The sequence below is a fragment of the Pseudomonas sp. P8_241 genome (assembly GCF_034008315.1).
Lineage (GTDB): Bacteria > Pseudomonadota > Gammaproteobacteria > Pseudomonadales > Pseudomonadaceae > Aquipseudomonas.
Genome location: NZ_CP125377.1, coordinates 2,714,329 through 2,771,999, shown reverse-complemented (window position 1 = coordinate 2,771,999; position 57,671 = coordinate 2,714,329). Strand labels below are relative to the sequence as shown.

Here is a 57,671-nt window from a genome sequence, read left to right as displayed (position 1 = left end):
TTTTTCTACGACGTGATGCCGGCGTTCTGCATCGGCATGGCCGCCGAGGCGATCGGTGATTTCGGCACCGCCGCCGGTCCCCTGGCGGTGCCAAAAGAGCTGGCCGAGGCCTGTGCCCAGGCCGTCCTCGATGCTGGTGTCGATACGGCGGTGTCCTACCGCATGCAGGTCGACCACGCCTTCGCCCAGCCACTGGAGATTTTGCTCGATGGCCTGCAAGGCTGCCCGGTGATCCCGGTGTTCATCAATTCGGTTGCTGTTCCGTTGCCCGGTTTCAAGCGCGCCCGCCTGCTCGGTGAAGCCATCGGTCACTGGGCGAAAACCCTGAACAAACGCGTGCTGTTCCTTGCCTCCGGTGGCCTGTCCCACCAACCCCCGGTACCGGAACTGGCCAAGGTCGACGCACGCATGGCCGACCGGATGATGGGCAGCGGTCGGCAACTGCCGGTCGATGAACGCCTGGCCCGCCAGAACCGGGTCATCCAGGCGGCCCGGGACTTTGTCGAAGACCAAAACAGCCTGCACCCGCTGAATCCGACGTGGGACCAGGGTTTTCTCGACACCCTCGAACAGGGACGCCTGAGCGACCTCGATGCCTTGGGCAATGACGCGCTGTCGGCACTGGCCGGCAAGTCCACCCATGAAGTGAAAACCTGGGTCGCCGCCTTCGCCGCGCTGTCGGCGTTCGGCCCTTACCAGAGCGAAGGCCGCTACTACCGGCCGATCCCCGAATGGATCGCAGGTTTTGCCGCCCTCGGTGCACGCCCGCTGAACAACCACCACTGAATTCAAGGAACCGCCATGACTGCCATTGCAATCACCGAAGCGTCCACCAGCCGCTTTGCCCGTATCAAGGAAGGCGACCTGGACCTGCAACTGCATTACAACGACATTGGCCAGGGCACTGAAACCGTGGTCATGCTCCACGGTTCCGGACCCGGCGCCAGCGGCTGGGCCAACTTCAACTGTAACCTCGAGCCATTGGTGAATGCCGGTTATCGCGTGGTCCTGATGGACTGCCCGGGGTGGAGCAAGAGCGACCCTGTGGTCTGCGACGGTTCGCGTTCGGACCTTAACGCCCGTGCGCTCAAAGGATTGCTCGACGTGCTGGACCTGGACCGTGTGCACATCATCGGTAACTCCATGGGCGCCCACAGCACCGTGGCCTTTGCCCTCGCCTACCCGCAACGCATCGGCAAACTGCTGTTGATGGGCGGCGGCACCGGCGGCCCCAGCGCTTTCGTCCCGCAGCCAACCGAAGGCATCAAGCTGATCGGTGCGCTGTACCGCGAGCCGACCATCGACAACCTGAAGAAGATGATGAACGTCTTCGTCTTCGATGCCAGCAGCCTCACCGAGCAAATGTTCCAGACTCGCCTGGACAACATCCTGTCGCGCCGCGATCACCTGGAAAACTTCGTCACCAGCAGCACGCTGAACCCCAAACAATTCCCGGACTTCAGCCATCGCCTGCAAGAAATCAAGGCCCGCACCCTGATCGTCTGGGGTCGCGAAGACCGCTTCGTGCCCATGGACACCGGCCTGCGCCTGCTGGCCGGCCTGCCTGATGCGCAACTGCACGTGTTCAACCGTTGCGGCCATTGGGCTCAGTGGGAACACGCCGAGACCTTCAACCGATTGGTCCTGGACTTCCTGACCCATTGATGACCGAGGCCACTATGACCCTGACTCAAGAAACCTTGACGCGGCTCGCCGCCGACCTGCGCCAGGCGCAAGCCGACAACGCCGCCATCGCGCCGCTGCGCGAGCAGATCGGTGAAGACAACGCCGAAGCCGCCTACACCATCCAGCGCCTCAATATTGCCCATGCCCTGGCCAACGGCGGTCGCGTGATCGGTCGCAAGATCGGCCTGACCCATCCCAAGGTCCAGCAGCAGTTGGGCGTCGATCAGCCAGACTTCGGCACCCTGCTCGCTGACATGCGCTATGACCACAACGAAAGCGTGCCGTTGAACCGAGTCATGCAACCGAAGATCGAGGCCGAAATCGCCTTGATTCTGGAACATGACTTGCCGAACGCCGATACCACGTTCGAAGACGTGCTGGCCGCCACGGCCTGGGTTGTTCCGGCGCTGGAAATTGTCGGCAGCCGGATTCAGGGCTGGAACATTCGCTTCGTCGATACCGTGGCGGACAACGCTTCCAGCGGCGGCTTCGTGCTCGGTGACACGGCACGGCGAATCGACGGCCTCGATTTGAGCGAACTGGGCATGCGCATGACCCGCAATGGCGAAGAAGTCTCCAGCGGCAGCGGCGCCGAATGCCTTGGTCATCCGCTCAACGCGGCCGTATGGCTGGCCTGCACCATGGCGCGTTTGGGCGATCCACTGCGCGCTGGCGACATCATTCTTACCGGTGCGCTCGGGCCCATGGTGCCGGTGGCAGGCGGTGACCGATTCGAGGCCGAAATCGACGGCATCGGACACGTGGCAGTTCAGTTCAGCGCCGAGTGATCGGCGACTTGCGTGCACAAGAGGCAACAACAATGAAAAAACTCAAAGTCGCCATCATCGGTTCCGGCAACATCGGCACCGACCTGATGATCAAGATCCTGCGTAACGCCAAGCACCTGGAAATGGCGGTGATGGTCGGCATCGACCCGGCTTCCGACGGCCTGGCCCGCGCTCAGCGCATGGGCGTGGCGGTGACCCACGAAGGCGTCGAAGGCCTGAGCCGCATGGACGTCTTCCAGGACATCGATTTCGTCTTCGACGCCACCTCGGCCGGCGCCCACGTGAAGAACGACGCGTTCCTGCGCGCGATCAAACCGGGCATTCGCCTGATCGACCTGACCCCGGCGGCCATCGGCCCGTACTGCGTGCCGGTGGTGAACCTGGAGCAGAACCTGGGCCAGCTCAACGTCAACATGGTCACCTGCGGTGGCCAGGCCACCATTCCGATGGTCGCGGCGGTGTCGCGCGTAGCCAAGGTGCACTACGCCGAAATCGTCGCTTCGATCGCCAGTAAATCCGCCGGCCCCGGCACCCGTGCCAACATCGACGAATTCACCGAGACCACCTCCAGGGCCATCGAAGTCATCGGCGCCGCCGCCAAGGGCAAGGCGATCATCGTGATGAACCCGGCCGAGCCACCGTTGATGATGCGCGACACGGTGTTTGTGCTGTCCGAGGCGGCGGATCAGGCGCTGGTCGAAGCGTCCATCGTCGAGATGGCTGCGGCGGTGCAGGCCTACGTGCCGGGCTATCGCCTCAAGCAACACGTGCAGTTCGACGTGATCCCCGCAGATGCGCCGCTGACCATTGCGGGCCTGGGAGCATTCTCCGGGCTGAAGACCTCGGTGTTCCTCGAAGTCGAAGGCGCCGCCCACTACCTGCCAGCCTACGCCGGCAACCTCGACATCATGACCTCCGCTGCCTTGGCCACCGCCGAGCGCATGGCGCAGTCGATGCAACAGGCCTGAGGAGATCAACATGAACGGTAAAAAGATCTACATCTGCGACGTGACCCTGCGCGATGGCAGCCACGCGGTGCGTCATCAGTACTCGATACAGAATGTGCAGGACATCGCCCGTGCCCTGGACAAGGCCAAGGTCGACAGTATCGAAGTCGCCCACGGTGACGGCCTGCAAGGCTCGAGCTTCAACTACGGCTTCTCCGCGCACACCGATCTGGAATGCATCGAAGCGGCGGCCGATGTCATCACACACGCCAAAATTACTACCTTGTTGTTGCCCGGCATCGGCACCGTGCATGACCTCAAGGCGGCCTACAACGCCGGTGCCCGGGTGGTGCGCATCGCCACCCATTGCACCGAAGCCGACGTGTCGAAACAGCACATCGAATACGCCCGCGAGCTGGGCATGGACACCGTCGGATTCCTGATGATGAGCCACATGATCCCGGCCGAACAGCTGGCCGCCCAGGCCAAGCTGATGGAAAGCTACGGCGCCACCTGCGTGTACATGGCCGACTCGGGCGGGGCGATGAACATGCAGGACATCCGTGATCGTTTCCGCGCATTCAAGGCCGTGCTCAAGCCGCAAACCGAGACCGGTATGCATGCGCACCACAACCTGTCGCTGGGCGTGGCCAACTCGATCACCGCGGTCGAGGAAGGCTGCGACCGCATCGACGCCAGCCTCGCGGGCATGGGGGCCGGCGCCGGTAACGCGCCGCTGGAAGTGTTCATCGCCGCCGCCGAACGTCTGGGCTGGAACCACGGCACCGACCTGTACACGCTGATGGACGCGGCGGATGACATCGTGCGTCCGTTGCAAGACCGCCCGGTGCGAGTCGACCGCGAAACCCTGGCGCTCGGCTACGCCGGCGTCTACTCCAGCTTCCTGCGCCACGCCGAAATCGCTGCAGCGAAATATGGCCTGAAAACCCTCGACATCCTCGTCGAACTGGGCAAACGGCGCATGGTCGGTGGCCAGGAAGACATGATCGTCGATGTCGCGCTGGACCTGCTCAAACGCTGACCGAGCATCACCCCCCGACTGACCGCCCACGCAGCGTGTCGGTCGGGCTCGCTTTGCCTATTACAACAATAAAACGGGAATTTCCCATGACATCGCTGAACGTGGCAACACCTCTGCACATGGCGCGGACCATCGGTCTGTGCTTTCTCGTCGCCCTGATGGAAGGGCTGGATCTGCAAGCTTCGGGCATCGCCGCCCAAGGCATGGCAGCGGCTTTCCAACTGGATAAATTACACATGGGCTGGGTCTTCAGCGCCGGAATCTTCGGCCTGCTGCCCGGTGCATTCTTCGGCGGCCTCCTGGCTGACCGGATCGGTCGCAAACGCGTACTGATGGCCTCGGTGGCGCTGTTCGGCCTGTTCTCGTTGCTGACGGCAATCGCCTGGGACTTCAACAGCTTGCTGGTTGCCCGCTGCCTGACGGGCGTAGGCCTTGGCGCCGCCCTGCCCAATCTGATCGCCTTGACCAGCGAAGTGGCCGGCCCTCGCCTGCGCGGCACTGCGGTGAGCCTGATGTACTGCGGGGTGCCATTAGGCGCCGCGCTGGCAGCCACGATTGGCATCGCCGACCTGGCCGGCGGCTGGCAAGTGGTGTTCTACGTGGGAGGCGTCGTTCCCTTGTTGATCGTGCCGCTGCTGGGGCGGTACTTGCCCGAGTCGGCTCAGTTTCTTCGCAACGACCAAACCGCTGCCCCGGTCGGTCTGGTCCGAGGCCTGTTTCGCGAAGGTGCAGCGCTGCCGACCTCGATGATCTGGGTCAGCTACTTCTTCACTCTGATGGTGGTGTACATCCTGATCAACTGGTTGCCGAGCCTGTTGGTCGGCCAGGGTTTCAGCGGCCGCCAGGCCAGTTGGGTCATGCTGGCGCTGCAATTTGGCGCAGCGACCGGCACCTTGCTGCTCGGCTGGGTAATGGACCGGCTGCCGGCCTGGGCACTGTCCGCGCTGATTTACCTGGGTATCCTCGGCGCGCTGACAGCGCTTGGCCTGTCCAGCCAGTGGGAGAGCATGCTCGCAGCCGGTTTCGTTGCCGGTTTCTTCGCCACTGGTGGGCAATGCGTGCTGTATGCCCTGGCGCCGCATTTCTATCAACCCTCCGTGCGCGCCACGGGCGTTGGCAGCGCGGTGGCCATCGGCCGATTGGGCGCCATGAGCGGTCCGTTGGTGGCCGGCAAAATGCTTGCGTTGGGCACAGGCACCACCGGCGTGATGATGGCCTCGGCCCCCGGGATCGTCATCGCCGCGCTGGCAATGTTTTACCTCTCGGTACGACGCAACGACAGCCAGGCCGACTGACGCAGCATCCGCAACACCCCGCGCAACGACGGCGCGGATTTATCTCAATAACAATAAAAGTGAACACTGCCATGCTCAATTTTTCTCACCGGGCACTCAGCGCCTGCGCCTGCGTTTTATCCTTCGGTCAGGCTTGTGCCAGCGGTTTTGTCGACGACAGCCACGCCGACCTGGTGCTGCGAAACTATTACTTCGACCGCAATTATGTGAACGCCACGCCCCAGGCCGCCGCCCGCGAGTGGGCCCAGGGCTTCATCCTGAACCTGCGCTCGGGATATTCCGAAGGCCCTGTCGGCTTCGGTCTGGATGCCCAGGGCCTGTTGGGCGTCAAGCTCGACTCTTCGCCGGATCGCACCGGCACGGGCCTGCTGCCCTACGACCCGGCTACCCGGGAGCCGGCCAGTGAATATTCCGAGTTGGGGCTGACGGCCAAGGCCCGGGCATCGAAGAGCGAGTTACAGTTGGGCACCATCAGCACCTTCCTGCCGATCGCCTTTGCCAGCCCTACCCGTCTGCTGCCGCAAACCTTTCGCGGCACCTACCTCAAGTCGCAGGACATCGACAACCTGACCTTGCACCTCGGCTGGGTGGACCGCATCAACCTGCGCGACTCCACCGACTATCAGAAAATGACCGTAGGCTCACCCAACGGACGCTTCAACGGCGCTGCCGAGTCGGACCGCTTTACCTTCCTTGGGGGTGACTACGCCTGGTCGCCGCAACTGACGCTCAAGTATTACCACGCAGAACTGGCTGACCTGTATCGCAAGGACTTCTATGGCTTCGTCGACAATCGCCCGATGGGTGCCGGTCATCTCAAGAGTGACTTTCGCCTGTTCGTCACCGGCGAAGACGGCGCGGCCAGGGCCGGTCCGGTCGACAACCGCAATGCCGCGCTGATGTTGAGCTACAGCCTCGGTGCGCACAAATTCGGCGCCGGCTACATGCAGCTCACCGGCAAGACTGCCATGCCGTATCTGTTTGGCACCGAGCCGCTGGTCATCACCGAAGGCACATTGAGCTCGGAGTTTCTCAACCCCAAGGAACGCAGCTGGCAGGTGCGCTATGACTACAACTTCGTGGCCGTTGGCTTGCCGGGGCTCAACGGCATGTTGCGCTATGTCAGCGGCGACAACATCGAATTGCCCAAGCTGGGGGGCTCGAACCTCAAGGAGAGCGAAAAGGATATCGAGCTCTCTTACACCGTTCAGACCACACCCTTTAAGGGAGTCGCCGTGCGCTTGCGCAACGCCTGGTATCGCAACGACTTCGCTGCCCAGGCCAGCCACCGGGATGACAATGAGCTGCGGGTGAATGTCGATTACACGTGGAAGTTGTGGTGATCAACGGATGAACCACCGTCCCCGGTGTGGCTTGCGAACACCGGGGCGAACCGACCGCTGATCCGGCAGTTCGGTACGACCCAATAAAATCATATTTTTATGCCTATATTGATATTGTCGAATGTTCCCACTCTCTGAGGGTGCCGTCATGAATATCAAAATCCTGGCTCTGATCCTGTTGGCTTTCTGTGCACAACCGGTATGGAGCGCAACACCTACCGCCTCTTCCGCCGCGGCCGACAGCCCGGCGCTCACCACGCGCCTGGCATTGCGCGACCTTTGGGTCGAGCATATTTTCTGGATTCGAAACTACGCGCTCGCCAACCAATCCGCCGACCAGAAGCAAGCCAAAGTGGCAGCGGGCCAGGTCGTCGACAACGCCACCAAAATCGCCAACAGCATCGCGCCGCTTTACGGCCAACCCGCTGCCGATCAGTTGCTCAAGCTGCTTGCCGGTCATTGGGGGGCAGTGAAACACTACAGCGACGCCACGGTGGCCAAAGACGCCAAGGGCAAGCAGGCTGCGGTCACTGAGTTGACCGGCAATGCCAAGGCGATTGCGGCGTTTCTGGCCGGCGCCAACCCTAATCTGCCTGAAGCGACACTGGTCAATCTGCTGTCGGCCCACGGTGGTCACCACATCGCCCAGATCGATGAATTCGCCGCCCACGATTACACCGGTGAAGCGCAGACCTGGTCGATGATGCGCACACATATCCTGACGCTGGCCGACGCGTTGACCGCCGCACTGGTCAAGCAATTCCCCGACAAGTTCTGACATCGTCGCGAGGGCACACCATGCTGGAAGGACTGGGCCGAACACAGCAGGACTTGCTCAATGCATTGCTGCACCACGCAGCAGGCATGAGCATTGACGAGCTGGCTGACCAACTGGCAGTCACGCGCACGGCAATTCGCCAACACTTGGCGGCGCTGGAGCGTGACGGCCTGGTGTTGCGCGGTAACACCCGGCCGACGGGGCGTCGCCCGGAGCAGCTGTACCGGCTCACCGACCATGCCAAGGAACAATTCCCTCGTCACTATCAGCTCTTGGCAAGTGTGCTGATCGACGAAGTGGCCGGCATCATCGGACCCCAAGCCCTGGCTTCGTTGATGCGCAGCCTGGGCCGCAAATTGGCGCTGGAGCGTGAACAGCAGGTGGTGGACGAAGCCCGGATCGTGCAACACATGAACCAGGCCGGGTACGAAGCCGAAGTGTTTTTTCGTTCGTCGGGCGACCCGGAGATCGTCGCGCACAACTGCGTCTTCCATCGCCTGGCCGCCGCCCATCCGGTGGTTTGCGAATTGGACCTGGCCTTGATCGGCGCGTTGGGCGGCGGTGAGGTCGAGCATACGGAATGCATGGTGCGTGGCGGGCATGTGTGCCGTTTCAAGGTGCGGCCAACGGAAACACCGCCATAACACACCCTTTTACCGCAGGAGCAAGCCTGCTCGCGATGGACGCTAACGATAACGCGTGTTTCCTCATTCAACGCGTTGCGGTTTAGTCCATCGCGAGCAGGCTCGCTCCTACAGTGCCAGTGCCGGGACACATCAAAAGGTTCACGCCCGCCGTGAACCTTGTTCCAAGACGCCAGTCATACCCAGCGCTTTCCCAAACCCTCTATCGTCGTCATCTCATCCGAGTTGTCCGTCCCATGCGCCAATCTGTCGTTGCCTTGCGCTTTTCTTCGCTGTGCCTGTCTGCCCTGCTCCCCGTTTTTGCCAGCCCCGCCCATGCCGATGGGCAAAGGCAACTTGTGGAAGCCATCAACGACTATCGCGCCCACCCACAGCGTTGCGACCGACGCCCGGCGCAACGCTTGTCGCCCCTGACACTCAAGAACGCACTCGCATTGCCCATCGGTTATGGCGGTGGATTGCGTGACCGTTTGAAAGCATCCGGTTATCAAGCGGTGACGGTGCGTTCCCTGCGCGTGGTCGGCGCGCAGGATGCCGAAGACGCATTCGATCTGCTTCAGGATGAGCACTGCGCTGCGTTGCTCGACAGTCAATACGCCGACATCGGCGTGACCCGTGCCGGGCGTGAATGGCAAGTGGTGCTTGCCAAACCCGTACTCGATGGCCAAACCGGCGACGCACGAAGCGCCGGCAAGGCACTGCTGGCACAGGTCAATGCGGCCCGGGCCAAACCACGGACTTGCGGTCGCCAGCGCTTCGCCGCGGCGCGCCCCTTGAGTTGGAGCGCTGCGCTGGGCGCTGCCGCCCAAGGCCACAGCAAGGCCATGGCCTACGGCAATTACTTTGCGCATCAGGACCCCGACGGCAACATGCCGGCAGACCGGGCCCGGGCCGCAGGTTTCCGTGGCCGACAGATCGGCGAAAACATTGCCGCCGGCCAGGGTTCACCCAGCAAAGCGATGGCCGGCTGGCTCGCCAGCCCGGGACACTGCGCCAACCTGATGAACCCGATGTTCACTCAGGTCGGCGCCGCGTATGCCGCCGACTCGCGCAGCGACAACGGCGTCTACTGGACCATGCTGTTTGGCGCACCGTAAGCGCTGAAATCCAGGCATTAAAAAGCCCGCTCGCGGCGGGCTTTGAAGTTGAAGAAAAGTAGGTGGCCGGTGCTGGTCTCCGGCTTACAAGGTTTATCAGGACTCCCACAAAAGAGTAATGTATCTGTAATGGTGCTCTTCTGCTTCACACGGCATAAGGGCTGGATCCCAGCGCGGAGATCTTTCTAACCGTGTACCCTTCGGAACGCGCCCCACGTTTCCTTGCTATCCTTTTGCGCATCAGTCTGCGTCTTCACCTACAGGTTTGAGATTAGCAAAACCACCCGGATTGCCAAGGGGGGTTTTAGACCGATTGTGTTCTAGGGAACGGGTGGCAGGACGGAAAAATACTATGCGCCTCCCCTGTGGGAGATTCTATGTTTGGGGGAAACCCCCAAGCATAGAATTTGGCGTGTATTCACTTTGGTTTTTCATCAGCGCGAACATCACTCTGGCGAGCTTGCGTGCCAGGATAACCAAGGCTTGAGTACCTTTTAGGCCTCTGGCCAGGTAGCTCTGGTAGTACGGTTTCCAGACCGGCGAGCGGCTGGCGGCCATGGCACTGTTGTGAAACAGGCGCCGAAACTCAGAGTCCCCTCGCTTGGATAGCCGACGCCTTTGATCCTTTTGTCCTGACTGCCTCACCCGCGGATCCATGCCGAGGAAGGCGACGTACTCGTCGCTGTTTGCAAACTCCCCACGCAAAAACGCCGTGGCCGCTGCGGTGGCCGTCAGCAGCCCGACACCCTCGACGGCCTGGCAGCGCTTCACCTGATCCTGCATCCCGGCGTCCTCGGCAATCTCCTTGAGTGTTTTCTGAATCGTTTTTTCGAACTGGGCAATGGCGACCAGAAGCTGGTTGAACTGCTCTTTGAGCAGGGGCTCGTTTTTCCAGCTCTGCTTGAGTGCGACACAGCCCCGGACCAGTTGGGCCCGGCGACGAAGCAGGCTTTTGAGCTGCGTGTAAGCCTTCGGTGGCGGGTTCCAGATCCTCAGCCTGTCGGACTCCCGGCTCAAGTAACGCGCCAGCAGTTCGGCATCCAGGGCGTCTGTTTTCGCCCTCATGCCTATGCCGTCGCGGTATTTGTTGAGGCGACTGCCATCGATGACGTAAACGTCATGGCCCATTTCATGGGCCATTTCCGTTGTATCAAGGTGATAGATATTGGTCGCCTCAAGCGCGATGGCGCTGTTCATTGGCAGCGTCTTGAGCCATTGCTTCAGGCTTGTTCGCTTGTTCGCGACCTTGAGGGGTTTTTGCAGGTCGGATCGATAGACAACGATCTCGTCCTTCGCCACATCCACACCAACGACCACCTGCGAATCAAGGATTGTCATGGCCCACCCTCCGAGCTAGGGTTTAAAGACTTGTCGGGGTTCACCGTTGCGCTGGCTTGTTTCTATCGTCGGTCCGAGCCGATGCATTCCTTATCGGCGCATTAGGTGAAGGGGTGGGACGAAGTCTCCCACGGTCTGTACTGGTCAGAGTCAGATGACGAGCTTTAGTCCCACCCACCCCTTCAAGTCTAAACATACAAGCGAGCTTGCTCGCGATGGGGCCATGACAGCCGCTAAAGATTCCGCCCCTTGATCCACTTGGTCAAAAACCCGAAATACTCCCGTCGCAACGCCAGCGTCTCATTCGCCAGGTGATGCCGCGCCTCAGGCAACATCAACACCTGCGGCCGATCGAACTTGCCCCGCAATACTTCAAGGTTATGCTCCCAGTCCACGGTCATGTCCGCCTGCCCCTGAACAATCAGCGGTCGCCGCATGCTGTACGGTGCGGCTTCGATGCGCTTGATCCAGCGCGCCAGCGCACCGACCCAGGCAGTCGGCAAACGGAGCGGCTGCAACGGGTCCGCTTGCAGGAAGGGCAGAAAATCCGGGTCGTTGGAGTTCTCGCTGAAGCGCCGGGCGATGGCTTTGACGAAAGGCTTGAGCAGGTAATAGCTGAGTTGCGACCAGCCCCAGGCCCGCGGCCTCACCAACGGCGACAGCAGAATGACCTGGCCCTGGGCCGGGCTGCTGGCGCCCTGATTGAGCACATGATCGATCACGATCGCGCCGCCAGTGCTTTGCCCGCACAGGTGCCACGGCTGCGGCAGATCGAGGGATTGTGCTTCGGTGAACAACCCTTGCAGCGTGTCCTGATACTCAGTGAAATCCTTGATGCTGGCCCGTTCGCCACTGGACAACCCGTGTCCCGGCAGGTCGCAGGCAATCACCGCAAAATCCTGATCCAGCGCCCACTCGATTACATGCCGGTAAAGCCCGGTGTGATCGTAAAAACCATGGAACAAAAACAGCGTCGCCTTCGCCCGCTCGGGCCACCAGACCTGGCTGACCACTTCATAACCATCGACCGCGAAACGCCCAAGGCCACTGCGCACGTTACGCCCCGCAAAATCCAGCCCGTAGAAACGCTGGTAAGCCAGCGCTTCTACCGACAGCGGCTGCCAGTCGGCCAGCGGCCGCAGGCTGGCACGCAGATGATCGGAGTCGAAAGTGGCAGGCATGAGCAATTCCAGAACGCGAAACGGACTTTATAGGCCTGCGATATTCATCTGTTGGGGCAAGCATGGCAAGCTAGCGCACCTTCGAGGACTGAAATCCATGCGCTCGCCCTACCGCGCCACACTGCTTGCCAGCCTGCTCGCCCTCGTGTGTGCCGGCGTGCTGTGGGCTGCTTACGACTGGTTTGAGGGGCGCTACCTGCGAGCGTTCAGCGAGCACACCGCGGTGTTCTCCGGCGACCCGCTGCGCCTGCCCGACAATCTCGCCGGCCCCGGCGCCATCCGCCTCGTGCACTTCTGGGACCCGGCCTGCCCGTGCAACGTCGGTAACCAACAACACCTGAGCGAACTGGTAGAGCACTATGCACCGCAAGGCGTGGAGTTTTATGCGGTACAAAAGCCGGGCAGCCACGGGCAGTTACCGAGCACCTTAAGCAACCTGAAAAGCATCGCCGTCCTGCCAGGCTCCGAACAGATCCCCGCCAGCCCGGCCGTGGCGATCTGGGATCGCAGCGGCAAACTGGCGTATTTCGGCCCGTACAGCGAAGGCCTGACCTGCAATTCGAACAACAGCTTTATTGAACCGATTCTGCAAGCGTTGAGCGAAGGCCGCGCGGTGAATGCCACGCACACACTGGCCGTGGGTTGTTACTGCCCGTGGCCAAAAAAACAACAATAGATAACTAATGCAATATGCCCACCTTAAGTCAGGATGGGCAAAATTGCTCTACGAAGATTTATGATAGGTATTAGACAATATCTTTAAAATCCAAATAACGTCTTAATGGTTCAGGAATCTCTACAGAACCGTCAGCTTTCTGAAAGTTTTCCAAAATCGCGATCATCGTTCTCCCAAGTGCCGAAGCGGTTCCATTGAGAGTATGAACATACTGATTTTTCTTCAGAAGAGGATCCTTATATTTAATATTAAGGCGCCGCGATTGATAGTCAGTACAATTACTTGCTGACGTTATTTCACCATATTCCCCGGCAGTGCCTTTACCCGGCATCCAGGCCTCGATATCATATTTTCTATACGCCGGCGCCCCCAAGTCGCCAGTGCAATTTAGTACGACTCTATACGGAATACCTAGCTCGGTATAAATCTCTTCCTGCAATGCAAGAATTTTCTCATGATATTCAGCGCTATCCTCGGGCAGGCACAATACAAATAATTCTAATTTTTCAAATTGATGGACCCTATAAAGGCCTTTGCTAGACTTACCGGAAGCCCCAGCTTCTCGCCTGAAACAATGGCTTTCGGCAATATAAAGCAGTGGGAGTCTAGCAAAATCAATTACCTCATCAGAGTGCATACCGGCAATACATATTTCGGCTGTAGCGATAAGACTTTTGTCTAAGCCACCCAACTCGTATGTATTACTTTCGTCCCCCTTGGGAGAAAACCCTACGCCTTCCATTATATGATTGTAAGATATGTCCGGCGTCTGCAAAGGTGTGAAGCCGGCCTTTAATGCCTTGTTGAAAATATAGCTCTTCAGCGCGTGCTGGAGGAACACTGCTTGATTTTTAAGAAAATAAAACTTTGAACCTGCGACTTTTGCACCCGAGTCAAAATCAAGCAAGTCGAGATTACGCCCCAATTCAAGATGATCCTTACTGAGAAAGGAGAACTTTGGAATTTCCCCACTTACTCGGACAGTTAAGTTGTCTTCATCGCTGAGGCCAATTGGCACATCTGACGAAGTCCAATTTGGTAACAGGCGGATACACGATGAAAATTCCGCATCAAGTAAATTAAACCTCTCCTTAGCCTTTATAATGGCACCTTTTAATGTCATCGCACTCATCGCGACGGACGGTGGAATTTCCGCTGTTAAGGCGCTATCTCTGGGCCCTTTCGAAAGAGCATTTAACTGACCTTGCATATCCTCAAGTTCTCGTTTTTGCGATTTAACGTCCTCATAGAGAGAAATAATACGGTCCAAATCGATTCTTATATTTCTTGCCGACAAATTGGATTTCATCGACTGATAGTTTTCCTGCAGCTGTTTTATATCTATCATATTAAATACCCGCATATTTTTCTAATACTTACGGAAACAGACGGCTTCAGCTAACCGAACTGGCACCAAAAATCTAGGCAACAACTAAAGGCTCAGATAAAAAACTTGCTAACGCTTTAATGCCAAATCGCATTTGGTCGATATCGATTTTTTCATTAGCTGAGTGTGCATCACTTAAAGAGCCTGCACCGAAAATCGCAGTGGGAATATTGGCTTCTTGGGCATAATGTCGAGCATCACAACTAGCCCTCCAAGCAAATATTCCATCGTTCTTTGTTAACCCCCGCGCCTCGGAAACAGATTGATCTAATCGCTTTAAGAAAATGTCCTCCTCAGAAACAATATATGCTTTATTCCGTAGTCCAACGTAAAAATCGAAGTCGACTTTGACTTCTGGGTATTCTGACAAAAGTGACTTCATTCGAGTCTTCAATAAAGTTTCGATATCTTCTACCGACGTGGATGGCAAAAAACCTACATTAAAAGTGAAGCTGCACTTTTCGGGCACCGAACCAGGCCACTCTCCCCCTGAAATCTTACCCACATTTATCTGTACAGGTCGTTTCCAGATTGAAAAGGCAGAGTCACTATGAGACTCCCGAACCATCTCTTTTTCTAAATCGTTCAAACCTTCGATTAATTTCATTGCGACAGTTATCGCAGATACCCCCTCTAGAATGCTACCCATATGAACAGCCTTTCCGATAATAGTTATTTCACAGGTCAAACACCCTCGGTGACCGCGATGAACCGCCAAGTCAGTAGGCTCGAAAACAACGACCATATCTGCATAAACCCCATGGAGAATAGTGGACAATGTTCCGTTACCTCCTATTTCTTCTTCTTCCGAAACCAAGTCTCAATAGCTCCTCAATATGAGCACTGATCTCTTTATGCTTCATATACGCCAAAGCACCAAACAATAAAAAAAGATTCCCCTTGGTATCACATGATCCACGACCATAAACGTAATTGCCGTCGATCCAAGGTGATAGCAACTTTCGCCCCTCACCCTCTGCCGGAACAACATCTATGTGCTTTTTTCCTAGAACTGTGCCATCCATGACAGACAACGCATTCAGCTCTGCTCTAATATTTACTTTTCCATTGTTATCAGCTTAAAGAAAAAAAGCCCTATGAGCTCCAAGCTCTGTATGATATTGCTCATCCCGGAACCTAAACCCATAGATTTCAAGTAAGTTCGCCAAACAAGGAATGGCCTTTGCTCCTTTCCTAAGCTGGTATCAATAGATAAATACCTATTAAATTAGGCAGCATTTCCTTTTTGTAAACATCAAACCAATCACTTAACTCAATGATTATTTAACATTGTCGTCACCTTTGAATTATTTTTCAATTATAAGGGGATCAATCCTGCTTAATCCAGATATGACAAAGTTTTCTCAGATATATCTCACTGAACCTTGCATAAAATTACTTCTTGAGTGGCCTGATCATTTTGTAATCATCAGTTCCATTCAAAAGATCGGAGCAATAGCTCAAGTCCTTTAACGCATCACCACCAGCCCCCATACCGCGGATCTTCGATATCATCAAAAATGGCAAAAAAAACGATCGCCAATAGCATTATTTACTGCTCCTGCTGTCCCCCCGTTCTTAAATAATGAACATTAATATTCAATGCCTGCGCGGTACCAACTGCTATTTATCATCTCCCAAACAACCCCATAGAAAGCGCATTATTTAACAACTTTAACTTCTGCCCTTCCCCCTGTTTCTCCAGCATGAAGTGCACCCATCTACAAAACCCACTTAATACAGTACAAGCCTCATCCACCACAGCCTTTGGCGCCCCAAGTATCGCATTTGGACCCCCTTCATCTTGCCTCTTTAGCCCCCTTTAGAGCCCCCCAAGTACCTGCAATCTGAACGCCGTGGTCCAACAATTTTCTGGAGAGTTGTCGGGTTTCTGAACCCGGACATCCTTGTCGTAGTATCACTTATTAATAGACCATCGTGAGCCGCTGCAATTAAACCATTCCTGCTTAAAGCAAACACTTTGAACCTCTTTCGTAGAGGGAAGTGACAGAACTATGGTTCCGCACTGACTTTGCTTAGACTTCCTTCGAAAGTGGTTACTTCACCCCCACCCAACTCGATCAACTCTTGCTGATACCTCCCCGAGAGCTGGCGGTACGATAAACTTGTAATCGAAGCCTATTTCTGATTAGGCTTACAGCAATCTCCGCGCCCCATTTTGTTTATGGTTCCAGGTTTCCCTATGCGACGCCCTTCTAGTAGCGTCTTTTTATACAAATCAATATCGACTACTCCAGTCATAAGGCAACTCCTTCGAAACACCAAATTTCATTAACTTAGCCAACTCATACAATTGCTGTATTTCCTTTTCGTCTGAGGCATAACGACCCTCAGAAAATCCTCGTCGCCTGATTTCCTCATTTCCCTCCTTCTCAAACTCATTTACGATTTTTTGTACCAAAAGGGCTTGAGCCTTAGTTGGTAGAGCCTTTGAGCCTCCGCCACCGATATCACTAATAACGTCCTCCAGAAATAAACAGATTTTTTCAATGTGCCGGCGCGAACCAAACTGTTGAGACTGAGTAACACATGAAGTCTCAAGGCTCGGTGAGATAGCATCCCCATCAATTCTAAAAATTCCCCATACTGGCCTCGTCCCACCCTTATTATCTAGGTGAAGGACCGCAACCTCAACAACCTTCGATAATTCGTCAGCAAGTAGAAACTCCATCGTTCTACTACGTTGACTGTGAACATAACTACTAGTACCACTAAGTAACATACCTCCCTCAAACTCAGCACAAGCCGTCATCGTGTCAGGTCGAAATGCCCCTCCTCGTACGTAATCGCTTTCTAAAATGCAGGAAAAGTGAAGCTGGAAATCATTATCATCTTTTACAGCACCTAAATAGCAGGCCAAATCTACTGGATGAGTGATTTCCGAAATTACTCCCACAGTGGGTCGTGAATCTTTTATTCGATACTTTGACCAAACGAAATTAGCACTGGATACACTTCGCCTATTGATTTCAATATAATTTTTCAATGCTGAAACAGCTGAACTGTACCGTTCGACAAAACTCACAAAGATCCGATCATCATCGAATGCTGAACGTACAAATTGACAATTTTCCTCACTAGTAACAATGGGTTTTTCGCAAATTATTTTTTTATACCCAATTGATTGCTCTTTAATGAATCTCAATATTTCATAATGTGAACTGTCAGTGGTAGCAATTATAATTAGCTCACACGGAACATCTATTAGGATCTTTTTGAAGTCTAACTCTAGGGGTATATCTATTTCGGCTAAAGCATTTAGCTTTTCGGGATCTATGTCCGCCACACCTACTATTTCTATTTTACCGATTGACGGATCAATATATTGGGCAGCTCGTAAGAAACGCGAACCAGATCTACCTACCCCAATTACCACAGTTTTAATACTCACCATCACTCCACCCCGCTTTACTTATTCATCATTAGCCCCAGCAACAAATAACTTCATCACAACACGCAAAATACACATAAATACAACCTTAGTTGCACTCGCGCGCTTTTGATTTTTGGTAATGTTCAACGTACCAATTCACAGTTTCCCTCAAGCCTGTCGCGACAGTCATGCTTGGTTCATACTTTAGTTCCTCTTTGATCCGATCTATATCTGCTAATGAATGTCGAATGTCGCCTTCCCTATATGGGGCCTTAACTGGAGTTAACTCATATTGCAAACCCAAGTTTTCGAGCTGACTTTTTATCAAACAGTAGAGTTCGCTCAAAGATGTTTGAGAATTCAGTGCGACATTGAAGATATTGCTTGTGCTTTTTTCATTAGCTAGGGAAGCAAGGATATTGGCCTGGACCACATTTCCCACAAAACAGAAATCTCGGCTCGTGTCTCCACCCCCATTTATCACGACAGGTTTATTGCGAAGCATCGACTCAATCCACCGCGGGATGACCGCCGAATATTCACTTACTGCATTTTGCCGGGGACCAAAAACATTAAAATACCGCAACCCAATAATTTTATAATCGCAGGATGAAGAGAAAACATCCGCATACAATTCATTCGCTCTTTTCGTCACAGCGTAAGGCGACAACTGTTTGCCCGTTTGTTCCTCATGCATTTGCGCACCCTCTACGTTTCCATATACTGAACTGGAAGATGCATATACAAAGCTCTTGAGCCCTATATTCCTTGAAGACAACAACATATTTAAAAATCCGCTTATGTTAACTTCATTAGTTTCCAAAGGATCTTTCAAAGATCGTGGGATTGACCCCAAAGCCGCATGATGCAAGACATGGTCGACCCCAATGAGACTCTTCCTACAGTCTTCTAGGCTCCTAATATCCCCCTCTATGAATTCAAATCTGTCCCACTGGTGCTTACTAACCTTAGATTTTACTTCCTGAAGGTTACTTTGTTGTCCAGTCGCAAAATTATCCAACCCCACTACGTCCTGGTCTGCGGAAAGTAAATATTCAAGTAAATTCGAACCAATAAATCCTGCGACACCAGTGATCAACCATTTTTGCTTTGTATTTCTCAATGACACTTCAAGGTTTTCAATCAGACTGCTCATATAAACTCCAACATTAGAGACGCAAGTCGCTAGAGGCCTTAGGCAAAATATATTTCAAATCGTAGATTAGGCATTGTGCTTTCCCCCAAGAACGGATGATTTCTTCATCAAACGATCGAAACTCATCGTGAGCGACTGCCAGTACTACAGCGTCATACGCTGCTAACGCTGGAGATAAAATCGTATTAAGATCATACATATCAAGCACGTCATCTTTGTTAGCAAAGGGGTCATATATATCAACCTGCACGTTATAATCAATTAGTTTGCGGGCTATATCGACTATCTTGGTATTACGCAGATCAGTACAATTTTCTTTAAACGTACAACCGAGTAATAGAACTCTAGCTCCATGTATTGGAAAACACCGCTGAACCATTTTTTTTATCAGCTCAACGACGATGTGTTCTGCCATACCTTCATTGATTCGCCTCCCCGAAAGTGTCATGACAGCATGATGGCCAATTTCTTCGGCTTTATATGCAAGATAATACGAGTCCACACCGATGCAATGTCCACCAACCAATCCAGGCCTAAAAGATAGAAAGTTCCATTTGGTTTCGGCCGCTGTCAACACCTCTTCAGTGTCAATTCCCAACCTATTAAAGATCATGCTGAACTCGTTTATTAAAGCAATATTCACATCCCGCTGGACGTTTTCAATAAGTTTCGCTGCTTCTGCTATTTTTATACTGCTTACAACATGGACTCCGGCTTTTATAATACTTGAGTAAAGTTCTCGAACAAACTGCTCAGTTTCGACGGTCGAGCCTGATACTAATTTGACAACTTGAGTAAGACCGCGTTTTTTATCGCCTGGATTAATTCGCTCTGGACTGTATCCTACAAAAAAGTCTAAATTAAACTTTAGACCTGAAACCTCTTCAATGCAGGGCACACACTTTTCTTCGGTTGCACCAGGATAGACTGTTGATTCAAATATAATTACATCATCCTTTTTTAGCACTTTCCCGAGCAGTTCACAGGCAAATATCAAAGGATTAAGGTTTGGCCTACTATCTTCAGCAGGAGTGGGAACCGCTACGATATATACATTACAGAGTGCTAGATCATCTGGATTTGCAGATAGCTTTAACTTAGAAGACCTCGCTATTGCTTCGTCACCAACCTCGTAGCTGACATCTGTGCCGCTTCCAAGCTGGTCTATTCTTTTCTCATTAATATCAAATCCAAGAGTAGGATAAAAACGCCCAAACTCAACAGCAAGAGGAAGTCCTACGTACCCTAGCCCAATAACAGCGATACGGCATTGATTAATATCCATACACTCTCCAGAGATTTCTCAAAGTAGTTTGGATTAGCGAACCAGCATAAAAATAGTAACGATGATGGCAAAACAGTCTAGTCAAACCAATGCGCTGTTTTATCTTAACTCAATGTCGGCCAACAACTTCCCTTGTCAAATCTTCTAAATACTCCGTGAGTATAGAATCCCTATCTAGAAACGGGACAATCTCCCTGACTTTATTGAATAGAACGGTTGTTGAATCTGACAAACCATCTACGCCTCGTATTTCCGCCGCTTGGCAAGCGCATATCAGCTCGAAAGAAATAATAAATTTAGTATTTTCGAAAATTTCTCGAGCTCGCCTTGCTGCCACTAACCCAAATGAGACGATATCTTGAAAATCTGCAGTCGTCGAAAGTGATTGGATAGATAAAGGAGTACAAAGTGATCTATTCTCCGCCGTCAATGAGGCAGTCATGAATTGTCCCCCCATTAGACCTAATCTCAACCCAGGGTCTTTACTACAAAGGAACGGCGGAAGCCCATTGCTATTACTTTTATCGAGGAACCTATCTACGCGTCGATTAGAAAGATTTGATAATGTAGTGAGCCCAATCGATAAAATATCCATGGCCATCGCGACATATTGCCCATGAAAATGACCATTATGAAAGATCTCATTAGAGTCAGGCACAATAAGTGGGTTGTCGTTTGAGGAATTCAATTCATTCTGCACAATGCTCCGAACATACTCTAACCCATCTACAACCGGACCGAGAATTTGTGGAGTGCATCTTATCGAATAAGCATCCTCTATTTGACTATTAGATGGCTTTACCGAACCGTCTTGTTCTAACTGAATTTCCTGCTGAGCTTCTGCCTCCTGTTTGATCATCCTTGATGATTCAAGATAATCAAAAATTTTCTGTGCTACTTTTAACTGTCCTAGATGAGGTTTCAATTTATGGACTTCTGGATCAAATGGTTTTTTTATCGCATGTAGCCCTTCAAAACTTAGAGAACTTATTAGACAATATTGCTCCAACAATTCTTGAACTTCTCGGATCAAACAACAGGCGACACCCGTCATCGCCGAGGTTCCATTTATGAGTGCTAAACCTTCCTTGTAGCTTAAACGAGCTTTTTCTATTCCCGCGAGAATAAGCGCGTCTTGCGCCGGGAGTAACTTCCCCTTGTACCTGACTTTCCATTCGCCCGTGCATACAAGCGCAATACATGCAAGGGGTCCTAGATCCCCGCTTGTCCCTAAAGACCCTTTTTCCGGAATACATGGAATAATCCCGCTATTATACAAAGCTACTAATACATCTAATACCTCTAAAGAAATAGCCGAGTTCCCTCGGCACAGTGAATTTATTCGCGAAAGCATTATCGCTTTAGTATCCACGTCACTTAAATAGCTACCTACATTTGTTGCAACAGACCTTATAAGATTCATTTGGAGCATATTCGCTTTTTCTATTGGCACATGCCAATTAACAAAGCCACCCATGCTTGTATTTACACCATATATAATACGACCCTCAGAGACAAACTTGTCTAGTTGTCGTCGGGACAAATCGACCCTGCGCCGGGTCTCATCGCTTAGGCTGATTTTGGTATCACTCGTCGCTATCTCTGCGAGTCGTTCAGGAGAAAGAGTTTCACCTGTTTCAAATATATACATGACGTCACCTCTGGCTTGTATTAATTTTTATTCTCCGCTCTATCCTATCCGCGTTTTCGATAGCCTTAGCTCTTGTTGATCCAACGGCAATTATATATGCCACACCTCCGCATCCATATTGAATCGGCGGAATTTCGTCACCGACTTTAAGTTCGCTCCCCCACCATTTGAAAGAATAATACCCCTCACATTTTTTTAGTGAATCTACATCTGAAATACTTTGTATAACGCCTGGATCCAGAGCAATTGATCTATTTACCATCCCCTTAGAGAATTTTGGAAGCAACAAATCCATATTGATTTCGTCACCCACTGCTTGCTGTATTGCCGCTTTTAGTATGGTTGTTCCATTGCTTAACGGAACCATCTCCGTACCAAAACGTGGTCCACCTAGTCGTGCGGCAACCTCAAGTACGTTAACTCCTTTTCTTGCTGAATAAACAAGATCTCCTTTAACTACTCCTCTGGTTAATCCTAGCGAGAGCGCGGCATCACGCGTAACTTCATATAATTCATTTTTTACCTTTTCGGGGAGAAATGTAGGCATTACATCACCTACCTCTACAAAAAAAGGATGGTACTTTTCGTAATGGAAAACTCTATCCGATATAGCGGTAAGGTAAAAATCACCATCTACCATCAGTCCTTCAACACTGTGTTCAGTTCCGATCAGATACTCATTCAACATTATATCTTTTTTGTCGGAAAAACTTTTACAGTGCGCGTATGCAAAACCTAAACTCCCTATAGAGTCAACTCTGATTACACCCTTGGATGATGACTGATCAATCGGCTTTAAAATAACCGGAAATTCAAACTCTTGTATGCGCTGAAGTAACTGTTCATACGAATTTACAACAGCATATTTTGGTGAGGGGACACCATGCTTTCGAAAGGCATCGGACCTCAGATCTTTATGTGTCGCTTTCATAGCTGAAGCTATCGAAACCGAGTACAAATCTAATTCAGCGGCAATGGTAGCGACCGATATAGCGGTATCCCAACAAAGACTGATTACACCATTGATCTCAACGCCCGACTCCACCAGGCTTTTAGCTGCTCCCAACGCCGCTTCCGGATCCTTCGAGTTTGCTTCAACAAAAATATCTGCTTCCGACGTGCCTACATCTAGTGGGAATTCCGATATCAAAGCAACTTTATAGCCCCACGTTTTAATTGTAGGAATTACCTCTCCACTCAAACCATTACCACATAGTAAAATAGTCTTCATCGGAAACTACCGCCTTAAAAGCTCACCGTACTTAAACGATGATTATTTTTATTAAGTTGCGCTAAAAACAACCAGCGCTCAGACCGAGAATCACGATTACCAAGAACTCAAAGATGGACAGATCATCACACCGCCCAAATCACTTGTGTTATTTATAGTCAGACTAGAAATAATTCGCAATGCTATTTTTGTAGTACAATTCGCTAACTAACGAAGGAAGTTTCCTATAAATACATCATCTCAACCACATTGATCCGCTACTCATCTATGAATGTGCTGTTGCTTAACTACTCCTAGATCAGCAGCCTCAACGCTATAAATCATATTCTTTCGCCTACAACTTTCGCATTTATCCGCACACTTTAAGTCAACTACTTTATATGCTTCACAGTACGAACCAGCAACCAGCCTTTGCGTAGGAGACGTACTAATTATGCGCAGGGGATTACCCATATTAGAGGCACTACTTCAAACAACTCATACGCAATACTGTTTAACCCAGACACGACAACGAACACTAGAAGATTGAGTTCGTAGATTCAGTGGCACTTTCTTGTGATTCCCACGCACACACTCGCGGTGGGGGATACCGACCTTGGCCAGTCGACCCCACGAAGTAGCAAAGACGTTGAAATACGAATCCGTCCTACGGGCGATGGGCCAATTCGGTGAGCCGTGTTAAACAGTGGCACCAGGGAACTACTGCCACTCATAACAACAAGGAACCACCATGAAACGTAGCCTGACCGTTCTCGCCCTGCTGGTTGCCGCGCTCGCCGCAGCTGCAGGCTGGTACGTTTTCAGCAAGCAGCCGACACGCCAGGGCATGGTGGAACTGCAACACCTGCAAGGTTCGGTCACCGTGCGCTACGACGAGCGCGGCATCCCGCACATCCGCGCCGAGAACGAAACCGACCTGTACCGCGCCCTCGGGTACGTGCACGCCCAGGACCGGCTGTTTCAGATGGAAGTCCTGCGTCGCCTCGCCCGCGGCGAGCTGGCCGAGGTACTGGGCCCGAAACTGCTCGACACCGACAAGCTGATGCGCAGCCTGCGCATTCGCGAACGCGCCGACACCTACCTGGCGAACATGGACAAACAGTCGCCGGCCTTTATCGCCATGCAAGCCTATCTGGATGGCATCAACCAGTATCAGGACACCCACCCCTTCAAGTCTAAACATACAAGCGAGCCTGCTCGCGATAGCGTCAGTTCAGCCAACATCGATGTTGCCTGTCACATTGCAATCGCGAGCAAGCTTGCTCCTACAAAAGGTTTGGTGCCTGTGATTCACGAAGGGCGGCGCACCACCCTCACCTTCCCGCTGCCGCCGCCACCGCAGAAAAACCGCTCGCCACCATCGAATTCCAGCCCAGAAACCCCGACTCCTTCCGGCATCTTGAGGCTTTCAAGGACCTCGCCGGTTTTCGCGTCGACGCGGCGCAGTTCGCTCTCGTCGCCTTCCCATGTGCCGTGCCACAGAGCCCCCTCGACGAAGGTGACACCGGTGACAAAGCGGTTGGATTCAATGGTGCGCAGGATCTTGCCGTTTCCGGGGTCGATCTGGTGAATCTTGCGTTCCTGATATTGCCCCACCCACAGCGAGCCTTCGGCCCAGGTCAGCCCCGAATCGCTGCCACCACCGGGGGCGGGAATGGTCGAAAGGATATGTCCGGTCCGGGGATCGATTTTGTGGATACGATCTTCGGCGATCTGGAACAGGTGCTCGCCATCAAAGGCAGTGCCCGCATGGGCGCCAACGTCAATCGAGCGCAGCACCTTGCCGCTGTCCGGGTCCAGCGCGTTGATTTTGCTATTGCAGGCAAACCACACCTTCTCGCCATCCCATGTGACACCACACACATGGTCGACATCGGCAAACGGGCCATATTCACGAATGATTTCAGCAGTTGCGTGTTTCATCCTGGCATTCCTCAACAAGGGGTTGTGGCATCGATCCTAGCCACCGGGCAGCGGAACCGGGAGTAACAAGGTCGTCGCGAAACCGGGCACGGGCGGCGTCATCCAGCGCCGTGCTCGGCCACGCCCCAGCGATTGCACCTTGCCTTGTTGCGCCAACGTATCCAGCGCCCGCTGCACCGTGCGCTGGCTGCCGCCCAAGGCCAACGCCAGCGCGGAACTCGACCACGGCTCACCGTCGGCAAGGCTGGCAAGCACCGCCGCAAACTTTTCCTCGACGGGTTGGGCCAGCACCACCACCTCCGGACATGCCCGTGATTGCAGGACAAATCCTCGTGGGGTGGCGGTCACTTCTACCAGGGGCTTAAGCGCTTTGCGCAGCCTGCCGATCTCAACCCGCAGCCGCGCACGATGGGACTCATCGGAGAGTTTCAAACGGAACGCCCGTGCGATGAGTGTCTCTCTTGAGACATCGCCGGGCCACGCTTCGGCCAGCGTCCTGGCGAGGGTAAACAGCACCGGACGCGTGGCGAGGGAGACCGACATGCCACAGCCGCGCACGCCGTATCGGCACGCATCTACCACCAGAGCCGTTGAACCGAGCAAAGCTTCGACCTCCTCCAGCAACAGCGGCCGTTCTTTGCCTCTGACGATCAGTCGCGCCGCCGGGGTATCGAGCAAACGTGCCGCGGACTCGACCTCGGCCATCAGCGCAGGAATGCAAGCCAGTTCAGCCGCATGCCGGGCTCGGGTCAGCGCATCCTGTGCAGCTTTGGACTGCAGGCGACGAATCGCGATCCCCGCGACCACCAGTTCATGGGCCGCTCTCAAGGCCGGCGGCAAAGGACCGGGGTCAAGTTCAGCGAGTGTTTGCTGCGCCTCGTCGAGCCGACCGATCAGCAATAAACGACGGATTTGCAGATACCGCGCATGGGCCGCGTTGACCCGGTCACCATGGGACTCAAGCGTCAGCCGCGCCGCTTCCAGCACCTTGACCGGCCAGCCGAGTTCCCGCGAAGCCAAGGCGATTTCGGCCTCGGCCACCACGCACCGCGCGCGGGACAACACCTCCTTCGGGGCGAAGGCCCGGTGCGCACTTTTCACCAGTGCCCTGGCCCGCTCCAGATCCCCCAGTTGCGCCATGGCAATACCGCGCAAGGCCAGCGCCGGAGCGTCATTGCGCAAAGCAACGCGGTCCAGCGCGCCGAGCGGATCACCCGCCGCCAACGCCAGCGCTGCTGCCGTGATCATCGAGTCCATCGAAATCCCGCCACGCTTGTCACTCCCGCACCTGGATACACCGGTTTAGTCTAAATCACGGCTGTTTACCAAGCGCGTACAACGATTAAGAGACACCTGAGCGCATGTGGGGGTTCGAGTTGTGCCAATCCGTTTGGCAGTCAGTTGCTTTCTCACGCCGGAGGAATCGTCGCCAGCATCCCGATGAAAATGGTCAACAGCAGAAAACCGCCGAGAAAAATAGTCATCTTGCCCATAGGGCCTCCCCTCTGAAGAATGGGGTTCATTGTCGGCCGATGACTGCTTGCGTTACAGACGCAGTTTGCGCAGGAAAATACGGATCAGATCAGTTTTAGGGAGATTATCCGGGTGCTGAACCGGCAGGATTTTGCGCAGGGTGTCGACAAAGGGCGTGAAGATCAGATCGCGAACCGTCAGGTATCGTTCGTCATCCTGATCGCCCGTGCCGAAGCGAAGGGTCTCCGGCGTCGATTGCGTGACGTAGAGCGTGCCGAACATCCAGTCCCAGAGCGACAGGTTGATGCCGAAATTCTTGTTGTAGTGTCGCGGCGCATCGCTGTGATGGATCTGGTGCTGCGCAGGGCTGCTCACGACACGTTCGATCAGCGGGCCAAACGAAAACCAGACATGGCTGTGGCGCAGGTTGGCCGCCAATCCGTTGAAGATGAACACCATGTACGTCACACCAAACAACGTATAGCGGCTGACCTCCCCACCACAGGCGTACCAGAACAGGCCGGCGTAGGCGCCAACGCAGATCGTATCGCTGAGTTTTTCCACCACTTCTTCGAGAAAATGCGTTCGGCTGGCGGTGGCCGGCACCAGCACCGGCGCTGAATGATGGACTTTGTGAAATGCCCACAAGTAACGGGAATGAAAGGCGCGATGGCCCCAGTAATGAGTGAAATCCTTGACCAGGAACACGCCGAGGCCATAGAGCAGCGACAGCGTCAGGTTGTCCCCCACTTGCGAACGCGCGCCCCACAGGTTAGTGAAAAAAGCGCTGTAGTCAGCTGAACGCAAGACATACGGATCGACCAGGCCAACAATGGGCAGCACCAGCGCAACCTTCAGGATGGCGAGGACAAAGTAATAGCGATAATCCAGCAACGCCGAACGATGCAGATAGACCCGGCCGCCGCCAATGAACCGCCAGAATGAGAGCGCGTCGGTCAAACCACGCGACTTTCTGAAGCGAAACAGGCAATAGGCGACGCTGTACGACGACAACAGAAATACCAGGCACAGGCGACCGTTCAGGTCGAACAGCCCCAGGAACTGCCGGCTGACCGGCTCGACCAGGTAATGATGTAGTAAGGCGAGAACATCCATACCAGGCTGCCCTGTGTAAATGACAGGGCAGTGTAAATGAGAATGAGTACCCGGTGAACGACTTGATTCCGCTATTCAACCCCCAAGCGCAATAATCGCGACGATCAGCACGCCGCCCGTTACCGCCATGACCGCCGCGCCCTGCCAGGGTTTTGCACCGGCATATTTGGCCAGCATCCAGCCGGCAATGAACAGCACCACGAGGCCGATCAGGTTGGACAGGCGAATGGCCAGGCCTGTCTCGTCAAGGAGAATGAATGGCACGACCAGAGGAAACGTCGAGGCCGCGACCAGCAGAAACACCCCGAGCGCCCCTTTGAAATCATCCCAACCGAGCCTGGCCTGCACGGGCAGCGAGGGCTGTTCAAGCAGGCGGCAGCGCAGAAATTCAAGACCTTCGGTACCCGCCACCCCGGCAAGGTGCAAGGGCAATACCTGCGCAATCAATGCCTGACCGCCCGCGGGATCAACACCGTCGCGCAAGCTCGCGTACAACTTGACCTTGCGTGTGCGCTCAACCAATGCACGCAGCAAATACATCACCGCATCCGCCAGCCCCCAGGCCAGGTTGCAACCCAGTGCGGCAATCATCATCGTGCGTTCCGCTGCCTGGTCAGACGTCGCCACACTGATGGTCCCAGTGAAGGTCATGGCCATCAGCAGGCCAAAAATCACCTCGGTAATGCGCTCGACGGGATCCAGCACCCGCGGCCTTTTTTGTTGTGAATCTGTCTGCATGCGTTACCCCCCGAAGGTGTGTTTACAGCTCTTTTCTCGCAGTTTTTATCCGTTGCAGGCCCCATTAGCGGCGTGTATTGTCCCGGCCCGCTCAAGTGTAGTTTGAGCGGCTACACTCAGCCGAGCACGTCAGCTGATTCAAAGGGGGCCAATTCATGCTGGATTATTTTGCGCTGGGTCTGTTGATTTTTGTCGGGCTCGTTCTGTTCTACGGAATCATCGTGTTGCACGACATTCCCTACGAAATCGCCGTACACCGTAATCACCCTCATCAAGACGCGATCCACGCCACCGGCTGGGTCAGCTTGTTTACCTTGCACGCGCTGTGGCCGTTTCTGTGGATCTGGGCGATGGCGTATCGCGAGGACCGGGGCTGGGGATTCGGTGACGGTGGCACACCGAAAAGTCATGTGATCCACCTGGAACAACAGGTCGCGGAACTGCAAGGTCGCGTCCAGCGCCTTGAAGCGGCGACAGGCACGACGCACTCGGCATTGCCGACGGACAATCAAGGCGAGGGCATCTAAGCCATGGATCTCTTACTTATCCTGACGTATGCAGCCCTCTGCGTTGCGATCTTCAAAATCTTCCACATTCCGTTGAACAAATGGACGGTGCCCACAGCGGTCCTCGGCGGGATCATCATCATCGGTGCGCTGATCTTCACGATGAACTACAACCACCCCTACTCAGAGGTGGCCCGTTCCTACTTCGTCTCGGTGCCGGTGATCCCCGTAGTCAGCGGCCAGGTGATCGACGTGCCGGTCAAGACCAACGAGCCGCTGGAAAAAGGCGATATTCTGTTTCGCCTCGACCCTGCCCCGTTTGAATACCGGGTCAAATCCCTCAAGGCGCAACTGATCGCCGCGCAGAACGACCGGGCGCGGATTACAGAGTTGATCAAACGTAATTTCGCCACCCAACGGGAACTCGATACCGTCGTCGCTCGCAGCGATGACCTGAAGGCACAGCTGGACAATGCACAGTACGAACTGGAGAACACCACGGTCCGTGCGCCGAGCAAAGGTTTCGTCACCCACGTTTCGTTGCGTCCCGGCATGATGGCGACCCGATTGCCATTGCGCCCATCGATGGTGTTCATTCCAGACGAGGGGCATTACTTTTCGGCCTGGATGCGCCAGAACAGCCTGCTGCGCCTGACCGAAGGCGACGAAGCCGAAGTCGCGTTCGACGGCATTCCCGGAAAGGTCTTCGAAGGCAGGGTCAAAAGTGTCATTTCCGTGATCGCCGAGGGCCAGGTCCAGCCTTCCGGCACGCTCATCGGCTTCACCGGTTCACCACCGGCGGGCCGCGTGCCGGTGATCATTGAAATCACCGACCCCGATTACGCCCAGTACGCCCAACAGATGCCAGGTGGCGCTTACGGACAGGCCGCTATCTACAGCCAGCATTTCCACCATATCGCCATGATGCGCAAGATCCTTTTGCGCATGGCAGCGTGGATGAACTACATCTTCCCGTTCCATTGATCCACGGGGCATGACGTAGCCTGACGACCCGGTCGTCAGGCTACGCCAATCTCCACCACGCCCTCATTGAGCCGCACCGGCCAGACCCGCAACTGCTGTTGCGGGTCTTCCAGGCAGCAACCGTCTTCCAGGCGAAAGTGCTGTTTGTAGATCGGTGCAGCGACCACCAGATCCCCTTTGATACTGCCGACCAGGCCACGACCAATCACATTCGCCCCGGATTTGGGGTCGTGGTTGTCGATGGCGTAGAGCGTCTGGCCTTCGACCGATGGCAGGTAGAACAGCGCCACCTGCACGCCGTCATGCCACACCACGACGCCGGAGTTGTTCACCAGATCGTGCTCGTTGCATACCGATTGCCAGGCCAAAGAACGATTGGACCCGGCGCGTTGCGTATTGAAAAGGCTCATCAGGCAATCTCCTCGGTGACAGGGATAAGGTTGAGTTCGGCGGCCATGATCGGACGACGCTGACCGCGCTCCTGGACGAAATGGATGTCCGGGTCCGGGCGCTTGTCATTGACGAAGGTACGGAAGCGCTTGAGTTTTTCCGGGTCTTTGAGGGCATTGGCCCACTCGCATTCATAGCGATCGACCACCAGTTGCATCTGCGATTCGAGTTCGGCACCGAGCCCCAGGCTGTCGTCGATGATCACGTCCTTGAGGTAGTCCAGGCCCCCTTCCAGGCTTTCGCGCCAGACCGAAGTGCGCTGCAATTTGTCGGCGGTGCGGATGTAGAACATCAGGAAGCGGTCGATGTAGCGGATCAGGGTTTGATCATCCAGGTCGGTGGCGAACAGTTCGGCGTGACGCGGACGCATGCCGCCGTTGCCGGCGATGTAGAGGTTCCAGCCTTTCTCGGTGGCGATCACACCCACGTCCTTGCTTTGCGCCTCGGCGCACTCGCGGGTGCAACCGGACACGGCGAACTTGAGCTTGTGCGGCGAGCGCAACCCCTTGTAGCGGTCCTCGATGGTCAGGGCCATTTGCACACTGTCCTGCACGCCGTAACGGCACCAGGTGCTGCCCACGCAAGACTTAACGGTGCGGGTCGATTTGCCGTAGGCGTGGCCGGTTTCAAAACCGGCCTCAATCAACTCGCCCCAGATCTCCGGCAACTGATGCAATTGGGCACCAAAGAGATCGATGCGCTGGCCCCCGGTGATCTTGGTGTAGAGGTCGTACTTTTTCGCCACCACACCGATGGCGATCAGTTTGTCAGCGGTGATCTCGCCTCCCGGAATCCGCGGTACTACCGAGTAGGTGCCATTTTTCTGCATGTTGGCCATGAACGTATCGTTGGTGTCCTGTAACGGCACCAGCGAGGCGTCCATGATCGGCTGGTTCCAGCACGAGGCGAGAATCGAGCCCACCGCCGGTTTGCACACATCGCAACCGGTATGGCCGCGACCGTGTTTGGCCAGCAGTTCTTCGAAGGTGATGACCCCTTCCACGCGCACCAGTGCATAGAGTTCCTGACGGGTGTAGGCAAAGTGCTCGCACAGGCTTTTATCGACGCTGACACCACGGGCAATCAACTCGTGCTCGAACACTTGCTTGAGCAATCCGGCGCAACCGCCGCAACCGGTACAGGCCTTGGTTTGCGATTTGAGCAAGCCAAGGTCGCTGCAACCGCCGTCGATGGCCGAGCAAATCGCGCCCTTGGTGACGTTGTGGCACGAGCACACCGTGGCCGATTCCGGCAGTGCGCCGGGGCCCAGGGTCGGTGCGCCGGTCGACGACGGCAAAATCAGGCTGGCCGGTTCTGCCGGCAAGGCAATGGCGTTCTGCATGTATTGCAGCAAGGTATCGTAGTAACTGTTGTCGCCGACCAGCACAGCACCGAGCACGCGTTTGCCCGATTCGTCGACCACCAGGCGCCGGTAGCTCGCCGTGGCTTCATCGATGAACTGATAGCTGCGGGCACCTGGTGTATTGCCATGGGCGTCGCCGATGGAACCGACATCGACACCGAGCAGTTTCAGCTTGGTCGACATGTCGGCGCCAGTGAACGGCTCGGCGTCCTGCTGGCACAGGCGCGTCGCAACGCTGCGGGCCATCTGGTATCCCGGCGCGACCAGACCGAACAGGCTGCCATTCCACGAAGCGCATTCGCCGATGGCGTAGATGTCGGGGTCGCTGCTCACGCAGTTATCGTCGATGACCACACCGCCACGCGGGCCGATTTCCAGTGCACATTGACGGCCCAGCGCATCCTGCGCACGGATCCCGGCAGAGAACACGATCAGGTCGGCTTCAAGAAATTCGTCATTGCCGAAATTCATCCGGTAGCGATACTGCTCACCCGCGCTGATCGACTGCGTGCCGCGTGCCAGATGCACGCCGACGCCGAGTCGCTCGATTTGCGCCTTGAGCGCACGACCGCCGTATTCGTCCAGTTGTACCGGCATCAGGCGCGGGGCAAATTCCACCACATGCGCTTCCAGCCCGAGGCTTTTCAGGGCGTTGGCCGCTTCCAGGCCGAGCAACCCGCCGCCGACCACCACACCGCGCCGGGCATTGGTAGCCGCCGCACGAATCGCGTCGAGGTCTTCGAGGGTGCGATACACCAGCCGCGAGTCACCCTTGGCGCCTTCAATCGGTGGCACAAACGGATAGGACCCGGTGGCCAGCACCAGTTTGTCGTAAGCGACACTGCCTTGGGCGGTGATGACTTCGCGGCGTTCACGGTCGATCTCCAGCACCGGCACACCCAGGTGCAGCGTGATGCCAGACGTCTGGTACAGCGCCGCCTCACCCAGCGCCAATGACTCGGCATCGCGACCGGTGAAGTACTCGGAAAGGTGCACACGGTCATAGGCGCGCATCGGCTCTTCGCTGAATACGTGTAACCGGTAATGGTCGAGGGCACCGCGCTCGATCAGTTGCTCGACGCAATGATGTCCGACCATGCCATTGCCGATCACGACCAGCGTTTGCAGTTTGTTCAAAGTGGCAACATTGGAATTCATAAGAAGCACCCGGCCAATCCATCACGGTTCAAAAAGCAAAAAAAAACGCCTGAAACCTTGCGGTTCCAGGCGTCTTTGCCTGTTCTTTTATGGTGTTGAAATCAGACGGCTGTGCCTGATCCACCGATGTTGCCCTCGACCTGTGCGGCCAGTCGATCGTCGTTGACCGAGAGGGCTTTCCACGGGAAAACCCATGGACTTGATGATGACGTCTGCAGCAACTGTGCCAGTCGACAGCAAAAGCCCTGCAACCCCATTGGCACCAACGGTTTGCGTTCATCCAGCCGCACAAACCCGCCCGGATGAACACTCACGGCTTCGCTTCCGACTGGTGCGATGCGGTCCGCCAGCGCTTTAAAAAAGTGCAGATTCGCACGCGCCCGCGCCGTCATCCGCAGCCCCGAATGCGCTGCTCAGCAGAGATAACACCGCGTTCGAGCATTCTGGCGCGTGACTTGCTAGAACCTCACCAATAGGCAGTCAACGCTGATTGCCCACATACGACAAAGGCGCCGTGTAACCCCCGTTTTAACGGAAGGGTCACATGGCGCCTTTTTTGTTTGCGGGTTCGGCAAGTGCAAGCAACTGATTCAAGGGGCGAAGATGGCCAGTAAAACCGTACGCAGCGTGTGTCCCTATTGCGGTGTTGGCTGCGGCATCGTCATGCAGGTTGAAGACAATCGCGTGATCAAGGTGACCGGCGACAAGGCCCACCCGAGCAATGCCGGTCGTCTGTGCACCAAGGGTACGACCTGCGGCCAGGCGATTGCCGAGTCGGGACGCATGGACAACGCCTACCTGCGTCATGAACGCAATCGTGACCCAGTGCGCGTGACGATGGACAACGCCATCGGCGAAACCGCCGCCAGACTGCGCCAGGTGCTTGATACCCACGGCCCCGAAGCCTTGTCCTTCTACGTGTCCGGGCAGATGTCGCTGGAGGCCCAATACCTGGTCAACAAACTGGCCAAGGGGTTTGTCCGCACCCCTCACATCGAATCCAATTCCCGCCTGTGCATGGCCAGCGCCAGCAGCGGCTACAAACTGTCCCTGGGGGCCGACGGGCCACCCGGCTCTTATGACGACTTCGATCACGCCGACCTGTTCTTCGTGATCGGCGCCAACATGGCCGACTGTCACCCGATTCTGTTCCTGCGCATGATGGACCGGGTCAAGGCCGGGGCGAAGCTGATCGTCGTCGATCCACGGCGCAGTGCCACGGCGCTCAAGGCCGACCTGTTCCTGCCCATCAAACCCGGTACCGACCTGGCCCTGCTCAACGGTTTGCTGCACTTGCTGGTGAAAAACGGCCACACCGACCCGGCCTTCATCGCCTCCTTCACCCAAGGTTGGGAGGCCATGCCCGAGTTCCTGGAGGACTACCCAGCAGACAAGGTTGCCGAGATCACCGGCCTTCCTGAGGCGGACATTCGCCAAGCCGCGCAATGGATTGGCGAGGCCGCTGAATGGATGAGTTGCTGGACCATGGGCCTGAACCAAAGCACCCACGGCACCTGGAACACCAACGCGCTGTGCAACCTGCACCTGGCCACCGGCGCGATCTGCCGACCGGGCAGCGGGCCGTTTTCCCTGACCGGCCAACCGAATGCCATGGGCGGCCGTGAGATGGGCTACATGGGGCCTGGATTGCCGGGACAACGTTCGGTACTGGCCGAGGCTGACCGTTCATTTATAGAAGACCTGTGGGACATCCCCCGTGGCAATCTGCCGACGACGGTCAGCGGCGGCACCGTGGCAATGTTCGAGCAAATGCGCCTTGGCCAGATCAAGGCCTGCTGGATCATCTGCACCAACCCGGTGGCGTCCGCGCCCAATCGGCAGAATGTCATCGAGGGTTTGCAGGCGGCGGAACTGGTCATCACCCAGGATGCCTTTCTCGATACCGAGACCAACCGCTACGCCGACATCCTGCTGCCGGGCGCTCTCTGGGCCGAAGCCGAAGGTGTGATGATCAACTCCGAGCGCAACCTGACACTGATGCAAAAAGCCGTGGAAGCGCCCGGCGAAACCCTGCCCGACTGGCAAATCGTCGCTCGAGTGGCGTGTGCGATGGGCTTCGCCGAAGCCTTCACTTATGCCGACGCCAGCGACGTGTTTGAAGAAATCAAACGTGCCTGGAACCCGGCCACCGGCTATGACATTCGCGGCGCCAGTTACCCCCGCTTGCGAGCGAATCCACTGCAATGGCCTTGCTCTTTGGAGTCCGCCAATGATCGCAATCCGATTCGTTACGTCGACAAGGGCATCGCTGACAGCGCCTGCGCCATCACGTTTCCGACCAGCCACGGCAAAGGCATTTTCCTGCCGCGTCCCCACCTGCCGCCCGCCGAAATGCCCGACGAAGCCTTTCCCTTCGTGCTCAACACCGGTCGCTTGCAGCACCAATGGCACACCCTGACCAAGACCGGCAAAGTCGAGACGCTGAACAAACTCAATCCGGGGCCGTTCATTGAAATTCACCCTGAGGATGCACGTCAGCTGGGCCTCAAGGACAAGGACCCGGTCGAAGTGCGTTCAGTGCGCGGCCGCGCCGTGTTGCCCGCCGTGGTGACCGACCGGGTGCGTCAGGGCAATTGCTTTGCGCCGTTTCACTGGAGCGATGTGTTCGGCGAGCACCTGGCAATCAACGCCGTCACCAACGACGCCGTCGACGCCCTTTCGCAGCAGCCGGAACTCAAGTTCTGCGCCGTCGCCCTGCAACGGGTCGAGCTGATCGGTCACCGGTTCCTCGATACCCCGGCGCCGGCCACGGTCACCCCACTCCCCGCTTTAACAGAGGAAATTGCCATGTCGAGCCTCTCGGCCTTCGCTGACCTCGTGGGCATCAGCAGCCTGCCGTCTCCTCAACTCAATGATCGTGAACGCACCTACCTCGCCGGTTTTATCAGCGGCCTGCAATCCCCGGCCGGTCGTCAAGTGAGCGGCGTACCGGTCATGCCGTCCAACGCGCCGTTGGCTGCGGATACGCGACTCTGGCTGGACGGCGTTCTCGGCGGGCTGTTCAGTCGAGTTGAACCTGATAGCCCGCGCCCGGCGACAGTCACCGATCAACCGGCCGTGACCTTGTTGTGGGCCTCGCAGACCGGCAATGCCGAGGCGCTGGCCGAGCGATTTGCCGCGTGTCTGCGGGACGACGGTGTCAGCGTGGAGCTGAGCGCGATGGCGGACTTTCCCGCCAGCAAACTCGCCAATACCCAGACGTTGGCACTGATCAGCAGCACCTTCGGCGACGGCGACCCACCGGACAACGGCGAAGGCTTCTGGCATACCCTCAATACCGCCGAGACGCGCCTGGAGTCACTGCGCTTTGCCGTGCTCGCATTGGGCGATCCCAACTACGACCAGTTCTGCCAGCATGGCAAGAAACTCGACCAACGCCTGCGAGAATTGGGTGCAACACGTCTTCTGGAGCGGGTGGATTGCGATACCGAATTCGAGGAGCAAGCAGACCTCTGGCTCGCCGATCTACGCAAAGCCCTGAAGCCGTCAGTGATCGTCGAACCGATGCCAAGTGCTGGCATCCGTCCCGTCGAGACATCGGCCAAAGCCAAACCTTTCGCCTCACGTCTGCTGACCAACCTGCACCTCAACAGCCAGAGCCCGAACAAAGAAACCCGGATGTTCGCTCTCGACCTGGCGGATTCTGACTTGCGCTACGAGGCCGGAGATGCCCTGGGCGTTTACCCGCGCAACTGCCCTGAACTGGTCAGCGAACTTCTCGATCTGACCCGGTTGCACGGCGAAACAGCCGTGAGCGTCGATCAACGCGGCGAAGTGCCGCTGCATCAAGCCCTGACCGAGCATTTCGAAATCGCCCGCCCGAACAGCGAAACCCTGGCGTTCATCGCCGAGCGCAGCACCAACCCCGGACTGAAACAACTGCTGGGCAGTGAGCGCAAAGCCGAATTAAAGGACTGGCTGTGGGGCCGGCAACTGGCGGACGTGTTGCAGGAGTTTCCGGTGGATTGCTCGGCGAGCGAATTGCTGGGGACGTTGAAACGCCTGCAACCGCGCCTTTATTCCATCGCTTCAAGCCCCAAGGCGCACCCTCGGGAAATCCATCTCACCGTGGCTGCCGTGCGCTATGGCAAACGCAAAGGCGTGTCTTCGACCTTTCTCGCCGATCGCGCCCAGAGCGGCAACGTGCCGGTGTTCGTCCAGCCGTCGAAGCACTTTCGCGCACCGGCCGATGGCAACGTGCCGATGATCATGATTGGCCCAGGCACCGGTGTCGCGCCCTTTCGCGCCTTCCTGCAAGAGCGGCGCGCCCGGGGCGACCAAGGCAAGAACTGGCTGTTCTTCGGCGAGCAACACGCCGCCACCGACTTCTACTACCGCGACGAACTGCAAGGCCTGCAGCGCGACGGCACGCTGACGCAACTGAGCCTGGCATTCTCCCGCGACCAGTCGCAGAAGATCTACGTGCAGGACCGGATTCGCGAACAAGGCGCAGACCTGTGGCGCTGGTTGCAGGAGGGTGCGCAGCTGTACGTCTGTGGCGACGCCAGCCAGATGGCCAGGGATGTCGATCGGGCCTTGCGCGAGGTGGCACAAAACCACGGTGGACTCAGCGCCGAAAACGCCAGTGATTACTGGCGCCGGTTGAACGAGCAGAAACGCTATTTGCGGGATGTTTACTGAAAACTGAGCCTGACAGGCTCAGCCGATCAAAGAATCCACTTAAGCAGAACGTGTGACGCGATCCATGGCGACGCCTGTGCAACGCCCCACTGCAGCAGCACGCAAGCGCACAGGTAAGCCGCAAAGAACTTGTACATCGCTAACCTCCCCATCACACGCCTCCTGCCTGTTTGGCGGCAAAGCTTCCCATCGACAGGAAGCTTCATACTGGCGTGCGGGGCTGTAACAATTTATGACGTCCGCTCACCGGTAAAGGGTTCGACGTCAAGAATGGTTTTCAGTTCCATATGGGAGGAAATAAACGCTGACGGGTTTTCAGCCCCCCGGTTTCAGCTCGGATCGCGATAGAACACGTCGTCGGCGTACGGATACCACCAGTCCTGGACTTTCGGTTGGTGATCGATGATGACCATTTTCGAGCGGCGGAATGCCTCAAGGCCCTGACGCCCCAATTCACGGCCAAGCCCCGACATCTTCCAGCCACCGAACGGCAGCGCATCGTTGTCGATCAACGGGTTGTTGACCCAGACCATGCCCGCCTCCAGTCGCTCGGCGGCCTCCATGGCTTCGGCCAGGTCGGTGGAAAACAGCGATGCGCCGAGGCCGAACGGCGAATCATTGGCCAAGCGCACCGCTTCATCGAAATCGCTCACACGGCAGATCGCTGCCACCGGACCGAAGCACTCCTCCTGCAAAATGGCCATGTCGCCGGTCACACCGGTGAGAATGGTCGGCTCATAGAACCAGCCCACGCTGTGCTGTGGCGGAACCCGCCCGCCGCAGACCACCGTCGCGCCCTTGGCCACGGCATCATCGACCAGACGCATGACCTTGTTGCGCGCCACCTCGCTGACCATCGGCCCGATCTCCGAGCGCTCCAGGCCATGACCGATACGCAAGGCGCGGGTGCGTTCGGCAAACTTCGCGACAAACTCGTCATGAATCTCGTCGACCACATAAAAGCGTTCCGCCGAGGTGCAGATTTGCCCGCTGAGGTGGAACGCCGCGGTCACCGCACCGGCCGCTGCGACTTCCAGCGGTGCGTGTCTGGAAATGATCAGAGGATCGCTGCCACCGGCCTCGATCACGCACGGCTTCATGCGCTCGGCACAGGCCACGGCCACGGCTTTGCCCGCCGCCACGCTGCCGGTGAACGCGACCGCGTGGGTCTGCTCCGACTGCACCAGCCGCTGCGCGGTTGCAGCATCGCCCGGCACGCAGGACACCAGCCCCGGCAACAGCGCCGTGAAATGCTCCATGAACTTGAGGGTGCACAGAGTCGTGGCTTCCGCCGGTTTGATGATGCAGGCGTTGCCCGCTGCCAAGGACGCGGCGACCGTCCAGCACATCAACAGGATCGGAAAGTTGAACGGCATGATGTGCACACTGACGCCATACGGCTCGTAACGCACATGCTGGAACGAGCCAATCTGCGTGGTGCCGGCGACCTTGCCGGCATCGTCCCGGGCCATTTCCGCGTAATAGCGAAAGATCGGCGCGCAGTTCGCCAGTTCGCCCATGGCCTCGGGAAACGGCTTGCCCATTTCCAGGGTCATCAAGCGAGCGACTTCACGGTTGCAGGCAAGGTTCTGTTCGATGGCATTGGCCAGTTGATGCAGGCGTGCGGCACGGCTTTTGGCATCGACTACGCGCCATTGTTTTTGCGCAGCAGTGGCGGCATCGATGGCGGCTTGTACGTCTGCTTCGCCGCACAAGCCGACCTGCCCGACCGGCTGCCACGTCGCGGGGTCGAGCACTTCACGCACGTGCCCAACGGTCAGCGGCAGGAATTCGCAATTGATGAAACGCAATGCAATATCAGTGTTGAACGTGGCCATGGGTTGATCCTTTAACCAATCGATAAGGGGTTTGGCGCAACATCGCCAGGGTCTCGGCGGACAGGTCATCACGCCAGACCGGCACATGCCGGTCGAGCCATTGGCGCAGCGGTGCCAAGGCTTCGGCGTCCAGGGCGCGGACAAACAGCCCCAGCGTGCGCGGCAGGTGCGTCAGATAACCGTGCTTGCCGTCACGACCGGCCAGGCGCACAAAAATCCCCAGCACCTTGGCGTGACGCTGGGCTGCCAGGCAGCGGTAATCGGCAAGAAAACGCTGGGCATCCAGCTCCGGGCGTTGCATCAGGTAAAGGGTGATCAGTTTTTCTCGCAACGCTTCAGGCACATCGCGCCGGGCGTCTTCGAGCAGCGACATCAGGTCATAGGCCGCCGCACCGACCAGAGCGTCCTGAAAATCCAGCAAGCCGCAGGCCGCGACACCTTCGCGGCCTTGCAGCAGCATCAGGTTGTCGACGTGGAAGTCGCGCAGCACCAAGGCTTCTCGGCGTTTTGCAACGTCGTGGCAGGCGTCGGCGAACAGCGCCAGGTATTCATTGCGCAGCTTTTGCGCCATCTCTTTGCCGATCAACAGCGGCACGTACCAGTCGATAAACAACGCGTATTCGTCTGCCAGCCGCTGTTCGTCGTAGGGCGCCACTTCATTGGTCGATGGCGCGCGATGCAGCGTCACCAAGGTATCGACGGCCAGGTGATACAGCCCCGCCTCCGAATACCCGGCCGCCAGCAGCCGGGTGTAGGTGTCGTGTCCGAAGTCCTCGATCAGCGCCAGCCCCGTCGCCTCGTCGACTTGCAGCAAGGCTGGCGCGGACAGGCCCAGCCCCTGCAACTGCCGGGCGATCTGCACAAACGGGGCGATGGGTTCGCTGTGGGGGGGCGAATCCATCAGCAACAAACCGGCGCCGTCCAGACGAAAGTAGCGTCGTGTCGACGCATCCGCAGGCAGCGCGGTCAGCACTGCGTCGGCATAACCGGCGCGTGCCAGAAACGCTGCGCGCAGGTCTTCACGGGTTGGCAATGACGCCAGAGCATCTGTCATGGCGGTCACCGGATCATGTAGACCTTTTTGATGGTCTCGTGGACGGTGCACACGCCTTTCCAGTCCTTGCGGAAAAACGCGGCGGTGTCCGGTTTGATCTCGATCACTTCGCCGGACTCGTGCACATAGGTGCAGCGGCCTTCGAGGAAATGGCAGAACTCGTCGCTGGTGACATGGCAAAACCACTTGCCCGGGGTGCAGATCCAGATGCCGCATTCAGACTGGCCTTCGGGTCCTTTGTGCAGCACCACGCCGGACACACGGGATTGACCTTCGAGCATGGTCGGGATCACGCCCCAATCCTTGACGTCGGTAATGCTCAGCGGGTCGTACAGAAACGGGGTAGTCATACATTTTCTCCAATAAAAGTCGGTCGGTAACCTGTAGGAGCCGGCTTGCCGGCGATTGCGTCGGGACAGTCGACACAGATGTCGCCCGGCGTACCGCTATCGCCAGCAAGCCGGCTGCTACAGGGGTTGCAGTGTTTTTCACAGGCTCAGGCCAGCATGTACACGTTGCGCAGGGTTTCCCGCACGTCGCACTCGCCGGTCCAGCCGGCCGGGAACAGCACCAGCGTGTTGGGGCGCACTTCAATCACTTCGCCGTTGTCGTTGCGGTAAGTCGCATGCCCTGCGATGAAATGACACAGCTCATCCCGGGGAATCGACAACCGCCAGCGGCCCGGAGTACACACCCACAATCCGGTTTCCGGGCTGTTGTTCGGGCCCTTGAACAGCAAGCGGCCGCTGGAATGCGAGACGCCTTCGACGGCATCGCTCTGCACGCCCCAGTCCACCAGGTCGGTGCGGCTGCTGACGGCTTCGAGGTACGGCGTGATACCCGCCGTGGTGGATGAGTCAGGCATCGTTGAGCACCTTGTCGAGAATCGCGGCCGCGTCTTGCGGCCCCTTGCGTGATTGCATTTGCGCGCTGGTGCGCTGCAGGCGTTGGCGCATCGCCTCGTCGTTGAGGCAGGCGTGGAGTTTTTCCGCGAGCTGTTCTTCGCTCCACTCATAGCGGTCGAGCTTGAAGCCGTGGCCGCTTTCTTCGGCGCGCATGGCGTTGTCGTGGCCGTCCCACACGTAGGACATGACAATCGCCGGTTTGCCGAAGAACAGGCACTCGGTGAAGCTGTTGTTGCCGCCGTGGTGGATCACCGCATCGACCTGGGCAATCACCGACGGTTGCGGGAACCAGTTGGAAATCTGCACGTTGTCCGGCAGGTCCGGGTATTCGTCGAGGTGTTCGCCGACATTGAACAGCGCCCGGTAAGGCAGCTTGCCCACCGCCTCGATCAGGCGCTTGAGCAAATCGACATCGCCGGAACCGAGGCTGCCGAAACTCGCATACAGCAACGGCTTGTCGTTATGCACGTGGAACTGCGGAATCTCATACGGCGTGTCGTGACGCACGCAACCTTGCAGGTAATGGAAACGTTCGGCCGGCAGCGGATGACGCCGGTCGAACTTGACCGCGTCCGGGTACAACAGCAGGTTCATGAACGGCGAAGCTTCGAAGAACGTACCCAGCGGATACGGCGCCTCTCCATGGGCTTGCAGGAACTGGTTGAAGTCCTCGTGAATCGGCTCGATCACCTCTTCAAAGCGCTGGCGAAATTGCGCCTGACCGACCTTGTCGTCGATGCTCATACCCGACAGGTGCGGCGGGATATCCGGGTCTTCGATCTCGTTTTCCGAGCAGGAAATGATCCGCACCCACGGTTTGCCGTACTGCTTGATCGCGGGGAACAGGATCACGTTGTCGACGCAGATCAGGTCGGGCTTGACCTTGTCCAGCACCGCAGGCAGATCCTTTTGCGCCCACTTCGCGGTTTCAACGATGGCCGCCCAGCATTCCTTGACGTAGTTGTCGATCTGCGCCAACGGTGACTTGCGGAAGTTCGGAATGTGCCCGTTGATGAAATCCACCCAGTAGCGGGCCATTTCTTCGGCCGGCATGGGTGCCGACATGTTCACCATGTGCTCCTCAAAACCATAACCGGCGTACACACCGCTCATGCCCGGGTCGGTGAGGAACACCGCTTTGTGGCCCAGGGCTTCACAGGCCTGGGCGATGCCGACTGAATTGAGCGCCGGGCCATAGGCGGCTTCGGGGAAGAATGCGATCACTTTCTGTTTCATCGAGTGCTACTCCTGCCGGGTCTTTTTATTGTTCAGCGCGTCAATACGCGGGCATGCCGGGCCTGCCAGCCCAGCCGGATGGTCGTGTCGATTGCAAAATGGGCGAATTCAAACTGAGAGGACGGCACACGCACGATCAGCGGTTTGTCGCTGAGCGGTGTCAGTACATGCAGGTTGGTGTCGAGGCCGTGGTAGGCGACTTCGACGATCTTGCCGCTGACCTGGTTGGCGCATTCGCCGCCCTGCTCCGTCAGCACTTGCAGGCGTTCCGGGCGCACCACCACGGCGACTGCCTGGCCGCTTACCAGCGGTGCGTCGGTGTCTACCTTCAGTTCCTGACCATTGACCCGCACCGAGTGCTGACCCGAGCGCACACCTTCGAGCAGGTTGCTGACGCCGATGAAGTTGGCCACGAAGCGGCTGTTGGGGTTTTCGTAAAGCTCGGTCGGGCTACCGCACTGGCAGACCTTGCCGCCGTCGAGCACCGCCATGCGGTCGGACATCACCAGGGCTTCTTCCTGGTCGTGGGTGACGATGATGAAGGTGATGCCGCTCTCGTGTTGCAGGCGCTTGAGTTCCAGCTGCATTTTTTCCCGCAGTTTTTTGTCGAGTGCGCCCAACGGCTCGTCGAGCAGCAACACACGCGGACGTTTGACCAATGCCCGCGCCAGCGCCACCCGCTGGCGCTGGCCACCGGAAAGCTGATCGGGCTTGCGCTCGGCCAGCTCACCCAGTTGCGCGGTGCTCAGCACTTCATCGACACGACGGCGGATTTCGCTTTCCGGCAGGCGCTCCATTTCCAGACCGTAGGCGATGTTCTTGCGCACGGTCATGTTGGGAAACAGCGCATAGGACTGAAACATCAGGTTCAACGGACGCTTGTTCGGCGGCAGTGGCGAGATGTCGTTGCCATCCAGATAAATGCAGCCACCGCTGGGGGTCTCGAAACCGGCGAGCATGCGCAACAGCGTGGTTTTGCCGCAGCCGGACGGACCGAGCAGCGCGAAAAACTCGTTCTCGCGGATGCTCAGTGACACCTCGTCGACCGCCAGACCGTTGCCATAAGACTTGCTGACCTTGTCCAGGATCAGTACCGCAGAAGAATTATTCATGGGTGCGAGGAGCCTTGTTGAGACGCTGCGAAGCCAGCAGCGCGGTGATGCTGACCAGCATCACCAGCGTCGCCAGAGCGTTGATTTCCGGGGTGACGCCGAAGCGGATCATGGCGTAGATCTGCATGGGCAAAGTCGTCGACGCCTGGCCGGAGCCGGAGTTGAAAAAGGCGATGATGAATTCGTCCACCGACAGGGTGAACGAGAGCAATCCACCAGCCAGCACACCGGGAAAAATCACCGGCAACAGCACCCGGCGGAACGTGGTGAACCAGCTCGCGCCGAGGTCGATCGAGGCTTCGAGGATCGAGTAGTCGAAGTGCTTGAGCCGCGTGCGCACCACGGCGCACACGAAGGCGATGTTGAACACCGCGTGGCTGATGATGATCGAGTGCAGGCCCAGACCGACCTTGAGCAGGTTGAAAAAGCTCAGCAGCGCAATCGCCAGCACGATGTCGGGAATGATCATCGGCGCCATCAGCAGGGTGTCGACCACCTGCCCCTTGTGGCTGTCCTTGCGGCGCAACTCGATGCCCAGCGCCAGGAACGTCCCGAGCACACAGGCAATGAAGGTCGCCGACAGCGCCACGATCAGGGTATTGAGCGCCGCCGACAGGATTGCCGTGTTGTGCGCCAGTGCCGCGTACCACTTCAGCGATACGCCGCCCCAGGCGGTCGGCAATCCGGACTTGTTGAACGACAACAGGATCAACACCAGGATCGGTATATAAAGGAAGGCGTACACCAGGCCCAGGTGCGAACTCAGTACGGCGCCGCTGACCGAACGTGACTGGCTCATGAGCGTGCCCCTTCTGCACGGCGCGCCACCAGTGCCTGGATGAACAACAGCACCAGCATGATCGCGATCAGGAAGAAGCTCAGCGCCGCACCGAACGGCCAGTCCCGCGCGGTGAGGAACTGCGAGTAGATCAGGTTGCCGACCATCTGCACCTGTTTGCCACCCAACAGGTCAGCGGTGATGAAGTTGCCGATACTCAGCACAAAGACAAACACCGAGCCTGCGGCGATGCCGGGAACGCTCAACGGCAGAATGATCCGGCGGAACGTCATCCAGCCCGAAGCGCCGAGGTCTCTGGAGGCGTCCCAGAGTTCGTTGTTGATGCGCGACAGCGAGGAGAAAATCGCCAGGATCACAAAGGGGATGTAGTTGTAGACCAACCCGAGTACCACGGCCGATTCGGTGTACAGCAAACTGATGGGTTCGCCGCTGTAGCCGAGCAGTTGCAACAGGCGGTTGATCAGGCCTTCGCGATTGAGCAGGACGATCCAGGCGTAAGTGCGGATCAGGTAGTTGCTCCAGAACGGCAGCATCACCAGAAACAGATACACCGCCTGACGCCGCCGTGGCGCACGGGCAATCGCATAGGCGGCCGGGTAGCCGATCAGCACCGCAAACAGCGTGGCCAGCCCGGCGATTTTTGCCGACTTGAGCAAGATGCCCAGGTACAGCGGATCGAAGGCGCGCTGGTAGTTTTCCCAGGTAAACAACCAATCAATGCCGCCATACGCACCGCGTTCGACGAAGCTGTAGACCAGCACCAGCAAACAGGGCACCACCAGAAACATCAGCAGCCAGCCGAAGCCGGGCGCAAGAAGCCAGGCCGACAGCCGCCTGTCAGCATGCAAAGCACTCATTAACCCTATCCTCCCGCCTCGGGACAGAGGCGGCTTGCGAACGTGGCGGGACCTGCCGGGCAGGCCCCGGATCGATGCGGCGTTAGTTCTGCGCCGCCATGATTTCGGTCACGGCGCGGGTGTAGGCCTTTTGCGTGGTGCCGCCCAGATCGCGCAATTGCTCCATCTTCACCAGCTCGCTCGGCGTCATGGTCAGGTTGGGGTATTGCTTGAGCAGGTCAGCGGACAACCCGGCCATTGCGGCCTGGTTGGGGATTTTGTAGAGGATGTTTTCAGCAACCCATACGTGGTTTTCCTTGGCCAGCATGAAGTTGATGAACTTGAAGGCCTCTTCCTGGTGCTTCGAACTTTTGAGCACCACCATGGTGTCTACCCACAGATCGGAACCTTCCTTGGGCACCACGAACTTGATCGCCGCGTTGGCCTGGGTGCCGTAGTTGCACCAGCCGTCCCAGGCGTGGGCCATCAGCGATTCGCCGGATGCGAGCTTGGAGTAGAAGGTGGTGTCGTCGAAGGACAGGATGCGTTTCTTGGTGGCGATCAGTTGATCGCGAACGGCGGCGATCTGCGCCGGGTCACTGTCGTTGACCGACCAGCCCTTGGCGAGGAAACCGGCGCCGAGCATCCAGCGGTCGGTAGCCAGCATCGTCACCTTGCCCTTGAGCGCATCGCTCGGATTAAGCAGCTCGTTCCAGCTTTGTGGTGCCGGTGTCACCTTGTCGGAGCGATAGCAAATACCGGTCGTGCCCCAGGTGTAGGGCACCGAGAAATGGTTGCCGGCGTCGTATTCCAGCTGGGTGGCTTCGGGATAGAGGTTTTTCAGGTTGGGCACTTTGACCGGATCGATGTCCGCCAGCAGCCCCTGCTTGTGCAGGACTTCGGCGAAGGGCGAGGAGACGAACACCACGTCATACCCTTCACCGCCGGACGCCATGAGCTTGCCCATGATTTCTTCGTTGGTGGCGTGCAGCGCCTTGTCGACGTCCACACCGCTGGCCACCTTGAACTTCTCCAGCGCATCCGGGGCCATGTAGCCGTCCCAGATGGAGATCACCATGTCTTTCGCACTTGCAGCCTGTGAAGCGATCGCCAGGGAAACGGCCAATCCTGCGCACAGAAGATCATTCAGCTTGCTCATAAATACTCACCCGACGATTGTTTGTTTTGTTGTGTTCGAAGGCAGTACGGCAAAACGAGAAACGATTGCTTGTGTTTTTTTTTAGAAATTAGGACCAGTATCAAAAGATGTCAACGCATTTCTTCCAGCCTGACGATGGGCCGGCGCATGGCATAAGATGAGCACCTGAGCCCGACAGCGGATCACCACGAGAAAAGACGCTTGAGCACGACAGCCGAAAAAAAACCGCGCACCAATCACCTGGAACTGGCCCGCCGTATCCTCGAACACACTCAGGAAAGCGGACTGGTTGCCGGGGACCCGGTGGCCGAGCAGGCCCTGGCCCGCACTTTTCAGGTCTCGCGCACACTGATTCGCGGCGCACTGAAAGTGCTGCTGGAAGAAAACCTGCTGAGCCACGAAGCCGGCAAGGGCTACCGATTGCTGACCTCCCCGACAGGCCAGGCATTCAACGCGACCCTGCCACAAGCCGCAGAAGAAGAACTGGCCGCCTCGGTATTGCGTGATCGCATGGCCGGACGGCTGGGTGACAGCATCAGCATCAGCGAACTGATGCGCCGCTACGACATCGGCCGGCCAGCGGCGCAAAAAGCCCTCCAGCAATTGAGCGAAAGCCAGGCCATCGAGCGCGGCCCCGGCCAGTCCTGGCTGTTTCGCCCGTCGCTGAACAGCCTGGCCGCCCTTGAGGAAAGCCTGAAATTCCGCTTGATTCTGGAGCCCGAAGCGCTGCTCAGCCCAAGCTTCACTGCCGACCCGCAACGCCTGAGCCTGTTGCGCAGTGCCTCGCAAAGCCTGCTCGCCAGCCCCGTAGAAGATTTCGACATCCAGCAATTTCGCGAGCTGGACATCAGCTTCCACGAACTGTTGGCCCAGAGCTGCGGCAACCGCTTCATCAGCGACGCTCTGCTCCAGCATCAAAGCCTGCGGCGCCTGCCGAATTTGCTGCCCTCGGTCAGCGTGCACCGCCTGCAGGAAGCCCTGCGCGAGCACCTGCAAATCATCGCGCACATCGAGCGCGGGCAGATGGAGATCGCCGCCGACCTGCTGCGCCTGCACCTGCGCCTGAGCGCCGCGCAACGCCCGCAAACCGCCAACCGTGGCATCCCGCAAAGTCATCATTTGGGGCGCCGTTAAGCACCTCGTAAAAACATGATGATTTTTTTTTGAAAATAAGACAGCATCCAAAACACCTTCAGGAGCGGCGGGTCTGACCCGCCATGGACAGTCCCTCGCCATGCAAAAACAAAAACTGATCGCCCTGTTTCCGGAAGCCAGTTTCGGCGCGGCCCTGAACTGCATTGGTATCGCTCAGTCGCTGCGTGAGCTGGGCGCCAGGCCGGTGTTCATCTGCCACGAGCATTTTCAGGGGCTGTTCGCCGAATACGGTTTCGACGAATACCCGATTCCACAAGTGAGCCCATTGTCGGCGGCGGAACATCAGCATTACTGGGAGCGCTTCATCGAACGCAGCATTCCCTACTTCGACCAGACCCCATTGGCGCAGATCGACAGCTATGTCGCGCCGGCCTGGGAAGCGATCATCGACACCGCGATCGAAGCGGAAAAACCCTTGCAGCAGTTGCTCAGCCGCCTGAAACCGGACGTCATCGTGCTCGACAACGTGGTGATGTTCCCGGCCATCGCCAACGCGGGTTGCCCTTGGGTGCGCGTGGTGTCCTGCGCCGAAACCGAACTGCCGGATGCCAACGTTCCGCCGTACCTGTCCGGCTGCCTGACCCGTGACACCGCAGCCTGCGAACGCTACACCGAGCAATATCTCAAGGCTGTCGCGCCGGCCCATGAACGCTTTTCGCATTTTCTCCTGAGCAACAATACGGCGCCCTGTCCTGCGGGACAGTTCCTCACTGACTCGCCATGGCTCAACCTGCTGCTGTCACCGACGCCAGTACGCTATGCACGCCAGCAACCGCTCGATCCGCAGCGATACGTCTACCTCGATGGTTGCGTACGACGAGAAGCGCCCTACATCGTCCCGGACTTTCCACGGTACAACGACGCGCCGCTGATTTATCTCAGCTTCGGCAGCCTCGGCGCCGCCGATACCGGGATGATGAAGCGCCTGATCAACACAATCGAAACCTTGCCATACCGTTTCCTGGTCAACGTCGGCGCCTACCGCGACATGTACACCACCGTGCCGGACAACGTGTACCTCGACAGCTGGTTTGCCCAACCGGCAGTGCTCAAGGAGTGCGATGTGTTCATTCATCACGGGGGCAACAACAGCTTCTGCGAGGCGCTGTATTTCGGTTTGCCGTCGCTGATCATTCCCTATTGCTGGGACGGCCACGACAACGCCGCCCGCGCCGGGGAAGTCGGCGTCGGTCGCTATCTTCCACGGTTCGCCGATCCCTTGGCCGCACTGCCCGCCGCCCTCGAACAGCTGCTGAGCGACCAACCGATGAAACAACGCCTCAAATCGTTCAGCGAGCGCATGCAGGCAACACGCGGCACCGACATTGCCGCGCGCGCCATTCTTGACCTCTAGCCAAAACAACAAAAAACCGTCGGGCAACCGAACGCAATCGTCGCTGCCCGACACACCGCCGGAGTTTCAGCATGAATGTCCCATCGCGTTTCGATGCGCTTGACCGTGCCCTGCCTCACCCCTTCTGGCAGGACACCGTGACACCGCCGCCCGCCGCGCCCTCCGTCAGCGGGTCGGTATCGTTCGATCTGGTGGTGGTCGGCGGTGGATTCACCGGATTGTGGACCGCCCTGCTGGCGCGCCAACGCAGCCCCGGGCTGAGTATCGCAATTGTCGAGGCACGGCGTTGCGGCGGTGAGGCCAGCGGGCGCAACGGTGGTTTCTGCGCGCCGAGCATTTCCCACGGGGTGTCCAACGCGCTCAAGCGCTGGCCCGATGAAGCCGGGCAACTGATCCGCCTGGGCCGGCAGAACCTCGATGAACTGGCTGCCGACCTGCAACGCTACGGCATGAACGTCGAGTTCGAACGCCACGGCAAACTCAACGTCGCCAGCCAGCCCTGGCAGGTCGATGGCCTGCGCTCGATGCAACGCAACTACGCCCGTTTCGGCATTGATTGCCAGTGGCTCGAAGGCAGCGATCTGACACACAAGCTCGACTCCCCGGCGTACACGGCCGGTCTGTTCGAACCCAACTACGCCCTGCTCAACCCGGCAAAAATGGCCGCTGAACTGCGCAGGGTTTGCCTTGAGCAAGGCATTCAATTGTTCGAAAACAGTCCGGTGCTGCAACTGGATGCCGGCAACGACGGCCTGCGCTTGCGCACTGCCGATGCAGAAGTGATCGCTGGACAAGTCGCCCTCGCCACCAATATCGCCCCGCCGTTGCTCGGGCATTTGGCCTCAACGGTGATTCCGGTCTACGACTACTCACTGGTTACCGAGCCGCTGAGCGATGCACAACTGGCCGCCATCGGCTGGACCGGGCGCTACGGTATCGCCGATTCCGGCAACCAGTTCCACTACCTGCGCAAAACCGCCGACAACCGGATTCTCTGGGCCGGTTACGACGCTATCTACCATTTCGGCGCGCGCCGCGACGAAGCGCTGACCCAACGCCCGCAAAGCTTCCAGCGGCTGGCCGAACAGTTTCAGCAGACCTTTCCCGCCCTGCATGATGTGCGCTTCAGCCATGCCTGGGGCGGCATCATCGACACCTCGGCACGCACCACGATGTTCACCGGTTGCGAGCACCAGGGCCGCGTCGCCTATGCGTTGGGCTTCACCGGGCAAGGCGTGTCCGCCAGTCGCTTCGCCGCGCTGAACATGCTCGACCTGTTGGCTGGCGAGCGCACTGAACGAACCGAGCTGTTGATGACCTCCAAGGCACCGTTCCGCTTTCCACCTGAACCCTTGCGCTACGTCGGCGTGAAACTGGCCCAGCGTTCATTAGCGCGGGAGGACCGTGACGGTCACCGCAACTTGCTGCTCAAGACCTTCGATGCCTTTGGCATCGGCTTCGATTCCTGACCCGGAGAACCCCATGTCCACAGCCCTGCCCCGGCACGTCATCGACTTCGCCAGCGACCTTGTCCCCCGTGAAACCGAGATCAACGACCCGGCCGTGGTCGACGTGCCTTACCACAGCAGGAGTTGGCGGCACTTTGTCCAGCCCGAGAAAAACGCGGTGGCCGGCCTCTGGGAAGCCGGCCCGCATCTGGAGCGCTGTCAGTGCGATTACGATGAGCTTTGCCACATCCTCGAAGGTACGGTGCGCCTGACCGACGCCGAGGGTGTCAGCCGCACCTTCACAGCAGGCGATTCGTTTGTGGTGGCCAGTGGTTTCAATGGCACGTGGGAAAACCTCACGCCGGTGCGCAAGGTGTATTTCATTCTCGGGTGACAGGTCACTCAGACGACTGGCGTACCTGATTACGCCCGTTGCGCTTGGCCTGATACAGCGCGTCATCGGCGCGGGTCAGCAGGCTTTCCGGATAGTCGCCGGGCTGAGCGTGGGCCACGCCGAATGAAGCGGTGATGGTGTCCAGCACGGTGTTGGTGCCTCGGGCCTTGACCCGCAGCGACTGGATCTTCAAGCGCAACCGCTCGGCGAAAGCCGCCGCGCTGGCCAGATCCTGGCAATCGTTGAGCACCACGCAGAACTCTTCACCGCCGTATCGCGCTGCAATCGCTTCGGCTGGCAGCGCCTCGCGCAACACGTGGGCGACGTGCTGCAGAACCCGGTCGCCCAGCGGATGGCCGTATTGATCATTGAACTGCTTGAAGTGGTCGATATCCAGTATCACCAGTGCAACGCCTTTGGGCGCTTTGCTCAATGCCTGCTCCAGCTTGCGATTGAAGGTGGCGCGGTTGAACAGTTCGGTCAGGCCATCGAGCGTTGCCGCCAGCTGCGCACGCTCGAGCTTGTCGCGCAGGGTTTTGATTTCATGCTGCGCCGATTGCAATTGCGCGAGGAAATGTTCCTGCTGACCCTGCATGAGCCGGGTGCTCTGCTGCAACTGGATCAGAATGCTTGGCAAGCGCTCGCTCGCAGGCTCTTCGAGCATTTGCAGGAATTGGCCAAGGCTGGCCTGGAAGTTCTGGTTGCCCTTCACGCTGCGCGATACATCGCGCTCCATGTCGTCGACCAGGTTGATCGCTTCCTGCTGCCCGGAGCGGGCGTCCGCCAGCTCATCGCGAATGATGTATTCGCGAAACAGCCTGGTGGCGGACTCTGGCGGGAAGTAATCGAAATCGTTGAGCACCCGGTCCAGATGCCGATTGAGCTCGGGTTCCTGGCCTTTGCTGTAGGTGTACCAGAGCGCGTAGTGCACCGGATTGGGCGCAATGTTGTGACGAACCATCAGCGGCACTGCCTGCTTGAGCAATGCCGCCGCCTCTCGGGAGTCTTCTGGATACAGCGCTAGAACAGTCGCACGCGTCTCGGATTGGCTCATGGCTTCACTGTGGTTGTTTATCATTGGCGTTTGCAAACTCGCTGAGCATAACCATACGCCCGACAAACGGCCATCCCGACTTGCACCACAATTCAATCCGATTGGTTTTTTATGGCGCCGACTCAGTTCCCCGGCGTGTCAGTCAACCAGGATGTTGATGCTGACGACCTCATCGCGGGCAGGCCCGTTCCCACAGGGTCCCATGTTGCTACACGACCGTCGTATCAGCGCGCAGCCCAGGCGTTGAAGCGCTGTTCAAGCTCCTCGCCATGGTCGACCCAGAACTCGGCATCCACGGCACGGGCACCGGCCAGGTTGGCTTCGGCGGTCGGCAGTTGTTCCTGCACGTCCTTGGGCAGCAACGGCAGGGTCTGGCGATGCACCGGGCCGTACGGGATGGTTTGCGAAAAGACTTTTTGCGTTTGCGGCTGGCTGGCAAATGCGATGAAGTCTTCGGCCAGTGCCTTGTTCGGCGTGCCCTTGACCACCGCCCAGTATTCCGGGTCGTACAGGCTTTGCGGCCAGACGATGCTCAGTTCCATGCCTTCCTTTTGCGCCGAGGCGATCCGGCCGTTGTAGGCCGCGCTCATCACCACGTCGCCGGCAATCAGCCACTGCGCCGGTTGGGCACCCGCCTCCCACCACTGGATATTCGGCTTGATCTGGTCGAGCTTGGCGAAAGCCCGCGTCACGCCTTGCGGGGTATTCAGGACCTTGTAGATGTCGTCCGCTTTGACACCGTCAGCCAGCAAAGCAATTTCCAGCGTGTACTTGGCGCTCTTGCGCAAACCGCGCTTGCCCGGGAAGTCAGCCACGTTCCAGAAGTCCGCCCAGGATTGCGGCGCCTTGGCCTGTTTGCTCTGGTCATAGGCCATGACCATTGACCAGACATAGGTCGCCACCCCGCATTCGGTCAGCGCACCGGGCACGAAATTCGCGGCATCTCCAAAGCGCCCTGCGTCCAGCTTCTCGAACAAGCCTTCCTCGCAACCGCGCAACAGCTCCGGGCTTTCGACTTCGACCACGTCCCAACTGGTGTGACCGGCCGAGACCATCGCCTTGATCTTCGACAATTCGCCGTTGTACTCACCGGCCACGATGTTGCCTGCGCCGCTGGCGTTGAAGGGCTGGAAATAGGCCTTATCCTGGGCCTGTTTGGTGGCACCGCCGAAGGAAATCACCGTAAGGCTCTGGGGCGCCGCGAGCACACTGCCGCTCAACAGCGCCAGGGCAAACGGAACACTGTAACGCAAGGATCTGGACATGGATCGCTTCCTCGGGCCTGGTCGACCCATTGTTGTTATCTGTCGTTGTGCTCACTCAAAAACGTTGCGAGGCGATCCATCAGGAGGTCACACGCGGCCATCTGTTCGACGCTGACAAATTCATCGGGCTTGTGCCCCTGGTCCATGCTGCCGGGACCGCAGACCACCGAAGGAATGCCGGCCTGATCGAACAGCCCGCCTTCGGTGCCAAACGCGACCGTGCTGAAGTCATCGCTGCCGCACAGTTGCGCAATCAAACGGGCCGCCGCGCTGTCGGCAGGTGTTGCCAGCCCCGGATAGGCGCAGATCTTTTCAAAGCGAATCGAGGTGTCGGCTTTTACCGCCTGCATCGCCGGCAGCAAGGTTTGCTCGGCATAGGTTTGCAGTTCATCGGCGACCGCTTGCGGGGCAAAGTCCGGCAAGGCGCGCACTTCGAAATCAAAGCGGCAGTTCTCGGGCACGATGTTCAATGCCGTCCCACCGTTTATCACGCCGACCTGCACCGTCGAATACGCCGGATCGAAGCGCTCGTCGTGATGCTGCGGTTGCGCCAGGCGTGTGCCGATTTCACCCAACCGACCGATCAGCCGAGCAGCCTGCTCGATGGCGTTCACCCCATAAGGCGCGTAGGCCGAATGGCACGGCGCACCGTGAACATGGCAACGCATCGCCAGTTTGCCCTTGTGCCCGAGCACCGGTTTGAGCTCGGTCGGCTCGCCGATCAAACACATGGCCGGTGCCGGAATGCGCTGGGGCAGCACTTGCAGCAAGCTGCGCACACCGAGGCAGCCGACCTCCTCGTCGTAGGAAAACGCCAGATGCACAGGGCGCTTCAAAGGGCTGGCGAGAAACATCGGCACGGCCGCCAGGACAGACGCCAGATACCCTTTCATATCGGCGGTGCCGCGCCCGAACAACTTGCCATTCGCCTCGCTCAGGCTGAACGGTTCAACCGTCCATGCCTGACCGTCCACCGGGACCACGTCGGTGTGCCCGGACAGCACGATGCCACCGACCACCCTCGGGCCGACCGTGGCCAACAGGTTGGCCTTGGTCCGCTCGGTGTTGTAGATCAGTTCGCAATCCACACCCAGTTCGTGCAGGTAGTCACGCACGTATTCGATCAGCGCCAGGTTCGAATCACGGCTGACCGTGGCGAACCCGATCAACCGCGCAAGCATGGCGCGGCTGCGCAACTCACTCATCGCCGGGCACTCCATAGCTCGGTGCCAGGGTCGGATTGAGGGCGCGGGTCAGGTAATCCTGAAGCTGCGGCTCGTAGGCTTTCCACAGTTTGCCCAGCTCGCCAATCGGATTTTCCTCGGCCCAGTCCACACGCAGGTCGACGATTGGCCAGGTCAGGTCACCCACCACCGACATGGCTGCCGAGTGCACCGCACCGGCTTCACCACCAGCGTCTTGCCCGGCCTGCAAAGCGTTCATCAGCCGGGTGGCAAGACAGCCTTCGCTGTTTTCGAAGGCCGCGACCATCGCCTCGATCACCCCACTGTTGGCCAGCAAGTTGCCGGCCGCCACGCATTGGTCACCGGCCACGGCGTTATTGATGCCCAACGCCTGATTGCCGCTGAACACCGCCGTACGACCCTGGGCATCGACCACTGCCACCTGCCGATACTGGCTGTAGCCGTTACGGGTCAACGAGTGGTCCAGCGCCTGGGGCGGCGCAGAGCCGCTGGCCAGTTCATCGAGGATCTGCGGGCCGAGGGCCGGCAGCGTGATGTTCTGGCTCGACACTGCGCCGACACCGGCCCGCAACCAAGGGCAACGCGCGCCAACGGCAATGCTCGAAGAGCTGATGGCAATGCCCAGCTGGCCGGTTTCGGCGCAGCGACCCACGATGGAAAAAGTCATGGCCAATTCCTTATTCAGGGATAACAGCGATCACATCGATTTCCATCAGCCACTGCGGCTGGCCAAGGGCGCTGACCACCAGCCCGGTGGAAATCGGGAACACGCCCTTGAGCCACTTGCCGACTTCCTGGTACACCGGCTCGCGGTAGCGCGGGTCGATCAGGTAGGTGGTGGTCTTGACGATGTGGCTCAGGTCGCTGCCCGCCTCCTCCAGCAATTGCTTGACGTTGCGCATGGCCTGCTCGGCCTGGGCGCGTGGATCACCAAGACCCACCAGTTGACCGTTGAAGTCGGTGCCGACCTGACCGCGCACATACACCGTGTTGCCGGCGCGCACGGCCTGGCACAGGTCGTTGTCGAGCGTCTGGTTCGGGTAGGTGTCTTTGGTATTGAACATGCGGATGCGGGTATGAGTAGGCATCAACGAACTCCCATGAGGCTGGCTTTCTGAACAGGGGCGGCGGCTTGGCGCTGGGTCGCATCCCGATAGTCGAGATAGGTGTGCTGCTTAACGATGTGGTCGGCGATGTGCTTGGCGTCGTGCCAAACGCCCCAGATAAACGCGGAACCGCGACGGGATTGCCATGGCAGGCCAACGAAATACACGCCTGACTCGGAGGACACACCGCGCTGATGCTGTGGCTTGCCGTTGTCCTTGAAGGCGTCGACTTTCAGCCAGCTGTAATCGGTGGAGTAACCGGTAGCCCAGATGATGGTGGTGACGCCGGCCTTGAGCAGGTCCAGTTCAAGGATTGGATGGGTCACACAGTCCGGGTCCGCCAGCATGGCGCGGGCTTCAGGCTCCAGCGGCAGGTCGAGGCCGTTGCGTTCGATGTAGGCATCGGCCTTGTCGAGCAGCGCCAGGTAGTTTTCATCGCCACGTTCAATGTTGTCGGCGAGGTTGTCTTCGAAACTCACCACAGCGCCGTTGAACGACTGGGTCAGGCCGACCAGGGTCATGCCTTGATGGGCCAGGCGACGGAAGTCCACGGTGTGCCCGCCACGGGCACCGCTCACAGCGATAGTCACGTGTTCCTTGCCCGGCTGCATGGCTTCGGCATCCCACTCGCCGAGCACGCCCAGCCACCAGCAAAAATCGCGGTTGCGATAGGCACGAGGCGGACGATCGTGCGCGCCGACCGACAGGTAGACCTGCTTGCCGGAACGTTGCAGTTCATCGGCGATCTGCACGCCCGATGAACCGGCGCCGATCACCAGTACCGCACCTTCGGTCAGTTGCTGCGGGTTGTAATATTGCGCCGAGTGAATCTGGGTGATGCCGGCGATTTCAGGCGCAATCGGCGGAATGGCCGGACGCTGGAACGGACCAGTGGCGACCACCACGTGCCGGGCCTCGATCACGCCATCGGAGGTTTCAACCGTAAAACCTGGGCGGTCGGCATTGCGTTCCACTTTCTTGACTTCAACACCGGTGCGGATCGGCGCGTTGAACTTGCGGGCATAGGCTTCGAAGTACGCAGCCACCTGCTCTTTGCCGGCGAAGGCATCCGGGTCCAGACCGTCAAATTCCAGCCCCGGAAAGCGGTCGTGCCATGCAGGGCCGTTGGCCACCAGCGAATCCCAGCGACCGGTGCGCCAGGCTTCGGCGATACGATTGCGCTCCACAACGAGGTGAGGCACACCGAGCTTGCTCAGGTGTTCACTCATGGCCACGCCGGCCTGGCCGGCGCCCACTACAAGCGTATCAATTTCGGTCTTGTCTACTGTCATGGCTGTGCACTTCTGAAAGGTGGTTTGATTCAGGTCGGTCATGGCTGCCGCCTCGATTCTGATCACTGTTGTTCTTCTGCTGCGGCTATCGGTGTCTGGGTGTTGGCCGCATTCTGTTCGGAGCCGGGGATTAGCGAAATTATGTTTTTTGTGGTCGCTGGCGAGGAAAAAGCGTCGAGCCGACCGGTCGGCTGTGCGAGGTTGCGGGTGGTCGGATCCCGGCCTATGGTCCTAGCGATGCAATGCCGGCGATTGACGCCTGATGGCACAGCGCCGGCCAAGTCCACCCAGTGCGAATTTGCGCAAGGAAGTGACGCCATGCCTGACAACGCTCGCCCCGCCGTGCTCGAACTCATCGGCAACACGCCATTGGTGCGCGTCAGCCGATTCGATACCGGCCCCTGCACGCTGTTTCTCAAACTCGAATCGCAGAACCCTGGCGGTTCGATCAAAGACCGTATCGGTCTGGCGATGATCGATGCCGCCGAACGCGATGGTCGCCTCAGGCCCAGTGGCACCATCGTCGAAGCCACCGCCGGCAACACCGGGCTGGGCCTGGCCCTGGTCGGCCGCGCCAAGGGCTACCGCGTAGTACTGGTGGTGCCGGACAAGATGTCCACCGAGAAGGTCTTGCACCTCAAGGCCATGGGCGCCGAGGTGCACATCACCCGCTCCGACGTCGGCAAGGGCCATCCCGAGTATTACCAGGACGTCGCGGCGCGGCTGGCCGCGGACATTCCCGATGCGTTCTTCGCCGACCAGTTCAACAACCCCGCCAACCCGCTGGCCCACGAATGCAGCACGGCGCCCGAAATCTGGGCGCAAACCCAGCATGATGTGGACGCTATCGTCGTCGGTGTCGGATCGGCCGGCACCCTCACCGGGCTGACCCGTTTTTTCAAACGCGTGCAACCGGATCTGGAAATGGTCCTGGCCGACCCGGTCGGTTCGGTGATGGCCGAATACAGCCGTGGCGGCACCCTCCCCACCCCCGGTTCCTGGGCGGTGGAAGGCATTGGCGAAGACTTCATTCCGTCGATTGCCGACCTGTCCAGCGTGCGCCACGCCTATTCGATCAGCGACGAAGAAAGCTTTGATCACGCCCGACAACTGTTGCGCGCCGAAGGCATTCTCGGCGGCTCGTCGACCGGCACCTTGCTGGCGGCG

At 57.6% G+C, this 57,671-nt stretch carries 51 protein-coding genes and 1 pseudogene (2 of these 52 only partly in view); 20 read left to right on the top strand and 32 right to left on the bottom strand.

What is annotated here, in order from left to right:
* From mhpB to QMK58_RS12665, 10 genes are all read left to right on the top strand, one after another.
* Positions 1–786 carry the 3' portion of a 3-carboxyethylcatechol 2,3-dioxygenase gene (gene mhpB / locus QMK58_RS12710; protein WP_320396390.1) on the top strand. It extends 168 nt beyond the left edge of the window, so the window shows 786 of its 954 coding nt (coding positions 169–954); the start codon falls outside the window, past its left edge; its stop codon occupies positions 784–786.
* A 15-nt stretch (positions 787–801) separates the two neighbouring features.
* Positions 802–1,665, top strand: a complete 864-nt coding sequence (locus QMK58_RS12705) for an alpha/beta fold hydrolase (protein ID WP_320396389.1) — start codon at positions 802–804, stop codon at positions 1,663–1,665.
* A gap of 14 nt (positions 1,666–1,679) precedes the next feature.
* Positions 1,680–2,474, top strand: a complete 795-nt coding sequence (mhpD, locus tag QMK58_RS12700; RefSeq protein WP_053161366.1) for a 2-keto-4-pentenoate hydratase — start codon at positions 1,680–1,682, stop codon at positions 2,472–2,474.
* A 32-nt stretch (positions 2,475–2,506) separates the two neighbouring features.
* On the top strand, positions 2,507–3,442 hold the full coding sequence (locus QMK58_RS12695; RefSeq protein WP_053161088.1) for an acetaldehyde dehydrogenase (acetylating): 936 nt from the start codon (positions 2,507–2,509) through the stop codon (positions 3,440–3,442).
* Between the two features lie 10 nt (positions 3,443–3,452).
* Positions 3,453–4,463, top strand: a complete 1,011-nt coding sequence (dmpG, locus tag QMK58_RS12690) for a 4-hydroxy-2-oxovalerate aldolase (RefSeq protein ID WP_053161090.1) — start codon at positions 3,453–3,455, stop codon at positions 4,461–4,463.
* An 86-nt stretch (positions 4,464–4,549) separates the two neighbouring features.
* Complete coding sequence (mhpT, locus tag QMK58_RS12685) at positions 4,550–5,758, top strand: 3-(3-hydroxy-phenyl)propionate transporter MhpT (RefSeq protein ID WP_053161091.1); 1,209 nt, start codon at positions 4,550–4,552, stop codon at positions 5,756–5,758.
* A gap of 71 nt (positions 5,759–5,829) precedes the next feature.
* Positions 5,830–7,101 (top strand): OprD family porin, encoded by a 1,272-nt coding sequence (locus QMK58_RS12680; protein WP_320396388.1) that lies wholly within the window; start codon positions 5,830–5,832, stop codon positions 7,099–7,101.
* 148 nt (positions 7,102–7,249) lie between these two features.
* A complete protein-coding gene (locus QMK58_RS12675) occupies positions 7,250–7,879 on the top strand; it encodes a hypothetical protein (protein WP_053161368.1) in 630 nt (209 codons plus the stop codon).
* A 20-nt stretch (positions 7,880–7,899) separates the two neighbouring features.
* Entirely contained in the window at positions 7,900–8,523 is a 624-nt protein-coding gene (locus tag QMK58_RS12670) for a helix-turn-helix transcriptional regulator (protein WP_053161094.1), read from the top strand.
* A gap of 236 nt (positions 8,524–8,759) precedes the next feature.
* Entirely contained in the window at positions 8,760–9,620 is an 861-nt protein-coding gene (locus QMK58_RS12665; protein WP_320396387.1) for a CAP domain-containing protein, read from the top strand.
* 375 nt (positions 9,621–9,995) lie between these two features.
* Here the strand turns inward: QMK58_RS12665 and QMK58_RS12660 are convergent, their stop codons facing one another.
* Both QMK58_RS12660 and QMK58_RS12655 read right to left on the bottom strand, forming a co-directional pair.
* A complete protein-coding gene (locus tag QMK58_RS12660) occupies positions 9,996–10,958 on the bottom strand; it encodes an IS110 family transposase (RefSeq protein ID WP_053159634.1) in 963 nt (320 codons plus the stop codon).
* Between the two features lie 233 nt (positions 10,959–11,191).
* Complete coding sequence (locus tag QMK58_RS12655; RefSeq protein ID WP_320396386.1) at positions 11,192–12,139, bottom strand: alpha/beta hydrolase; 948 nt, start codon at positions 12,137–12,139, stop codon at positions 11,192–11,194.
* A 97-nt stretch (positions 12,140–12,236) separates the two neighbouring features.
* Between QMK58_RS12655 and QMK58_RS12650 the strand changes: the two genes are divergently transcribed.
* Positions 12,237–12,815 carry a DUF6436 domain-containing protein gene (locus QMK58_RS12650; RefSeq protein ID WP_320396385.1) on the top strand — a complete coding sequence of 193 codons (579 nt, stop codon included), beginning with the start codon at positions 12,237–12,239 and terminating at the stop codon, positions 12,813–12,815.
* A 70-nt stretch (positions 12,816–12,885) separates the two neighbouring features.
* On the opposite strand, the gene serS is transcribed toward QMK58_RS12650, so the two are convergent.
* From serS to QMK58_RS12615, 8 genes are all read right to left on the bottom strand, one after another.
* On the bottom strand, positions 12,886–14,163 hold the full coding sequence (gene serS / locus QMK58_RS12645; protein ID WP_320396384.1) for a serine--tRNA ligase: 1,278 nt from the start codon (positions 14,161–14,163) through the stop codon (positions 12,886–12,888).
* Positions 14,164–14,236: 73 nt separating this feature from the next.
* Entirely contained in the window at positions 14,237–15,019 is a 783-nt protein-coding gene (locus QMK58_RS12640; RefSeq protein WP_320396383.1) for a M20 family metallopeptidase, read from the bottom strand.
* A complete protein-coding gene (locus QMK58_RS28940; protein ID WP_413817411.1) occupies positions 14,988–15,227 on the bottom strand; it encodes a M20/M25/M40 family metallo-hydrolase in 240 nt (79 codons plus the stop codon). Before QMK58_RS28940 ends, QMK58_RS12640 begins: the two co-directional genes overlap by 32 nt.
* Before the next feature lie 1,214 nt (positions 15,228–16,441).
* Positions 16,442–17,614 carry a Gfo/Idh/MocA family protein gene (locus QMK58_RS12635; RefSeq protein ID WP_320396382.1) on the bottom strand — a complete coding sequence of 391 codons (1,173 nt, stop codon included), beginning with the start codon at positions 17,612–17,614 and terminating at the stop codon, positions 16,442–16,444.
* A gap of 88 nt (positions 17,615–17,702) precedes the next feature.
* Positions 17,703–18,752 carry an SDR family oxidoreductase gene (locus QMK58_RS12630; RefSeq protein WP_320396381.1) on the bottom strand — a complete coding sequence of 350 codons (1,050 nt, stop codon included), beginning with the start codon at positions 18,750–18,752 and terminating at the stop codon, positions 17,703–17,705.
* A gap of 13 nt (positions 18,753–18,765) precedes the next feature.
* Positions 18,766–20,037 (bottom strand): nucleotide sugar dehydrogenase, encoded by a 1,272-nt coding sequence (locus tag QMK58_RS12625; protein WP_320396380.1) that lies wholly within the window; start codon positions 20,035–20,037, stop codon positions 18,766–18,768.
* Positions 20,038–20,146: 109 nt separating this feature from the next.
* Positions 20,147–21,688, bottom strand: coding sequence for a phenylalanine aminomutase (D-beta-phenylalanine forming) (locus QMK58_RS12620; RefSeq protein WP_320396379.1), 1,542 nt, complete (start codon positions 21,686–21,688; stop codon positions 20,147–20,149).
* A 4-nt stretch (positions 21,689–21,692) separates the two neighbouring features.
* Positions 21,693–22,919 carry an ATP-grasp domain-containing protein gene (locus tag QMK58_RS12615; protein ID WP_320396378.1) on the bottom strand — a complete coding sequence of 409 codons (1,227 nt, stop codon included), beginning with the start codon at positions 22,917–22,919 and terminating at the stop codon, positions 21,693–21,695.
* 730 nt (positions 22,920–23,649) lie between these two features.
* Between QMK58_RS12615 and QMK58_RS12610 the strand changes: the two are divergent.
* A pseudogene (locus QMK58_RS12610) lies at positions 23,650–24,084 on the top strand (penicillin acylase family protein); the annotation flags it as partial.
* A 125-nt stretch (positions 24,085–24,209) separates the two neighbouring features.
* Here QMK58_RS12610 and QMK58_RS12605 read toward each other — a convergent pair.
* The 4 genes from QMK58_RS12605 to QMK58_RS12590 form a co-directional block, all read right to left on the bottom strand.
* On the bottom strand, positions 24,210–24,842 hold the full coding sequence (locus QMK58_RS12605) for a PQQ-binding-like beta-propeller repeat protein (RefSeq protein WP_053161098.1): 633 nt from the start codon (positions 24,840–24,842) through the stop codon (positions 24,210–24,212).
* Positions 24,843–24,878: 36 nt separating this feature from the next.
* Positions 24,879–26,099, bottom strand: coding sequence for a helix-turn-helix domain-containing protein (locus tag QMK58_RS12600; protein ID WP_320396377.1), 1,221 nt, complete (start codon positions 26,097–26,099; stop codon positions 24,879–24,881).
* Between the two features lie 288 nt (positions 26,100–26,387).
* On the bottom strand, positions 26,388–27,431 hold the full coding sequence (locus tag QMK58_RS12595; RefSeq protein WP_320396376.1) for a sterol desaturase family protein: 1,044 nt from the start codon (positions 27,429–27,431) through the stop codon (positions 26,388–26,390).
* Between the two features lie 75 nt (positions 27,432–27,506).
* Complete coding sequence (locus tag QMK58_RS12590; protein ID WP_053161104.1) at positions 27,507–28,169, bottom strand: hypothetical protein; 663 nt, start codon at positions 28,167–28,169, stop codon at positions 27,507–27,509.
* A 155-nt stretch (positions 28,170–28,324) separates the two neighbouring features.
* Between QMK58_RS12590 and QMK58_RS12585 the strand changes: the two genes are divergently transcribed.
* Positions 28,325–28,696 (top strand): DUF3302 domain-containing protein, encoded by a 372-nt coding sequence (locus QMK58_RS12585; RefSeq protein ID WP_053161105.1) that lies wholly within the window; start codon positions 28,325–28,327, stop codon positions 28,694–28,696.
* Between the two features lie 3 nt (positions 28,697–28,699).
* Entirely contained in the window at positions 28,700–29,659 is a 960-nt protein-coding gene (locus QMK58_RS12580; protein WP_053161107.1) for an HlyD family secretion protein, read from the top strand.
* A 35-nt stretch (positions 29,660–29,694) separates the two neighbouring features.
* Here the strand turns inward: QMK58_RS12580 and nirD are convergent, their stop codons facing one another.
* From nirD to QMK58_RS12565, 3 genes are all read right to left on the bottom strand, one after another.
* Positions 29,695–30,069, bottom strand: a complete 375-nt coding sequence (gene nirD / locus QMK58_RS12575) for a nitrite reductase small subunit NirD (protein ID WP_053161108.1) — start codon at positions 30,067–30,069, stop codon at positions 29,695–29,697.
* A complete protein-coding gene (gene nirB, locus QMK58_RS12570) occupies positions 30,069–32,630 on the bottom strand; it encodes a nitrite reductase large subunit NirB (protein ID WP_320396375.1) in 2,562 nt (853 codons plus the stop codon). The genes nirD and nirB overlap by 1 nt, the downstream gene beginning before the upstream one ends.
* A gap of 101 nt (positions 32,631–32,731) precedes the next feature.
* On the bottom strand, positions 32,732–32,944 hold the full coding sequence (locus QMK58_RS12565; protein WP_156322368.1) for a hypothetical protein: 213 nt from the start codon (positions 32,942–32,944) through the stop codon (positions 32,732–32,734).
* A gap of 289 nt (positions 32,945–33,233) precedes the next feature.
* Between QMK58_RS12565 and QMK58_RS12560 the strand changes: the two genes are divergently transcribed.
* The gene (locus QMK58_RS12560) at positions 33,234–37,292 is read left to right on the top strand and encodes a bifunctional nitrate reductase/sulfite reductase flavoprotein subunit alpha (protein ID WP_320396374.1); all 4,059 of its coding nucleotides are present in this window, start codon (positions 33,234–33,236) and stop codon (positions 37,290–37,292) included.
* A 329-nt stretch (positions 37,293–37,621) separates the two neighbouring features.
* On the opposite strand, the gene QMK58_RS12555 is transcribed toward QMK58_RS12560, so the two are convergent.
* The 9 genes from QMK58_RS12555 to QMK58_RS12515 all read right to left on the bottom strand — a co-directional run bounded on the left by QMK58_RS12555 (position 37,622) and on the right by QMK58_RS12515 (position 46,231).
* Positions 37,622–39,130: an aldehyde dehydrogenase family protein gene (locus QMK58_RS12555; RefSeq protein ID WP_053161116.1), complete on the bottom strand. Its 1,509-nt coding sequence runs from the start codon at positions 39,128–39,130 to the stop codon at positions 37,622–37,624.
* The gene (locus QMK58_RS12550) at positions 39,111–40,184 is read right to left on the bottom strand and encodes an aminoglycoside phosphotransferase family protein (RefSeq protein ID WP_053161118.1); all 1,074 of its coding nucleotides are present in this window, start codon (positions 40,182–40,184) and stop codon (positions 39,111–39,113) included. The genes QMK58_RS12555 and QMK58_RS12550 overlap by 20 nt, the downstream gene beginning before the upstream one ends.
* Before the next feature lie 5 nt (positions 40,185–40,189).
* Complete coding sequence (locus tag QMK58_RS12545) at positions 40,190–40,534, bottom strand: cupin domain-containing protein (RefSeq protein ID WP_053161120.1); 345 nt, start codon at positions 40,532–40,534, stop codon at positions 40,190–40,192.
* Positions 40,535–40,680: 146 nt separating this feature from the next.
* Positions 40,681–41,049 (bottom strand): cupin domain-containing protein, encoded by a 369-nt coding sequence (locus QMK58_RS12540; protein WP_053161121.1) that lies wholly within the window; start codon positions 41,047–41,049, stop codon positions 40,681–40,683.
* Positions 41,042–42,325, bottom strand: coding sequence for a glycosyltransferase (locus tag QMK58_RS12535; protein WP_320396373.1), 1,284 nt, complete (start codon positions 42,323–42,325; stop codon positions 41,042–41,044). Before QMK58_RS12535 ends, QMK58_RS12540 begins: the two co-directional genes overlap by 8 nt.
* A 32-nt stretch (positions 42,326–42,357) precedes the next feature.
* Entirely contained in the window at positions 42,358–43,437 is a 1,080-nt protein-coding gene (locus QMK58_RS12530) for an ABC transporter ATP-binding protein (protein WP_053161125.1), read from the bottom strand.
* Positions 43,430–44,236, bottom strand: coding sequence for an ABC transporter permease (locus tag QMK58_RS12525; RefSeq protein WP_053161126.1), 807 nt, complete (start codon positions 44,234–44,236; stop codon positions 43,430–43,432). Before QMK58_RS12525 ends, QMK58_RS12530 begins: the two co-directional genes overlap by 8 nt.
* Positions 44,233–45,093, bottom strand: coding sequence for an ABC transporter permease (locus tag QMK58_RS12520; RefSeq protein ID WP_053161127.1), 861 nt, complete (start codon positions 45,091–45,093; stop codon positions 44,233–44,235). Before QMK58_RS12520 ends, QMK58_RS12525 begins: the two co-directional genes overlap by 4 nt.
* An 82-nt stretch (positions 45,094–45,175) precedes the next feature.
* Positions 45,176–46,231, bottom strand: a complete 1,056-nt coding sequence (locus QMK58_RS12515; RefSeq protein WP_053161129.1) for a spermidine/putrescine ABC transporter substrate-binding protein — start codon at positions 46,229–46,231, stop codon at positions 45,176–45,178.
* A 201-nt stretch (positions 46,232–46,432) separates the two neighbouring features.
* Here QMK58_RS12515 and QMK58_RS12510 point away from each other — a divergent pair, with 201 nt between their 5' ends.
* The 4 genes from QMK58_RS12510 to QMK58_RS12495 all read left to right on the top strand — a co-directional run bounded on the left by QMK58_RS12510 (position 46,433) and on the right by QMK58_RS12495 (position 50,582).
* Positions 46,433–47,365, top strand: coding sequence for a GntR family transcriptional regulator (locus tag QMK58_RS12510; RefSeq protein ID WP_053161131.1), 933 nt, complete (start codon positions 46,433–46,435; stop codon positions 47,363–47,365).
* A 100-nt stretch (positions 47,366–47,465) separates the two neighbouring features.
* On the top strand, positions 47,466–48,740 hold the full coding sequence (locus tag QMK58_RS12505; protein ID WP_320396372.1) for a glycosyltransferase: 1,275 nt from the start codon (positions 47,466–47,468) through the stop codon (positions 48,738–48,740).
* A 71-nt stretch (positions 48,741–48,811) separates the two neighbouring features.
* The gene (locus QMK58_RS12500) at positions 48,812–50,209 is read left to right on the top strand and encodes an FAD-dependent oxidoreductase (RefSeq protein WP_320396371.1); all 1,398 of its coding nucleotides are present in this window, start codon (positions 48,812–48,814) and stop codon (positions 50,207–50,209) included.
* 13 nt (positions 50,210–50,222) lie between these two features.
* Positions 50,223–50,582, top strand: a complete 360-nt coding sequence (locus QMK58_RS12495; protein WP_053161136.1) for a cupin domain-containing protein — start codon at positions 50,223–50,225, stop codon at positions 50,580–50,582.
* Between the two features lie 4 nt (positions 50,583–50,586).
* On the opposite strand, the gene QMK58_RS12490 is transcribed toward QMK58_RS12495, so the two are convergent.
* The 6 genes from QMK58_RS12490 to QMK58_RS12465 all read right to left on the bottom strand — a co-directional run bounded on the left by QMK58_RS12490 (position 50,587) and on the right by QMK58_RS12465 (position 56,546).
* Positions 50,587–51,636, bottom strand: coding sequence for a GGDEF domain-containing protein (locus tag QMK58_RS12490; RefSeq protein WP_156322369.1), 1,050 nt, complete (start codon positions 51,634–51,636; stop codon positions 50,587–50,589).
* Between the two features lie 224 nt (positions 51,637–51,860).
* Positions 51,861–52,901, bottom strand: coding sequence for an ABC transporter substrate-binding protein (locus QMK58_RS12485; protein ID WP_053161140.1), 1,041 nt, complete (start codon positions 52,899–52,901; stop codon positions 51,861–51,863).
* 35 nt (positions 52,902–52,936) lie between these two features.
* Positions 52,937–54,106, bottom strand: a complete 1,170-nt coding sequence (argE, locus tag QMK58_RS12480; protein ID WP_053161142.1) for an acetylornithine deacetylase — start codon at positions 54,104–54,106, stop codon at positions 52,937–52,939.
* The gene (locus tag QMK58_RS12475; protein WP_053161143.1) at positions 54,099–54,773 is read right to left on the bottom strand and encodes a DUF1028 domain-containing protein; all 675 of its coding nucleotides are present in this window, start codon (positions 54,771–54,773) and stop codon (positions 54,099–54,101) included. The genes argE and QMK58_RS12475 overlap by 8 nt, the downstream gene beginning before the upstream one ends.
* Before the next feature lie 10 nt (positions 54,774–54,783).
* Positions 54,784–55,194: a RidA family protein gene (locus QMK58_RS12470; protein WP_003201555.1), complete on the bottom strand. Its 411-nt coding sequence runs from the start codon at positions 55,192–55,194 to the stop codon at positions 54,784–54,786.
* Positions 55,194–56,546, bottom strand: a complete 1,353-nt coding sequence (locus tag QMK58_RS12465; RefSeq protein ID WP_172681838.1) for a flavin-containing monooxygenase — start codon at positions 56,544–56,546, stop codon at positions 55,194–55,196. Before QMK58_RS12465 ends, QMK58_RS12470 begins: the two co-directional genes overlap by 1 nt.
* Positions 56,547–56,822: 276 nt before the next feature.
* Between QMK58_RS12465 and QMK58_RS12460 the strand changes: the two genes are divergently transcribed.
* A protein-coding gene (locus QMK58_RS12460) for a pyridoxal-phosphate dependent enzyme (protein WP_320396370.1) crosses the window boundary here: on the top strand, positions 56,823–57,671 show its 5' portion. It continues 528 nt past the right edge of the window; the window shows 849 of its 1,377 coding nt (coding positions 1–849); its start codon is at positions 56,823–56,825; the stop codon falls past the right edge of the window.

What these genes read in the sequence shown, in the direction of transcription:
- QMK58_RS12705 (WP_320396389.1), top strand. Translation starts at nt 802, where the DNA reads ATGACTGCCATTGCAATCACCGAAGCGTCCACCAGCCGCTTTGCCCGT.
- mhpD (WP_053161366.1), top strand. Translation starts at nt 1,680, where the DNA reads ATGACCCTGACTCAAGAAACCTTGACGCGGCTCGCCGCCGACCTGCGC.
- QMK58_RS12695 (WP_053161088.1), top strand. Translation starts at nt 2,507, where the DNA reads ATGAAAAAACTCAAAGTCGCCATCATCGGTTCCGGCAACATCGGCACC.
- dmpG (WP_053161090.1), top strand. Translation starts at nt 3,453, where the DNA reads ATGAACGGTAAAAAGATCTACATCTGCGACGTGACCCTGCGCGATGGC.
- mhpT (WP_053161091.1), top strand. Translation starts at nt 4,550, where the DNA reads ATGACATCGCTGAACGTGGCAACACCTCTGCACATGGCGCGGACCATC.
- QMK58_RS12680 (WP_320396388.1), top strand. Translation starts at nt 5,830, where the DNA reads ATGCTCAATTTTTCTCACCGGGCACTCAGCGCCTGCGCCTGCGTTTTA.
- QMK58_RS12675 (WP_053161368.1), top strand. Translation starts at nt 7,250, where the DNA reads ATGAATATCAAAATCCTGGCTCTGATCCTGTTGGCTTTCTGTGCACAA.
- QMK58_RS12670 (WP_053161094.1), top strand. Translation starts at nt 7,900, where the DNA reads ATGCTGGAAGGACTGGGCCGAACACAGCAGGACTTGCTCAATGCATTG.
- QMK58_RS12665 (WP_320396387.1), top strand. Translation starts at nt 8,760, where the DNA reads ATGCGCCAATCTGTCGTTGCCTTGCGCTTTTCTTCGCTGTGCCTGTCT.
- QMK58_RS12660 (WP_053159634.1), bottom strand. Translation starts at nt 10,958, where the DNA reads ATGACAATCCTTGATTCGCAGGTGGTCGTTGGTGTGGATGTGGCGAAG.
- QMK58_RS12655 (WP_320396386.1), bottom strand. Translation starts at nt 12,139, where the DNA reads ATGCCTGCCACTTTCGACTCCGATCATCTGCGTGCCAGCCTGCGGCCG.
- QMK58_RS12650 (WP_320396385.1), top strand. Translation starts at nt 12,237, where the DNA reads ATGCGCTCGCCCTACCGCGCCACACTGCTTGCCAGCCTGCTCGCCCTC.
- serS (WP_320396384.1), bottom strand. Translation starts at nt 14,163, where the DNA reads ATGATAGATATAAAACAGCTGCAGGAAAACTATCAGTCGATGAAATCC.
- QMK58_RS28940 (WP_413817411.1), bottom strand. Translation starts at nt 15,227, where the DNA reads ATGGATGGCACAGTTCTAGGAAAAAAGCACATAGATGTTGTTCCGGCA.
- QMK58_RS12630 (WP_320396381.1), bottom strand. Translation starts at nt 18,752, where the DNA reads ATGAGCAGTCTGATTGAAAACCTTGAAGTGTCATTGAGAAATACAAAG.
- QMK58_RS12625 (WP_320396380.1), bottom strand. Translation starts at nt 20,037, where the DNA reads ATGGATATTAATCAATGCCGTATCGCTGTTATTGGGCTAGGGTACGTA.
- QMK58_RS12620 (WP_320396379.1), bottom strand. Translation starts at nt 21,688, where the DNA reads ATGTATATATTTGAAACAGGTGAAACTCTTTCTCCTGAACGACTCGCA.
- QMK58_RS12615 (WP_320396378.1), bottom strand. Translation starts at nt 22,919, where the DNA reads ATGAAGACTATTTTACTATGTGGTAATGGTTTGAGTGGAGAGGTAATT.
- QMK58_RS12605 (WP_053161098.1), bottom strand. Translation starts at nt 24,842, where the DNA reads ATGAAACACGCAACTGCTGAAATCATTCGTGAATATGGCCCGTTTGCC.
- QMK58_RS12600 (WP_320396377.1), bottom strand. Translation starts at nt 26,099, where the DNA reads ATGGACTCGATGATCACGGCAGCAGCGCTGGCGTTGGCGGCGGGTGAT.
- QMK58_RS12595 (WP_320396376.1), bottom strand. Translation starts at nt 27,431, where the DNA reads ATGGATGTTCTCGCCTTACTACATCATTACCTGGTCGAGCCGGTCAGC.
- QMK58_RS12590 (WP_053161104.1), bottom strand. Translation starts at nt 28,169, where the DNA reads ATGCAGACAGATTCACAACAAAAAAGGCCGCGGGTGCTGGATCCCGTC.
- QMK58_RS12585 (WP_053161105.1), top strand. Translation starts at nt 28,325, where the DNA reads ATGCTGGATTATTTTGCGCTGGGTCTGTTGATTTTTGTCGGGCTCGTT.
- QMK58_RS12580 (WP_053161107.1), top strand. Translation starts at nt 28,700, where the DNA reads ATGGATCTCTTACTTATCCTGACGTATGCAGCCCTCTGCGTTGCGATC.
- nirD (WP_053161108.1), bottom strand. Translation starts at nt 30,069, where the DNA reads ATGAGCCTTTTCAATACGCAACGCGCCGGGTCCAATCGTTCTTTGGCC.
- nirB (WP_320396375.1), bottom strand. Translation starts at nt 32,630, where the DNA reads ATGAATTCCAATGTTGCCACTTTGAACAAACTGCAAACGCTGGTCGTG.
- QMK58_RS12560 (WP_320396374.1), top strand. Translation starts at nt 33,234, where the DNA reads ATGGCCAGTAAAACCGTACGCAGCGTGTGTCCCTATTGCGGTGTTGGC.
- QMK58_RS12555 (WP_053161116.1), bottom strand. Translation starts at nt 39,130, where the DNA reads ATGGCCACGTTCAACACTGATATTGCATTGCGTTTCATCAATTGCGAA.
- QMK58_RS12550 (WP_053161118.1), bottom strand. Translation starts at nt 40,184, where the DNA reads ATGACAGATGCTCTGGCGTCATTGCCAACCCGTGAAGACCTGCGCGCA.
- QMK58_RS12545 (WP_053161120.1), bottom strand. Translation starts at nt 40,534, where the DNA reads ATGACTACCCCGTTTCTGTACGACCCGCTGAGCATTACCGACGTCAAG.
- QMK58_RS12540 (WP_053161121.1), bottom strand. Translation starts at nt 41,049, where the DNA reads ATGCCTGACTCATCCACCACGGCGGGTATCACGCCGTACCTCGAAGCC.
- QMK58_RS12535 (WP_320396373.1), bottom strand. Translation starts at nt 42,325, where the DNA reads ATGAAACAGAAAGTGATCGCATTCTTCCCCGAAGCCGCCTATGGCCCG.
- QMK58_RS12530 (WP_053161125.1), bottom strand. Translation starts at nt 43,437, where the DNA reads ATGAATAATTCTTCTGCGGTACTGATCCTGGACAAGGTCAGCAAGTCT.
- QMK58_RS12525 (WP_053161126.1), bottom strand. Translation starts at nt 44,236, where the DNA reads ATGAGCCAGTCACGTTCGGTCAGCGGCGCCGTACTGAGTTCGCACCTG.
- QMK58_RS12520 (WP_053161127.1), bottom strand. Translation starts at nt 45,093, where the DNA reads ATGAGTGCTTTGCATGCTGACAGGCGGCTGTCGGCCTGGCTTCTTGCG.
- QMK58_RS12515 (WP_053161129.1), bottom strand. Translation starts at nt 46,231, where the DNA reads ATGAGCAAGCTGAATGATCTTCTGTGCGCAGGATTGGCCGTTTCCCTG.
- QMK58_RS12505 (WP_320396372.1), top strand. Translation starts at nt 47,466, where the DNA reads ATGCAAAAACAAAAACTGATCGCCCTGTTTCCGGAAGCCAGTTTCGGC.
- QMK58_RS12500 (WP_320396371.1), top strand. Translation starts at nt 48,812, where the DNA reads ATGAATGTCCCATCGCGTTTCGATGCGCTTGACCGTGCCCTGCCTCAC.
- QMK58_RS12495 (WP_053161136.1), top strand. Translation starts at nt 50,223, where the DNA reads ATGTCCACAGCCCTGCCCCGGCACGTCATCGACTTCGCCAGCGACCTT.
- QMK58_RS12490 (WP_156322369.1), bottom strand. Translation starts at nt 51,636, where the DNA reads ATGAGCCAATCCGAGACGCGTGCGACTGTTCTAGCGCTGTATCCAGAA.
- QMK58_RS12485 (WP_053161140.1), bottom strand. Translation starts at nt 52,901, where the DNA reads ATGTCCAGATCCTTGCGTTACAGTGTTCCGTTTGCCCTGGCGCTGTTG.
- argE (WP_053161142.1), bottom strand. Translation starts at nt 54,106, where the DNA reads ATGAGTGAGTTGCGCAGCCGCGCCATGCTTGCGCGGTTGATCGGGTTC.
- QMK58_RS12475 (WP_053161143.1), bottom strand. Translation starts at nt 54,773, where the DNA reads ATGACTTTTTCCATCGTGGGTCGCTGCGCCGAAACCGGCCAGCTGGGC.
- QMK58_RS12470 (WP_003201555.1), bottom strand. Translation starts at nt 55,194, where the DNA reads ATGCCTACTCATACCCGCATCCGCATGTTCAATACCAAAGACACCTAC.
- QMK58_RS12465 (WP_172681838.1), bottom strand. Translation starts at nt 56,546, where the DNA reads ATGACCGACCTGAATCAAACCACCTTTCAGAAGTGCACAGCCATGACA.